The organism is Nocardia kruczakiae NBRC 101016, assembly GCF_001612965.1.
GTDB lineage: Bacteria > Actinomycetota > Actinomycetes > Mycobacteriales > Mycobacteriaceae > Nocardia > Nocardia kruczakiae.
Map to the genome: position 1 here is coordinate 1 of NZ_BDBL01000026.1, position 56,876 is coordinate 56,876.

The 56,876-nt window shown below is 67.9% G+C and carries 50 protein-coding genes, 2 tRNA genes and 5 pseudogenes (1 of these 57 running past the window's edge); 23 read left to right on the forward strand and 34 right to left on the reverse strand.

Annotation, left to right across the window (positions count from 1 at the left end; all coding sequences use genetic code 11):
* The 10 genes and pseudogenes from NK1_RS35405 to NK1_RS19040 form a co-directional block, all read right to left on the reverse strand.
* A pseudogene (locus NK1_RS35405) lies at window positions 1-262 on the reverse strand (hypothetical protein); the annotation flags it as partial.
* A gap of 2 nt (window positions 263-264) precedes the next feature.
* Window positions 265-1,095, reverse strand: coding sequence for an NlpC/P60 family protein (locus NK1_RS19000; RefSeq protein ID WP_157104345.1), 831 nt, complete (start codon window positions 1,093-1,095; stop codon window positions 265-267).
* A gap of 48 nt (window positions 1,096-1,143) precedes the next feature.
* Window positions 1,144-3,717 carry a hypothetical protein gene (locus NK1_RS19005; protein ID WP_063010412.1) on the reverse strand — a complete coding sequence of 858 codons (2,574 nt, stop codon included), beginning with the start codon at window positions 3,715-3,717 and terminating at the stop codon, window positions 1,144-1,146.
* A 12-nt stretch (window positions 3,718-3,729) separates the two neighbouring features.
* Window positions 3,730-6,255: an ATP-binding protein gene (locus NK1_RS19010; protein WP_063010414.1), complete on the reverse strand. Its 2,526-nt coding sequence runs from the start codon at window positions 6,253-6,255 to the stop codon at window positions 3,730-3,732.
* Window positions 6,255-6,779: a hypothetical protein gene (locus tag NK1_RS19015; protein WP_063010416.1), complete on the reverse strand. Its 525-nt coding sequence runs from the start codon at window positions 6,777-6,779 to the stop codon at window positions 6,255-6,257. The genes NK1_RS19010 and NK1_RS19015 overlap by 1 nt, the downstream gene beginning before the upstream one ends.
* Complete coding sequence (locus NK1_RS19020) at window positions 6,769-7,038, reverse strand: hypothetical protein (RefSeq protein WP_063010418.1); 270 nt, start codon at window positions 7,036-7,038, stop codon at window positions 6,769-6,771. Before NK1_RS19020 ends, NK1_RS19015 begins: the two co-directional genes overlap by 11 nt.
* A gap of 18 nt (window positions 7,039-7,056) precedes the next feature.
* On the reverse strand, window positions 7,057-8,067 hold the full coding sequence (locus NK1_RS19025) for a conjugal transfer protein (RefSeq protein ID WP_245660663.1): 1,011 nt from the start codon (window positions 8,065-8,067) through the stop codon (window positions 7,057-7,059).
* Window positions 8,068-8,153: 86 nt separating this feature from the next.
* Entirely contained in the window at window positions 8,154-9,305 is a 1,152-nt protein-coding gene (locus tag NK1_RS19030; RefSeq protein ID WP_210743544.1) for a GAF domain-containing protein, read from the reverse strand.
* Between the two features lie 225 nt (window positions 9,306-9,530).
* On the reverse strand, window positions 9,531-10,421 hold the full coding sequence (locus NK1_RS19035; protein WP_063010422.1) for an ROK family protein: 891 nt from the start codon (window positions 10,419-10,421) through the stop codon (window positions 9,531-9,533).
* Between the two features lie 45 nt (window positions 10,422-10,466).
* Complete coding sequence (locus NK1_RS19040) at window positions 10,467-10,889, reverse strand: hypothetical protein (RefSeq protein ID WP_157104346.1); 423 nt, start codon at window positions 10,887-10,889, stop codon at window positions 10,467-10,469.
* A gap of 323 nt (window positions 10,890-11,212) precedes the next feature.
* Between NK1_RS19040 and NK1_RS19045 the strand changes: the two genes are divergently transcribed.
* The 3 genes from NK1_RS19045 (at window position 11,213) to NK1_RS19055 (ending at window position 13,986) form a co-directional block, all read left to right on the forward strand.
* The gene (locus NK1_RS19045; RefSeq protein WP_063010424.1) at window positions 11,213-11,920 is read left to right on the forward strand and encodes a MerR family transcriptional regulator; all 708 of its coding nucleotides are present in this window, start codon (window positions 11,213-11,215) and stop codon (window positions 11,918-11,920) included.
* A gap of 48 nt (window positions 11,921-11,968) precedes the next feature.
* Complete coding sequence (locus NK1_RS19050; protein WP_063010426.1) at window positions 11,969-13,474, forward strand: bifunctional phosphatase PAP2/diacylglycerol kinase family protein; 1,506 nt, start codon at window positions 11,969-11,971, stop codon at window positions 13,472-13,474.
* 83 nt (window positions 13,475-13,557) lie between these two features.
* Complete coding sequence (locus NK1_RS19055) at window positions 13,558-13,986, forward strand: DUF6508 domain-containing protein (RefSeq protein WP_063010428.1); 429 nt, start codon at window positions 13,558-13,560, stop codon at window positions 13,984-13,986.
* Here NK1_RS19055 and NK1_RS19060 read toward each other — a convergent pair.
* Genes NK1_RS19060 through NK1_RS19070 form a run of 3 tightly spaced genes read right to left on the reverse strand, consistent with a single transcriptional unit; the run spans window position 13,983 to window position 17,097 of the window.
* The gene (locus NK1_RS19060) at window positions 13,983-14,726 is read right to left on the reverse strand and encodes an SDR family NAD(P)-dependent oxidoreductase (RefSeq protein WP_063010588.1); all 744 of its coding nucleotides are present in this window, start codon (window positions 14,724-14,726) and stop codon (window positions 13,983-13,985) included. The two genes, NK1_RS19055 and NK1_RS19060, sit on opposite strands and share 4 nt — an antisense overlap.
* A 56-nt stretch (window positions 14,727-14,782) precedes the next feature.
* Window positions 14,783-15,724 (reverse strand): alpha/beta hydrolase, encoded by a 942-nt coding sequence (locus NK1_RS19065; protein ID WP_063010430.1) that lies wholly within the window; start codon window positions 15,722-15,724, stop codon window positions 14,783-14,785.
* Entirely contained in the window at window positions 15,721-17,097 is a 1,377-nt protein-coding gene (locus tag NK1_RS19070) for a flavin-containing monooxygenase (protein ID WP_063010432.1), read from the reverse strand. The genes NK1_RS19065 and NK1_RS19070 overlap by 4 nt, the downstream gene beginning before the upstream one ends.
* 151 nt (window positions 17,098-17,248) lie before the next feature.
* On the opposite strand from NK1_RS19070, the gene NK1_RS19075 reads away from it, so the two are divergent.
* Together NK1_RS19075 and NK1_RS19080 are read left to right on the forward strand one after the other, a co-directional pair.
* Window positions 17,249-17,863: a TetR/AcrR family transcriptional regulator gene (locus NK1_RS19075; RefSeq protein WP_063010434.1), complete on the forward strand. Its 615-nt coding sequence runs from the start codon at window positions 17,249-17,251 to the stop codon at window positions 17,861-17,863.
* A 212-nt stretch (window positions 17,864-18,075) separates the two neighbouring features.
* Window positions 18,076-18,780 (forward strand): DUF8020 domain-containing protein, encoded by a 705-nt coding sequence (locus NK1_RS19080; protein WP_063010436.1) that lies wholly within the window; start codon window positions 18,076-18,078, stop codon window positions 18,778-18,780.
* A gap of 46 nt (window positions 18,781-18,826) precedes the next feature.
* Here NK1_RS19080 and NK1_RS19085 read toward each other — a convergent pair whose 3' ends face one another.
* Window positions 18,827-20,884: an ArnT family glycosyltransferase gene (locus NK1_RS19085; protein WP_063010438.1), complete on the reverse strand. Its 2,058-nt coding sequence runs from the start codon at window positions 20,882-20,884 to the stop codon at window positions 18,827-18,829.
* Between the two features lie 154 nt (window positions 20,885-21,038).
* Here NK1_RS19085 and NK1_RS19090 point away from each other — a divergent pair, with 154 nt between their 5' ends.
* Together NK1_RS19090 and NK1_RS19095 are read left to right on the forward strand one after the other, a co-directional pair.
* Window positions 21,039-21,998, forward strand: a complete 960-nt coding sequence (locus NK1_RS19090) for an erythromycin esterase family protein (protein WP_063010440.1) — start codon at window positions 21,039-21,041, stop codon at window positions 21,996-21,998.
* A gap of 129 nt (window positions 21,999-22,127) precedes the next feature.
* Window positions 22,128-22,850, forward strand: a complete 723-nt coding sequence (locus NK1_RS19095; protein WP_063010442.1) for an alpha/beta fold hydrolase — start codon at window positions 22,128-22,130, stop codon at window positions 22,848-22,850.
* Window positions 22,851-22,892: 42 nt separating this feature from the next.
* On the opposite strand, the gene NK1_RS19100 is transcribed toward NK1_RS19095, so the two are convergent.
* From NK1_RS19100 to NK1_RS19110, 3 genes are read right to left on the reverse strand one after another with little or no spacing between them, the layout of a single operon-like run.
* Window positions 22,893-24,806, reverse strand: a complete 1,914-nt coding sequence (locus NK1_RS19100; protein ID WP_063010444.1) for an ArnT family glycosyltransferase — start codon at window positions 24,804-24,806, stop codon at window positions 22,893-22,895.
* A 10-nt stretch (window positions 24,807-24,816) separates the two neighbouring features.
* Entirely contained in the window at window positions 24,817-26,400 is a 1,584-nt protein-coding gene (locus NK1_RS19105) for a sensor histidine kinase (protein WP_063010446.1), read from the reverse strand.
* On the reverse strand, window positions 26,378-27,082 hold the full coding sequence (locus NK1_RS19110) for a response regulator transcription factor (RefSeq protein WP_062963626.1): 705 nt from the start codon (window positions 27,080-27,082) through the stop codon (window positions 26,378-26,380). Before NK1_RS19110 ends, NK1_RS19105 begins: the two co-directional genes overlap by 23 nt.
* A 239-nt stretch (window positions 27,083-27,321) precedes the next feature.
* Here NK1_RS19110 and NK1_RS19115 point away from each other — a divergent pair, with 239 nt between their 5' ends.
* Both NK1_RS19115 and NK1_RS19120 read left to right on the forward strand, forming a co-directional pair.
* Window positions 27,322-28,038: a hypothetical protein gene (locus tag NK1_RS19115; RefSeq protein WP_063906049.1), complete on the forward strand. Its 717-nt coding sequence runs from the start codon at window positions 27,322-27,324 to the stop codon at window positions 28,036-28,038.
* A gap of 44 nt (window positions 28,039-28,082) precedes the next feature.
* Entirely contained in the window at window positions 28,083-28,637 is a 555-nt protein-coding gene (locus NK1_RS19120; protein WP_063010448.1) for a GNAT family N-acetyltransferase, read from the forward strand.
* Between the two features lie 26 nt (window positions 28,638-28,663).
* Here NK1_RS19120 and NK1_RS19125 read toward each other — a convergent pair whose 3' ends face one another.
* Entirely contained in the window at window positions 28,664-29,119 is a 456-nt protein-coding gene (locus NK1_RS19125) for a DUF4345 domain-containing protein (RefSeq protein WP_084461193.1), read from the reverse strand.
* Between the two features lie 88 nt (window positions 29,120-29,207).
* Between NK1_RS19125 and NK1_RS19130 the strand changes: the two genes are divergently transcribed.
* Window positions 29,208-29,810: a TetR/AcrR family transcriptional regulator gene (locus tag NK1_RS19130; protein ID WP_063906051.1), complete on the forward strand. Its 603-nt coding sequence runs from the start codon at window positions 29,208-29,210 to the stop codon at window positions 29,808-29,810.
* Window positions 29,811-29,846: 36 nt separating this feature from the next.
* Here the strand turns inward: NK1_RS19130 and NK1_RS19135 are convergent, their stop codons facing one another.
* Window positions 29,847-30,599 (reverse strand): ABC transporter permease, encoded by a 753-nt coding sequence (locus NK1_RS19135; protein ID WP_063010450.1) that lies wholly within the window; start codon window positions 30,597-30,599, stop codon window positions 29,847-29,849.
* Window positions 30,600-30,601: 2 nt separating this feature from the next.
* On the reverse strand, window positions 30,602-31,879 hold the full coding sequence (locus NK1_RS19140; protein ID WP_063010452.1) for a glycosyltransferase: 1,278 nt from the start codon (window positions 31,877-31,879) through the stop codon (window positions 30,602-30,604).
* Between the two features lie 89 nt (window positions 31,880-31,968).
* Between NK1_RS19140 and NK1_RS33300 the strand changes: the two genes are divergently transcribed.
* On the forward strand, window positions 31,969-34,563 hold the full coding sequence (locus tag NK1_RS33300; protein ID WP_245660665.1) for a cytochrome P450: 2,595 nt from the start codon (window positions 31,969-31,971) through the stop codon (window positions 34,561-34,563).
* Here the strand turns inward: NK1_RS33300 and NK1_RS19150 are convergent.
* Window positions 34,560-35,072: a mycothiol transferase gene (locus NK1_RS19150; protein ID WP_063010454.1), complete on the reverse strand. Its 513-nt coding sequence runs from the start codon at window positions 35,070-35,072 to the stop codon at window positions 34,560-34,562. The genes NK1_RS33300 and NK1_RS19150 overlap by 4 nt on opposite strands.
* Before the next feature lie 297 nt (window positions 35,073-35,369).
* On the opposite strand from NK1_RS19150, the gene NK1_RS19155 reads away from it, so the two are divergent.
* From NK1_RS19155 to NK1_RS19165, 3 genes are all read left to right on the forward strand, one after another.
* Window positions 35,370-36,650 (forward strand): cytochrome P450 family protein, encoded by a 1,281-nt coding sequence (locus NK1_RS19155; RefSeq protein WP_084461195.1) that lies wholly within the window; start codon window positions 35,370-35,372, stop codon window positions 36,648-36,650.
* 10 nt (window positions 36,651-36,660) lie between these two features.
* Complete coding sequence (locus NK1_RS19160; RefSeq protein ID WP_063010456.1) at window positions 36,661-37,878, forward strand: cytochrome P450 family protein; 1,218 nt, start codon at window positions 36,661-36,663, stop codon at window positions 37,876-37,878.
* A gap of 88 nt (window positions 37,879-37,966) precedes the next feature.
* Window positions 37,967-38,674 (forward strand): cyclase family protein, encoded by a 708-nt coding sequence (locus NK1_RS19165; RefSeq protein WP_063010458.1) that lies wholly within the window; start codon window positions 37,967-37,969, stop codon window positions 38,672-38,674.
* Window positions 38,675-38,722: 48 nt separating this feature from the next.
* Here NK1_RS19165 and NK1_RS19170 read toward each other — a convergent pair whose 3' ends face one another.
* The gene (locus tag NK1_RS19170) at window positions 38,723-39,124 is read right to left on the reverse strand and encodes a nuclear transport factor 2 family protein (protein ID WP_063010460.1); all 402 of its coding nucleotides are present in this window, start codon (window positions 39,122-39,124) and stop codon (window positions 38,723-38,725) included.
* A gap of 71 nt (window positions 39,125-39,195) precedes the next feature.
* On the opposite strand from NK1_RS19170, the gene NK1_RS19175 reads away from it, so the two are divergent.
* Window positions 39,196-40,161, forward strand: a complete 966-nt coding sequence (locus NK1_RS19175; RefSeq protein WP_063010462.1) for a LysR family transcriptional regulator — start codon at window positions 39,196-39,198, stop codon at window positions 40,159-40,161.
* Window positions 40,162-40,192: 31 nt separating this feature from the next.
* Here NK1_RS19175 and NK1_RS19180 read toward each other — a convergent pair whose 3' ends face one another.
* On the reverse strand, window positions 40,193-41,074 hold the full coding sequence (locus NK1_RS19180; RefSeq protein ID WP_369689823.1) for an SDR family oxidoreductase: 882 nt from the start codon (window positions 41,072-41,074) through the stop codon (window positions 40,193-40,195).
* Window positions 41,075-41,195: 121 nt separating this feature from the next.
* On the opposite strand from NK1_RS19180, the gene NK1_RS19185 reads away from it, so the two are divergent.
* Window positions 41,196-42,092 (forward strand): cation diffusion facilitator family transporter, encoded by an 897-nt coding sequence (locus NK1_RS19185; RefSeq protein WP_063010465.1) that lies wholly within the window; start codon window positions 41,196-41,198, stop codon window positions 42,090-42,092.
* 40 nt (window positions 42,093-42,132) lie between these two features.
* On the opposite strand, the gene NK1_RS34615 is transcribed toward NK1_RS19185, so the two are convergent.
* Window positions 42,133-42,294: a hypothetical protein gene (locus NK1_RS34615; protein WP_157104347.1), complete on the reverse strand. Its 162-nt coding sequence runs from the start codon at window positions 42,292-42,294 to the stop codon at window positions 42,133-42,135.
* Between the two features lie 109 nt (window positions 42,295-42,403).
* Here NK1_RS34615 and NK1_RS19195 point away from each other — a divergent pair.
* Window positions 42,404-42,915 (forward strand): annotated as a pseudogene (locus NK1_RS19195) (LysR substrate-binding domain-containing protein); the annotation flags it as partial.
* Window positions 42,916-43,023: 108 nt separating this feature from the next.
* A pseudogene (locus NK1_RS19200) lies at window positions 43,024-43,437 on the forward strand (nucleoside deaminase); the annotation flags it as partial.
* Window positions 43,438-43,449: 12 nt separating this feature from the next.
* Here the strand turns inward: NK1_RS19200 and NK1_RS19205 are convergent.
* Both NK1_RS19205 and NK1_RS19210 read right to left on the reverse strand, forming a co-directional pair.
* On the reverse strand, window positions 43,450-44,028 hold the full coding sequence (locus NK1_RS19205; RefSeq protein ID WP_063010594.1) for a TetR/AcrR family transcriptional regulator: 579 nt from the start codon (window positions 44,026-44,028) through the stop codon (window positions 43,450-43,452).
* Window positions 44,029-44,551: 523 nt separating this feature from the next.
* Entirely contained in the window at window positions 44,552-44,764 is a 213-nt protein-coding gene (locus NK1_RS19210; RefSeq protein WP_063010469.1) for a hypothetical protein, read from the reverse strand.
* A gap of 126 nt (window positions 44,765-44,890) precedes the next feature.
* Between NK1_RS19210 and NK1_RS19215 the strand changes: the two genes are divergently transcribed.
* The gene (locus NK1_RS19215; protein ID WP_063010472.1) at window positions 44,891-46,594 is read left to right on the forward strand and encodes an MFS transporter; all 1,704 of its coding nucleotides are present in this window, start codon (window positions 44,891-44,893) and stop codon (window positions 46,592-46,594) included.
* Between the two features lie 59 nt (window positions 46,595-46,653).
* Here NK1_RS19215 and NK1_RS19220 read toward each other — a convergent pair whose 3' ends face one another.
* Together NK1_RS19220 and NK1_RS19225 are read right to left on the reverse strand one after the other, a co-directional pair.
* Window positions 46,654-47,376: an FAD-dependent monooxygenase gene (locus NK1_RS19220; RefSeq protein WP_157104348.1), complete on the reverse strand. Its 723-nt coding sequence runs from the start codon at window positions 47,374-47,376 to the stop codon at window positions 46,654-46,656.
* Window positions 47,370-47,864, reverse strand: coding sequence for a MarR family winged helix-turn-helix transcriptional regulator (locus NK1_RS19225; RefSeq protein ID WP_245660667.1), 495 nt, complete (start codon window positions 47,862-47,864; stop codon window positions 47,370-47,372). Before NK1_RS19225 ends, NK1_RS19220 begins: the two co-directional genes overlap by 7 nt.
* Before the next feature lie 306 nt (window positions 47,865-48,170).
* Here NK1_RS19225 and NK1_RS35795 point away from each other — a divergent pair.
* Window positions 48,171-48,257, forward strand: a pseudogene (locus tag NK1_RS35795) (hypothetical protein); the annotation flags it as partial.
* An 87-nt stretch (window positions 48,258-48,344) separates the two neighbouring features.
* On the opposite strand, the pseudogene NK1_RS36060 reads toward NK1_RS35795, so the two are convergent.
* The 3 genes and pseudogenes from NK1_RS36060 to NK1_RS19240 all read right to left on the reverse strand — a co-directional run.
* Window positions 48,345-48,593 (reverse strand): annotated as a pseudogene (locus NK1_RS36060) (winged helix-turn-helix domain-containing protein); the annotation flags it as partial.
* 7 nt (window positions 48,594-48,600) lie between these two features.
* Window positions 48,601-48,674 (reverse strand) — tRNA-Met (locus tag NK1_RS19235).
* Between the two features lie 68 nt (window positions 48,675-48,742).
* Window positions 48,743-50,446 carry a hypothetical protein gene (locus NK1_RS19240; RefSeq protein WP_063010478.1) on the reverse strand — a complete coding sequence of 568 codons (1,704 nt, stop codon included), beginning with the start codon at window positions 50,444-50,446 and terminating at the stop codon, window positions 48,743-48,745.
* Between the two features lie 192 nt (window positions 50,447-50,638).
* On the opposite strand from NK1_RS19240, the gene NK1_RS19245 reads away from it, so the two are divergent.
* Window positions 50,639-51,454 carry an NADPH-dependent oxidoreductase gene (locus tag NK1_RS19245; protein WP_439955949.1) on the forward strand — a complete coding sequence of 272 codons (816 nt, stop codon included), beginning with the start codon at window positions 50,639-50,641 and terminating at the stop codon, window positions 51,452-51,454.
* A gap of 61 nt (window positions 51,455-51,515) precedes the next feature.
* On the opposite strand, the gene NK1_RS19250 is transcribed toward NK1_RS19245, so the two are convergent.
* Window positions 51,516-51,589: transfer RNA gene (locus tag NK1_RS19250), tRNA-Met, on the reverse strand.
* A 624-nt stretch (window positions 51,590-52,213) separates the two neighbouring features.
* Here NK1_RS19250 and NK1_RS19255 point away from each other — a divergent pair.
* Entirely contained in the window at window positions 52,214-52,747 is a 534-nt protein-coding gene (locus tag NK1_RS19255) for a transglycosylase family protein (RefSeq protein ID WP_063010481.1), read from the forward strand.
* A 96-nt stretch (window positions 52,748-52,843) separates the two neighbouring features.
* On the opposite strand, the gene NK1_RS19260 is transcribed toward NK1_RS19255, so the two are convergent.
* Window positions 52,844-55,858, reverse strand: a complete 3,015-nt coding sequence (locus NK1_RS19260; protein ID WP_084461230.1) for a UPF0182 family protein — start codon at window positions 55,856-55,858, stop codon at window positions 52,844-52,846.
* 134 nt (window positions 55,859-55,992) lie between these two features.
* Here NK1_RS19260 and NK1_RS19265 point away from each other — a divergent pair, with 134 nt between their 5' ends.
* Window positions 55,993-56,640: a PPA1309 family protein gene (locus NK1_RS19265; RefSeq protein WP_374726753.1), complete on the forward strand. Its 648-nt coding sequence runs from the start codon at window positions 55,993-55,995 to the stop codon at window positions 56,638-56,640.
* On the opposite strand, the gene NK1_RS19270 is transcribed toward NK1_RS19265, so the two are convergent.
* A protein-coding gene (locus tag NK1_RS19270; protein ID WP_218023142.1) for a YlbL family protein crosses the window boundary here: on the reverse strand, window positions 56,637-56,876 show its end. 786 nt of this gene lie beyond the right edge of the window; the window shows 240 of its 1,026 coding nt (coding positions 787-1,026); its start codon lies beyond the right edge, outside the window; its stop codon occupies window positions 56,637-56,639. The genes NK1_RS19265 and NK1_RS19270 overlap by 4 nt on opposite strands.

Below are 56,876 nucleotides of genomic sequence, written 5' to 3' on the forward strand. Positions count from 1 at the left end.
CGGCGGCCGGCGGGGCAGCGGCCGGCGGAGCAGCGGGCGTTCCCTCTCCCGGTGCAGCCTGCTTGCTCGGATCCGCTTGCGCGGCACCGGAACCGGGAGCCTGCGGTGCCGATGCACCCGATCCGCCCGGCTTCCGCTGCCCCGGCTTCGTCCACGGCGTGCCCGGACTCGGCGGATTCTCACCGTCGCGTTCGGGCTCGGCATTCGACTCCGGTTCCGGGACCGGGTCGAGGCCGGTATGCCACACTTCCGCACTGGTCATGATCAGCTCCCCAGGACCCGTTTCACTCGTACCCCGGCACCGCTGGGCATGCCGGTCTCCAGCACGCCGCCGGATATCGGGTCGGCGGTCACCACCGCGGACGGGCCGACCGCGATACCCACCCTGGTCGGCATATGCGACCGGTAGTCCCAGAACACCAGATCCCCGGCCGACACCCGGTCGGTTTCGACCCGCTGCCCGCACAGCCCCTGTGCGGCAACGGTATCCGGCAGAACGACGACCGAGGAGCCATCGGCTCCGGGGCTCTGCGCGGTCCGCCCGCAACCGCCGGCCGACGGCGCGGATTCCGCGCCCGCGCGCCCCGCGCTCGCGGCGGGATCACCGGGCGCCGCGCCCAGCAGCCCGCATCGGCCCGTGGTCCACACCGCCGACGCCTGGTAGATCACGTTCTTCGCCAGCACGGCCGCCGTCATCGACTGCCCCACCTGCGCCAGCGCGACCTGACGCGCGCAGTCGACCGCAGCACCGGCATTGGCCGTTCGCAGCGCCGGCAATTGGTACGGCGCGGACTGCATCGCCGTCAAGCAATCGCGCTCCCATCCCGACACCTCGGAATCATCGGGGGCGATGGTGAGTTCGGCGAAGGGATTGGTGGTCGGAATATCCGACGGCTGGATCGTCTCGGTGGTTCCGATGTCCGTGCCGGTGTCGGGAGTGCTCTCCTCGTCCGGTCCCAGCGCACTGTCGCACTGGTACCGGAAATCCGCCGAGGCCGCCGAGCCGGAACTGTCGGTGGCGACCACCAGGACCGTGGCCAAGCCGAACAGCGCCGCGACCGCGAGCAGCCCGATCCACACCCACGCCGGGATCAACGAAAGGAGTATGAACCGACCCAGCATTGCGTACCTTCCGACCTCGTCCTACGGCTGTAGATATCTCGCGACCTCGGCCATTCGGCTCTCCCAGTTGGGGTTGGCGTTGTTCTGGCCCCTCGGGGCCACCGAATTCCAAGGAGTTCCCTGAGCACCGCTGGCCCAGTGGTCGGTATTCACCGCGTCGAAGACCAGCGTCCTCAGGTCTCTGATCCGGTCGGCATCGGTCACATCCTTCATCAGATGTTCGGTCGCTTTCTGGATTTCCTTGGCGTGCTCGTTGCCGATCCACTGGCTCATTCGAGCCGCACGTTCGCGAGACAGCCTGCTGGTTCCGTTGATTCCCACGCTGCTCAGGTGCTGAGCAGCTCTGTTGCTGGAGAAAGCCGCCGAAGTGAGGTCGTCACCATCGATGACAGCCTGCAGTGCCACGATCTTTTCTTTCGTGGGGTTCAGCATGTAGTCCTTGACGAAGTCCCGCTCGACGCCTGATGCCGCCCCGCCGTCCAAGGTGACACCGCCACGCTTGATCCGCCGGAACGCACGCGATGCCTGTTCCAGATTCGCGAAATCGGCGGCGGTTTCCACCGCATCGCCCTTCCCGTTGACGAGCAGACGCGCCGAGTTCTGGGTCCGCCGCAGCGCGGCGACCAGCAGGCTGAGGTCCTTGTCCGCCACACTCTCACTGCTGGCGTTGTCGGCGATTATCTTCCGGGATCGCCCGACGATGTGGCCCAGTCTGTCGTTCTTCAGCCCCGCACCGAGCATCGCGCCGTGCGCGTCGGCGATACCGCCATCCGCATCCAGCACACCCTGTATGGCGCCGGCCATCCCGCGAATGGATTCGATCCCCCGGGAACCCCCGTATGCGCGTGCGCCTCTACGCGCCTCCTGGCTCAAGGCCTCCCACTTCGCCATCGACTGGACGTACCAGCCCCGCTTGCCGCCGAATCGCTTCTCGTCCACCCACGCGCCGGCCTGCGCTTCGGCCATCAACTTCTTCATCCTCGACTGCGGGTGAAAGCCGCCCGGAAGGGCGCCGAGCAACCATTCGGTCAGAGGCGAATTCGAGATGGTGCTCGCGCCGGCCATGACGGCCATCATCGTTCCGCTGCCCAACTTGTGGTGCGCTCCCATCTCGCCCATCCCCAGCGCATGGCCCCCGCCACCACCGCCGCCACCGCCGCCTCGGCCCGGGTTCTGGATGGCCAGCGCGAATCTGTTGGCCACCCATTCGTTTCCGCTGTCCAGGCTGGCGGTCAGCCGCTTGAACTGGAGGAGACCCACGATCATGACGACGGCGCCGATGACGAACACCGACATCTCCTGGCCCTTGGCCTGCCGGAACAGATCTCCGAAGAACAGGAGATAGACCCCGAGCGCGATGATCTGGACGCACATGCGCACCGCGGACATCATGCCGTGCACGACCGCGCGCACGGTGAACGTCTGGGTCGGACCGTAAACCAGTCCGCCACCGGCGAATCCGAAGATCGTCATGATTCCCCAGTACACCGAGTCCAGGGCCGACCAGATGATCTTGAGCGACAGATAGGCGGCGAAGATGAGCAGAATCGTCGCGGTGATCAGCAGCAGCAGACCGGCGCCGATCTGCCCGAAGCTCGGGTTGTCGGCGGCGCGAGCGGCCGCCTGGTCCCCGCACGACTTCATCCCGTCCTTGATCTTGCCTTCACTGCCCGACCGCACACCGGCCGACCAGGCGGCCGCGCATCCGGGGCGATCGTCCACGACGTGGCCGAAATTCCACACCTGCAACGGGCGGCGCGCGAAATTGTCGGCCATATCCTCCTGCAGGGTCGGCACCATGGCGGACGGATCCGGATTGCTGTTGCCGTTCAATCCCGCCGACACCGACAGTCCGACATTGCGTCCCTCGGCCAGCAGCCCGTGTGAGGACAGCACCTCACCGAGCGGATCGGACAGATAGACCGGTCCGATCACCGCGACCACGAGCATCGTGAGCACTTGGACCACGGCCTTGGCGTGAAAACCGCGCTGGAAGAAGTAGGCGGCGAAGAAGGCACCGAAGGACGCGAAGGTCGCCAACATGATCGGCGTCGCCAGCTGCCCCGACAGGGCGTGCGCCACTCCGTTCAACGGTGCGCTGAAGACATTCATCCAGCCGAAGTCGAGCACCCAGCCGACCATCCAGGTCGGCAGCGTCACCAGCACCATGAAGAAGGCGAAAAGCAGGCCGAGCACGATCGCCAGCCCGGTGTTGCCGGGATGCAGGATGCCGCCGTGGTTGGTCGCGTAGACGTAATCGGCGAGCGAAACACCGTAGGAGTCACGAACTTTCGTCCAGCCCAGCGCGCTGTTGCCGCCCGGTCCCTCGGTCTCGGTCTCGACGGCCGCGGTGGCGACCGCGCCGACCACCATCGGGACGACCAGGAAGACCACCGCGACGATCGCCGACCAGGTGATCCACCGGCGCCGCCGGGTCGAGGTCAGCCGGCGCCAGCAGCGGCGGGCGACCACGCGCGGTTGCCATTGCTCGGCGTCCCAGAACTCGAGCTGCCGCGAGGCGTCGAACAGGCGGGGACCGTTCTCGAATAGTCGCGGACCGCGACGGCGGTCGAAGACGGTGCTAGAGCTACTCATCCGGACTTCCGCTCACACCGAAACCTGCCGGGCCACCGCCGGCCGGCGCGCACCTGCTCCCGCGGTCTGCGGCGTACTGCCGATCGCCTCCGCGCGATCGGGCCGGGCCGGGCCGAAGACCTTTCCGCGGCCGATGCGGTTGAGCGCATCGCGCATGAACATCTCGCCGCGGCGTTCCTCCGGCACGGTGCGTCCCGGCCCGCTGGGCGGTGACGTCTCCTCCCGCAGCACCTGCAGCAGGAACGGAGTCTCGTCCAGGTCGACGCCCAACCACTGCAAACTGTTGCGCGCCAGCGTTTCGTCGCGCTGCCGGAAGACGAAACGGTTCGGGATCAGGTTGTGTGCCGCGCCCTGGAAGTCGGTGGCCGGGTCGTGGGACGCCAAACCGATGGCGGCCAGGTGCTTTCGGCCGTCGCGGCTGAAATCGGATGTCACGGCCGATCCGACATGGGTCTGGGTGAAGTGGTGGGCCTCGTCCCCGACCAGGAGACCGAACCGGCCGTTGTCGGACAGAAACGCTTCGCGCGCGGCGACTCCCACGAGTTCGTAGAGTGCGGTGCCGAGCCGCTTGGTCAGCGGCAGCCGGTTGTAGAGGTGCGGGGTGGTCAATTCCTCGGCGGTGGGCAGCGCCAGATTGTGGCTGCGCACAACGGTGGCGGCGGCATCGAGCCGCAGTACCGGCAGCGTCGGGTCGAACAGCACCGGAACCCGATCGAGAATGGTGCCCAGGCGCGCGGCCAGATCCGCGAATTCGTCACCGGCGCCGCCGTCGCGCAACCGGCAGACCACATCGTGCAGGTCCAGCATGCTGCGAATGCCGTGTTCGGCGATGCCGCGAGGTGTGAGCAGACTGCTCATCGCCGCACCGGCTCCACTGGTCGGCGACAGATCCAGCAGCGGCAGAATGGAATCCAGTGTCCGCTCGCCCGCGACCCGGGGCGCGAACAATCGCAACGGGTCGAGCGAGACGGTCGGATTACTCAGATCGATGACGACGGCATTGTCGATGGAGGAGGCGAAGTATTCCCACTCCCCCACCTGACTGCGGTCGATGGCCAGGAACTGCCCGCCCATATCGTGGACGAGCACGGCCATCAGTTTCAGGAAATACGACTTGCCCGAACCCAATTCGCCGGTGACGGCGAACGAGGCGGACAGATCGTGCAGCGCCGCCTCCATGATCCCGAAATGGATGGGCTCGTAATTGCCCGAGAGCAGATTCACCCCGATGACGGGCCCGCTGTCGTCACCGATCTGACTGGTGGTGAACGGTACGAACCCCGCCCACATATCCGAGGGCAGGATGTGCGCGAAGTCGTCGTAGGCCCGGCGGTGCGGGCTGCCGGGAATCATCATCGACCACAGGTCGACCTGCGCTCCCAGCGGTGCGGTCATCTCGACCTGGAAACGCTTGTAGCGGCGCTTGAGCGTGTTCACCGCGTCCATCGTGGTCTCGTGTGAGGGACTGCCGACCGCGATCACCGTCGTGAACGACACCTCCGATTCGCCGCTGTTGACCTCGAAGTGATGGTTGTACTCGGTGAGCATCGCCGCCTTGGACATCAGAGTGTTCTGTGCGAACGAGATCTCCTGGTCGCGCTGATCCATCTGTTCACCGAGGCGGCGCAGATTCAGTTCATTACTCTTCAGCACGGATTCGGCCGGCTTGGTCGATACTCGCATCGCCCAATCGACGGTGACGTCGTCCAATCCTTCGAGCACACCGAGGAATTCGCTGCCACCGGGGAAAGGCATGCCGCCGTAGGGAAATGCGTGCGGGGTGAGCATCGCCTGATACGACGGACGGAATTCGTAGTCCGGCTGGACCACCTTGATCACCGGCACGAACGAGGGGCGCAGGCGGCGGCTGTCGGCCTGGGCACCCTCGTCGAGGGCGGCGGAGCGGAACACCGCTGCGGTGGCGTCGTCGATCACTCCCGCCCGCGTGGGCGCGACCGGATCCCCCGCGGCGCCCCGGGAGAGATAGTGCTCCCACAGCCACTGGAATATCGCGGCCGGCACCGGAACCGGATCGAAGTCACCACCGATGCGGGACAGGATCTCGTTGGCCTTCTCGTCGTATTGATCGAGCGACTCTCGCGAGATCGACGAGACGTCGGCCGCGGTGGAACCACTGCGCCACATCCGCGACAGCCCGGAGATCCCGGCGGCGGCATTGCCCACCGGGATGCTCAGCAGGAATATCCGCGTCTGCGGCAGGATCGCCTGCACCCGCTCGTAGGAGGCGACCACCTCGAGGGCGTAGTCCTCGCATTCGTCGAGGTCCACGCCCTCGACCATTTTGCTCAGGACGTCGAGCGTATTGAGCCGGGCCTGAATGCCCAGCAGCAGCGAGCCGGCGGGCAGGCTGTTCACCAGCGCGTGGTGTGCCGATTTCACGTTGTACTTGTCGCCCGACCGGCGCAGTCCGTAGCCGAGGGGGTTGATGAAATAGGTGGCGGTCACCAGTCCGGCGTGCGTGAACTGGAGATTCCCGCGCACGGCAGCGGTCGGTTGTAGATCGCGAACGAATGCCATCAGCCACGCTCCCCGGCGGGCACACTGTCGTCGCTCATCTTCGCCAACGTCCTACTCCATCTGTCGAGCACATTCCCGGGCAGCACACGGGTCCGCGGTGGTTGCGGCTCCACGGGGTCGGCCCGTCGATCGGGCAGGATCACCACGATGCTCTCCTCGACGTACATCGTGTGCCGCGCGGAGTCGGGGGTCACCGGAATTCCGGAGGCGGACACCGGCTTTCGAAACAGGATCAACCGTCCCACCCACATCACGCGGGACGTCAGCCGGACACCGGTGTACGGAATCAGGCCGATGCCGAACACCACGGCGACGGTCAGGGCCACCCCGATCAGGAAGGTCACCGCCGGATTGATCGGCAACGCCATCGCCAGGACCGAGGCGATCAGGATCACCACCACGCCGGAGATGATCTGCGGCAGGGTATACGGCCCGAACGGAAGTTTCTGCCCGTTCTGGGCCTTGCCGATCATGATCGGGACACGTTTGATCGGCGTGTAGACCTTGATCAGCTCAGTGGCCATACACTCCGCCGACGGGCTGGTCCGGCACGATGCGGTTGGAGTCCACCCGGGCGTAGTTCACCACGGTCGGCAGGATCCAGAACAGGATCGCCGCCACGATGGCCGACGCCGCGACGCCGAGCACCTTTCCGGGGGACAGTTTCGATTTCACCCCCTCGGAGATGAGCAGCGCCATTCCCGCGATCGCGATGATGATGATGCCTGCCCAGCGCACGAATTGCAGGATGTTGAAGAGGATGTAGCCGAGTTGACTTCCCATGACGCCGTCCTTTCCGGATCAGTTCTGTGTCGCCGGTGGGACCGAGACCGCGGTCGACGGTGCGGTGGTCGGAGTGCCGGAAGCGGACGCCTTGGCGGAGTCCTGCGTCTGTGCGCCGGAGACGACCGCCATCGGGTTGCGCAGGGCCGGAAGGGCATCCATGGATTGCACCTGCCACTGTCCCGAGTTGCGGATCATCGTGAGCGGATAGGCCAGAGTCGGGGCGGCGCCGGCGCCGGCCTTCGGATTGATCGTGGCGAGCACTTTCGCCGAGCCCGCGCTCGCACCACAGCTCGCGTCCTCCGACGACACCGTGGTCGTCTCGACGGCCGTGTACGGGGCCGGTTGCAGGGCCGCGATCCCGGAGTTCGGCGTGACGTAGCGGGCCACGTCGCCGGAGCCGGTGAGGTAGGCGGCCAGGAATCCGGATGCCACCTGCGCCAGCGGAGTGTCGGTGCCGCAGGAGATCTCGTAGTTCAGCACCAGGTCGTTGCCGCGGCCGGGCGCGCCGACCGCCGACGGGAGTGCCAGCGCGCGGCGGCGACCGTCGGCGGCGACCGAGACCGGCACGCGGTAGTACTCGCGAAGTCCGCCCGCCGCACCGGTTTTCGCGACCCGGACCGAAACCGTCACCGCCCAGACGTCCATACTGCTGTTGCCGATGCTGCGCGAGGCGAAGACGACGATCGGATCGGAGACCTGCCGCGGTGTGGACGGGAGCGTCATCTGCTGAGCGTCGACGAATTCGGCGAGCTTCTCCTGCTGCCCGTTCGTCGCCGACAGATAGGTCACCACGAATTCCTGCGCGAACGATTCCGCCAATTGCGCATTTCCGATGATCGTGGTGGTCGTGGCGTCGGAAGGCCCCGGCGGCGGTGTGGCGAACCAGCTCAGTACCGCGTGCCCGCCACCGAGGACGGCCAGCACGGCGAGGACGGCGAATACGGCGTTGTCGCGGCGGCGGCGAGCGGCCATCCGGCGAAGTAACTCCTCGCCCGAATCCGCCCGTCTGCCAGCCGATGTCCGCACTCTCGAAATGGTAGAGAGCTGCACCACGTTACCCGTTTCAAGTATTCCCCGGGATGGGAACTCCGCCGGCGATACCGGCGTGGGCGTCAATACACCGGGCTGCGATTCATGCGAAAGGCGAGCCGGTGCTGAAGTTGATCGTCGTAACCGATCGGCACCCGATGGTGCCGCGCCGCGAACGCCTCGCGATGCGGTTCCATCATGGGGACGTCGTCGGCGACCCGAACCAATTGCGCGATGGCCAGCTGCCGCGTCGAATATCCCGGATACGGATACAGCAGCATCGAGGTCGGTGTGTAGCCGCCGCCGTAATTGAGCGCTCGCACGGTCACTCCGGCCGTGTCCCCGGCCGCCAGCCGTCCGCTGAGTTCGATCAGCCGGCCACGGTCGTCGGGATGGAAGACATCCACCGGACGGAACAGGTAATCCCAGCGCATCCATGGCGCCGGATCGGTGAGCCAGTGCGAAATGCTGGTGTGCTCGAGTTCGATGACCGCCAAATGGGTTCCGGCTCGTCGATGCGCCTCGCGCAGTCCGACGCGTTCGAGCGTCGACCACGTCGCGGGCTGATCGTCGGATGACACATCCTCGATCAGCCACCACGCGCCACGGGTGCGGTCGTCGTCGCGCGCGCGGATGGTCACCCGCCAGCGACCGGGCCTGCCGGAATTGTGCGGGACCGCGACGTCGAATTGCATCTTGGCGCCGGCCTTGGGCTCGTAGAGCAGATCGAGCACTTCGGAGTGGCGATCGAAGGCGGTCATCCGGTGGAACACCTCGGCGATCGACATCCGGGGCACATATTCCTGCACGTCCACGCCGGGTAATCGGGTGATCCCGCTGGGCTGCTGCACGGTCTGGGAGTCCAGATCCCAGATCGCGCCGACCGCGGGACGCGGCTCGGCGACCGTGGCCGCGGCCGGTCCGATCCACAGCCGCAGGCCGTGCACGTCGCCGGCCGGCCCGAAGACCGGCCGCAGCTTCAGTTCGTGGTGCCCGGCCCGGGTCGGGATCCGCAGATCCACCTCCTCGGCCCGGTCCCGCGCCGAATACAGGGCATCGGCCAGCCGCGCGGTGGTGAGGCTGTCGTATACCGCCGGCATCTTCGTCAGCACCCGCTGCACGACTCGCTGCCAGCTCGCGAACTCACGCGGCGTCTCCCCCACCGATGCCACCGTCATCACGTCCGGCATCAACGTCTCAATGGTTATCCATGGGATTACTGCGTCGCTTCGCATCGCGCTCGCCCGTACCAGCCGTTCCTCCGGGGGATCTGACTCCGACGAGTCAGCTCGTTACCTGTTTAATGTACCGTTAGATAGCGGTTCAATCAACAGGATTCGGCATTTCCGCAGGTAGCAGGTGAGCCGACGGAGGGCACAACAAACCGACCGGAGCACTTCATCCCACCATAGGGTGAAACACGCTCCGGTATCGGCTCTTCGGTACGAGTACGGTTCGGTTCAGCCGCCGGCCATGATGCCGAGCACTCCGGCGCCGGCCAGCACGCCGATGTCGTCGATCTCCGACGGGATCACCCGCAGCCCGGTGAGAAAGCCGATACGGGCGTGCGTCGCCACCGCCGCGTTCAGCGGTTTCCACAGCGCCGGACCGGCTTTGGACACCGTGCCGCCCAGCACCACCAGGTCGAAGTCGAGCAGGGGCGCCACCGAGGCGATGGCCCGGCCCAGCGCCGTGCCCGCCCGCTGCAGGCCCTCGGCCGCCACGGAATCCCCGTCCGCCGCCGCGGCGTTCAGTTCGGCCACGGTCGTGCCGCCGAAGCCCTGGGCCCGCGCCCAGCGAAGCAACGACCGCCCGCCGGCCACGGCCTCGACACAGCCACGACCACCGCATTCACAGGGATCGTCGAAGCCCGGAACGAGCACGTGGCCGAAATGTCCCGCGTTGCCGGTGCGACCGACGACGGAGAACCCGCCCACCGATACGCCCGCGGTGATCCGGTCGGAGACCAGCACCGACAGCGCGTCCATGACGTCACTGGTGGCCCCGAAGTTGCGCTCGGCCAGCGACATACAGACTCCGTCGAGACCGATCTGCACATTCGCCGCCGGGAACAGTTTGCCCACCGCTTGCGTCAGCGCGAAACCGGTTCGCCACTCGGGTATCTCGACGGGCGCGACCACACCGGCGGACATGTCGATCGGGCCCGGCGAGGCGATTCCGACGGCGGTGACGTCCTGGCCCTCGGCCGCCTCGACGAGCAGGTCGCGGCACACTTCCCAGGTGCCGGCGGCCGGTATCGGAACGCGACGGACGTCGTCTTCCTCGACATCGTCGGCCACCCGGCACGCCGCGAAGCCGTCCGCACCGATCTGCAGAGCCAGAACCGTCATTCAGTCACCCACCGCCACAATCGTTTCCATCCATCGGCGCGTTCGTCACGCGCCGATCCCGGTCGGCCGCAGCCGATGCCCGAGCACGATACGCCGCCGTGGTGTGGGCGGCGCGGGTTCGGCACAGACCGGCCGCGCGCCGGTGCGGATGATGCGCAGCGGGCGTTTGTGGTCGATCGGCGCGGTGCGGTGGCGGTCCAGGTTCTCCACGATCTTGCCCGCGCTGTCGTAGGCGACTCCGGCCCAGATCATCGCGCGGGGGCCGTCACCGCGCGTGATGAGAGTCTGTGCGAGCTGCGAACATTCGGTCAGCAGCGGGCAGCCGGAACAGATCCGCACCGCGGCGCGCCAGGATTCGGGGTTGCCCACGTCGAGATCCCAGTCGTCGGGGCCGTCCGCGCAGGGGGGCCGGTGCGCGGAGCGCACCGTCGCCGGCGGCGCGGGTAGAGGTGAAAGTGCAGTCGGCACAGGGGATCCGAGGGGAAGCCGACGCGAGTGGATTGTGCTCATTTCCGTCTCCGGGGATGCCGAGGACACACGTGTGCAATCACCGTGTGGTTCGCAGACGTGGCCCATGGTCGGGCGGGCATCGGGGCTGCTCAACAGTCCCCGGCAACCAGCAGCGAACTGCTGTACTCGGCACGTTAACCCACGATTCGGCTGTCAGCAACCACTTCCGCCGCTATTTAACGGCACATTGACCAAGTCGTTGCACGGATGTATCGTCACTTAACGGGACGTTTTTGTACGGTCCGTTTTTCTACGGGGTAAGTTGTGATTTCCTAAGAGGTATGGCTGTGCACTCGGAGTACACGATCGACGAGCTGGCGCGGGCAGCAGACACCACCGTGCGCAGTGTCCGCGTGTACCACGAACGGGGGTTGTTGCCGTCACCGGAAGTCCGGGGCCGCATCGGCTACTACGGATCCGATCACCTGGAGCGGCTGCACACGATCAGCCGGCTGCTCAGCCGGGGTATGAAACTCAACGGAATCCGGGAACTGCTCGAGGCATGGGATCGTGGCGACGGGCTCGCCGACGTCCTCGGGGTCAGCGACGGTCCGGGTGAGCGCGAACCTGTTGCCGCACAGGAGAAGCCGAACAACGACGATCCGCTCGCGGATCTGCCCGACTACGTCAAACAGGCGCTGGCCGGCAGTTCCGACCCCCTGGAGGCCTACCGGGTCGCCAATCCGCGCTGCGGCGACCTCGCCGCGCGCCTCATCGACAGCGGGGTGCCCGACACCACCGCCTTCCAGCTCGTCGAGCGGCTGCGCGCGGACTGCAACCAGATCGCCGACCGCTACGCCACCGAATTGTTCTACTGCCTGGCCGGGCAGGCCTACGAGCGCTCGCGGCGCGACAGCAAGGACCGCGCGCGGCTGGAAACCGAGGTGGCCATCGCCCGCCTGATCGTCACCCGCGCCGCCTCCGAACTCATCGACCAAGCCTTCGCCCGGCACGCGGAACTGCCCGCACCCAACGAAGCTGCCCGATAAGTCCGGTTGTTCGCCGTGCCTGTCGCACCGGGCCGGTAGGCTCTGGGAATGCGCAGGCCTCTCGTCCCGCGGCGGGTTCGCGGAATCAATACGCTGGATCGGCGACTGGTCGACCGGAGCGCGCGGTTGCGGCCGAGTGCCGCCGATACCGTTCTGCGCTCGCTGAGCCACGCCGCCAATGCCAATCGGCTGTGGATCGCGGCGGGTGTGGGTGCCATCGCCTTCGGGACCACGCCTGCCCGCCGTGCCGGGGCACGCGGACTCGTCGCCGTCGGCATCGCGAGTGGGCTGGCCAACGGCGTCGGCAAACCACTGTTCCCGCGGCGCCGGCCCCCTGCCGAGGCGGTGCCGCAGATGCGGCGCCTGATCTCGCCGCCGATCTCCTCGTCGTTCCCCTCCGGCCACGCCGCCTCGGCCGCGGCCTTCGTCACCGGAGTGGCGCTGGAATCGCCGGCGCTGGCGGTCGCGGTGGCGCCGGTGGCGGCGGCGGTCGCGTATTCGCGGGTGCACGTGGGCGTGCACTGGCCCACCGATGTGCTCGCCGGCGCGGCGCTCGGCGCCGCCGTCGCGGTCGGCACCAGGCGATGGTGGGCGGTGCGTCGCGACGAACCCGCGACGGTCGGCCCGGCACAGCGGATCGAACCGTTGATCGGCGGCGAAGGCCTGCTGTTGGTCGCGAATCCGAATGCCGGTAGCGGTAACGGCGGCGGACTGCTGGCCGACCTGATCCGGAAGCTGCCGGAGGCGGTCCTGCTCGAACTCGGCGACGACATCGACTTGGACGCCGAGATCGACACCCAAGTGCGATCCGGTTCGATTCGCGCCCTCGGCGTTCTGGGCGGCGACGGCACGGTCTCGGCGGTCGCGGAAGCGGCTGTGCGACACGGGCTCCCGCTGGCCGTCTTCCCGGGCGGCACCCTGAATCACTTCGCCCGCGACGTCGGTGTCGAGGATATCGCCGCCACCGTCATCGCGCTCTCCTCCGGCCAACTGGCGCTGGCCGACACCGCGCGGGTGCGCCTGGACGACGGCAGCGAACGCACGCTGGTGAACACCGCGAGCCTGGGCGGTTATCCGGATTTCGTCCGGCTGCGCGAACGCTGGGAACATCGCATCGGCAAATGGCCGGCCGCCGCGGTGGCGATGGTCTGCGTACTCGTGCGCGCCCAGCCGCTGCGCGCCACCATCGACGGCGAGCCGGCCTCGGTGTGGATGTTGTTCGTGGGCAACGGAACCTACCGCCCCGGCGACCAAGTGCCCACGGCCCGAACCGATCTGCACGGCGCGGGACTCGATATCCGGTATCTGCGGGCGGATCGGCGGCTCTCGCGAACGCGACTGATCTGGGCCTCGCTCACCGGCACTCTCGGTGATTCGCCCACCTACGTCCATCGGCGTGCGGACAAGTTGCGGGTCCGCGTGGACGGACCGCCGATTTCGCTGGCCACCGACGGCGAAGTCGACACGCGCGGTGCGTCTTTCGAGTTCATCGGCGATCCGGCGACACTGCCGGTATTCCGGGTTGCCGACCGCGATTCGGGACACCGCCGCTAGCCGGCCCGGGAGACTACGCCGAGAAGAAGTACACACCTCATGGTATGAAATCCCTAGTTTTCACATGATGGAGGTGTCGGATCGTGACGCAGGCCAATCCCACGACGGTCGAATCCGCCGAGGCCGCTCTGGCGCGGCTGACCGCACACGACCGCGGCGTGCTCACCGATCTGGTGTGCCGGGTCGACAAAGCCGCCTCCGGCACCGCCGCCGCGGCCCGGTCACCGAAGGTGCCGGTCCTGGACGAGGTGGTGCGCTTCCTGGTCGATCGGCATCTGCTGCTGACCCACTTCAATTGGGGCGCTTGGGACGAAGGGCAGCAGGTGATCCAGCGCCGCGACCGCGCGGTGCTGGCGACCTGCACGGCCCAGCAGTGCCTGCAATACCTCACCCTGCTGGTCCGCGCGGACCGTTTCACCGAGGGCACGCTGGCGTCGGCCTTCGAGTCGGGGCTGATGCAGGCGCTGCTGCACCGCCTGCATCAGCACACCTACCCGCACGCGGCACGTTAATCCTCGGCCAGCGCGCGCACCCGGGCGAGGACGTCGGGATAGCGCTTCAGATGCGCGCCGCCGTTGAGATCGACGGCCGCACCCGTCATCCAGCTCGCCCGGTCGGAGGCCAGGAAGGCCGCCATCTCGGCGATCTCCTCGGGTCGACCGCTGCGCCCGAGCGGGGTGTTCTCGAGGTATTCCTCGGTCAACCCCGGCACATACGCGATTCCGGCGACCAGCGGCGTGTCGACCAGGCCCGGACTGATCGCGTTCACCCGGATGCCGCGCTCGGCCAACTCCAGCGCCGCGACCTCCACCAGCATCAGCACACCCGCCTTGGCCGAACAATAACCGGCCATTCCGGTGCCGGGCTGGCGGCCGTTGAGGGAGGCGATGCAGGTGATGGATCCGCCGTCGGCGAGATGGCGGCCCGCGTATTTGATCGCCAGGAAAGATCCGGTGAGGCAGACGTCGACGGTCGTCTTCCAGTGTGCCAGTTCGAGTTCGGTGATCGGGCCGGGCAGCGACAGCCCCGCGCAGTTCACCACCGCGTGGAGGTCGCCGCTCGCGTCGAAGCCGGCGGCCACCGAGGCCTCGTCGGTGACGTCGAGCGCCACTGCGCTCGCCGCACCGCCGATCTCCGCCGCCACCGTCCGTGCCGCCTCGAGATTCACATCGGCGACCACGACACGAAAACCGTCGCGCGCCAACGCATGTCCGGTGGCGCGGCCGATACCCGAACCACCGCCGATCACCATCGTACCCCGGGTGCCCGCGGGGGTTTCGGACACGTTCGCCGCGTCGCCGGGCGTGCTCATCGCCGCGCCTCCTGAGTGCTCGCGCGCTGCGCGGCGAGATGGCGGGTCAGGAAGTGCACCTGATGGTCGACGGCGGGTTCGAACCAGTCGTTGCCGGCGAAGATGTCGAAGTGGTCGCACGGATAGTGGCGCACCTCGGCACGTGCGGCGAAGGCGGCCTTGGCCGCCGCATGGGCCGGCGCGGCGCGGTCGAAGTCGGCGATCTGCATCAGTACCGGCGCGGTGATGCGCGCGGCCCGCCGATCGGCGCGGTAGTTGCCCAGTTCCAGCCCGATCGCCGCGTCGACCTCGTTGCGCCAGGTCGGACCGGCCAGTGCGGTATAGCTCTCGTAATAGCCGTCGGCGGTCAGGGCGGCATGCTCGCCGGGCCTGCCGACCAGCGGCATCATCACCCGATTGCCGCCGAAGCGTCCGGCCAGGGCGCTGCGCACACTCGACACCGTGGATTTCGCGATCGCCGCCGCGCCGACCTGCGCGAAAGCGACTCGGCCCGCGGCCAATCCGTTCACCAGCGGCACCAGAGCCACCACCGCGCAGATATCGGAGCGATCCGCGGAGACGGTGAGGGCATGGCCACCGGACAGTGAGATGCCCCATGCCACCAGACGATTCGGATCCACACCGGGCTGCCGTGCGGCCGCCGACAGTGCGGCGCGGTAGTCCTCGGCCTGCGCGGCCATCGAGACCCGCTGCCGGGGCGCACCGGCGGAGGCGCCGAAACCCCGGTAGTCGAAGGCGAAGACGGCGAGTCCGGCCGCGGCGAGGCGCTGCGCGAACGGTTCCAGTCCGGAATCCTTCGTCCCACCGAATCCGTGTGCCATCACCACGACCGGGCGGCCCTCGGGTCCGTCGAACGGGCCGTCCGCCGCGCCCTCGAAAAACCATGCGTCACACGTGGTTCCGCCGGAGGTGAAATCGACCTGCCGATACGTGGTCACTGCGCCACTCCCACCGGTCGATCCGCCTGCGCCACTCGCGCCCACGGCGGTGGCCCCGCCAGCCGCGCCCGTTCGGCGCCGGCCGGAATCTCGCGCGCCCGCATATCGTGTTCGTAGAGGAAGTAGTCCACCTGCTGGGTGTGGCGGGCACTGGGCACCATATGGCCGGTGTAGTGCTGTTGTTCGGCGACGATCACCCGCCGCATCTCCTCCGCGGACGGCAACCGGTAGCGACCCACCGCATACGCTCCGATCAACCGCGCCTGACATTCGACGAACGGGAACAGGGTCGGGGTGGACTGAGCGAATCCGGCGAAGGCCAGATCCTCGATTCCGGGCAGGAACATCCGCTTGTACAGGTCGATCTTGTTGTCCGGAGCGCTGATGAACTCCGGGTCGAAGAACGGGAAGGTGATGTTGTAGCCGGTGGCATAGATGATGATGTCGAAATCGTCGGCGGTGCCATCCGCGAAATGCACGGTGGCGCCGTCGAATCGGTCGATATTCGGTTTCGGGATCACATCGCCCGAACCCAGCCTCAGCGGCAGTTCCACCGACTGGGTCGGATGCGCCTCGAAGAATTTGTGATTCGGCTTGGGCAGGCCGTAGTTCTCCGGCCGCCCCGCCGTCAGCGGCTGACCCCACTGCGCGACCTTGCGCTGCCAGGAGAACGGAATGTACGGGCTGGTGCGGTAATACTTGTCGGCCGGCTTACCGGCGATATATTTCGGCACGATCCAGGCGCCGGAGCGGGTGGACAGCGTCAGCTTGTTGCCCAGCGCCTTCGACGACAGCTCCACCGCGATATCGGCGGCACTGTTACCCAGTCCGACCACCAGGATGCGCTGATCGGAGAAGTCCATCGGGGTGCGTGGGTCGATGTAGTGGTGAGCGTGCATGGCGCGACCGGTGAATTCGCCCGGGAATTCCGGATAGCGCGGATCCCAGTGATGGCCGTTGGCAACGACCAGGAAATCGAAGTGGCGCACCTCGTTTCGCTGGGTGCGCAACTCCCAGCCGCCACCCGGCAGGCGCCGTGCGTGTTCCACACCGTTGCCGAATTCGATGGAACGGTAGAGATCGAACGCGGCGCAGTAATCGTCGAGATACTGCTTGATCTGGGTGTGGTGCGGGAAGTCCGGGAATTCCTCGGGCATCGGGAAGTCGCGGAACGACAGCTGATGTTTGGAGGTGTCGATGTGCAGGGAGCGATATGCGCTGCTGTGCCCGTTCGGATTGCCGAAGGCCCAGTTACCGCCGACTCGATCCGAGGATTCGAAGCACACATAGGGCACCCCGTAGTCGCCGAGCATCTTGCCGGCGGTCAGACCGCTGATTCCGGCGCCGATGACCGCGGTACGCGGTTGATACATCACCACTCCTTTCACGCCGTGGGGCGTGTAGACAGATTCTTGATAGTGTCTACTAGTAGACACATTCTCAGATCTGTCCACACATTGCTAGGGTTTTCCCGAAACCGGTCGACAGCGCACCGGTGCGGGTGTGCGGCGAAAGGGGCGGCGGATGAGCGAGACGGCAACCACGACGGTGGTCGACCGGCTTTTGGAAGCGACACAGAAGCTACTGGCCGCCAAGGGAATTCGAGCCACCACGATGATGGAGGTGGCCGAGGAGGCGGGCGTCTCGCGCGCCTGGCTGTACCGGCACTTCCCGGACAAACCCGCGCTGATCGGCGCCGCGATCGTGCGGCTCACCGACACCTGGTGGAACGACGCGCGCGCCGAACTCGACCGCATCGACACCTTCGCCGAACAACTCACCATCGGCGTGCGCATCGGCCGCGGCGCCTACGACGATCCGGGCGCGCTGCTCATGCGGCTGCGCTCCTCCGAACCCGAGGAGTTCGCGGCGTGCGCCGGCGCCGGCGTCACCGCCCTCGTCCCCGCCCTGGCCGCGTTCTGGCGCCCCTACATCGACCGCGCCGCCGAGCGCGGCGAAGTACACCCCGGCCACGACCTGGCCGAAGTCGCGGAGTGGGTGGCCCGGATCCTGATCAGCCTGGGCACGGTTCCCGGCGACACCATCGACCCGGACGATCCGGTCGCGGTCGGCCACCATCTGCGGACCTATCTCCTGCCCGCCCTGCGCGCGGCCCCCGAGCGCGGCACTTCCGCCTGACGAGCGGCACGAGCCCGTCGCCACTGCCGCACCATCACTCGATACGCTCCGCCACCCGCTCACCCCCAGCCGCAGCGCCGCTGGGGGTTCGAGCGTTGTCCACGGCGGGCCGCGCACGTGAGCCCCGAATGGAAAATGGAAATCGTTTCCGTTAGTGTCTGATCTCGCTCCCATCCGGGGCGGCGCAGAACACAGAACGGAACACGGATCACATGAACAAGATCACCCGCATGACCGTCACGGCGATGACGGTGGTGGGCGCATTGGGCGCCGGTTCGGCTATCGCATCGGCCGCGCCCACGGCGGCCGATCACGTCCTGAGCACCGAGATCATGCCGGGCGTGCAGTACACCAGCTCCACCGCGGATCAGTCCGTGGTCATCGAGACCGGCACGGCCACACTCGTCGCGGCGGGCGGGCAATTCCAGGTGCGCGACGCATCCGGCGCCACCGTCGCCGGAGTCCCGGCCTTCGCGACCGAGCCGAAGGCCCTGGCCGCCGTCCACGCCGCGCCCGAGGTGCGCGCGGCGGCACGCGCGGCGACACCGGAACTACACCTCGAGAACATCGACGGCGATCCGCAAACCGAACGGTTCGACGCGGCGATTCAGGCCGCCATCAACGAATTCGGCCTCGCGACCAGCGTCGGCACCATGACCGGCGGCCTCATCGGCCTGGCGGTCGGCTGCGGAGTCGGAGCAATAGCGGGCGCGGTGTTCGGCGCGCCCGTCCTCGACGCCGCCGGACTCACCCTCATCGCCGGCTGCCTGGCCGGGGCGGGCGTCCTGGGCGGTATGGGCGCCATCCTCGGCGCCGCACTCCTCGGCATCCCCGTCGGCATCGCCTCCGCAATCAAGTTCCAGCACACCATGAACCAGCCCTACGAACAGCACACCCACGACAGCGAGAGCAACTGAACACGAATCGGGCCCCGCGAGCGATCGCGGGGCCCGATTTTCGTCGTCAGCTGGTGGGCTGAGTCAGGTCGTAGACCGTCGTGCCGCCCACCGTTATCGCGGTGTAGTGCGATTCGACCCACGTGGTGATCTCGCTCGCGCTGCCGGAGCCGCCGCCCGGCCCACCACGGCCGCCAGGGCCGCCGCCCGCGAAGAAGTAGTGGATATCGCCGTTCTTCACATAGTCCTGGAATTGGGCCAGGGTGGGCGAGTTGTCGCTGCCGGTGAAGCCGCCGATCGCCATGATCGATGTGCCGGTGGACAATTCGAGGCTGCCCGCGGATTGGGAGCCGACCGTGGCGGCCGCCCAGCGGTTGGTCGCACTCTTCAGCAGTTCCTGCAGGGCGGTGTTGTCGGAGTTGCCTCCGCCGGGGCCGCCGTTGCGCGCACCGGTCGAGTCGGTACTGCCGGGCGGTTGCGCGTTCGTGGATCCGCCGGAGGCCGAATCCGTAGTCCCCGAACCAGTTCCATCGGGCGCTGTACCGCCGGTCGCCGATCCCGGGGCATTCCCGGGAGTCATACCTCCGGGCGCGCCGCCACCGAACCCGCCCATGCCGTGGCCGCTGCTGGGCCCGGAGGTCGGGATCGAGCCGCTGTGCGGGGTCGCCGCGGTCTCCAGGGCGTAGGCGGTGGTGCCGGCGAAACCGAACAGCAGTCCGGCCGCGGCGACCGCCACGGTCATCTTGCCGAGGGCGTGCGCGCCGGCGATGAGGATCGCCGCGACCACGATCGAGCCGGCCAGCACGATCCAGCGCAGCGCCGGATACCAGTCGGGGGTGCGATCCAGCAGGACGAAGTTCCACACGCCGGTCGCCGCCAGCATCAGACCCAATGCCGCACGCGCCGAACGGAATTCACGTCCACGCCACAGCTCCACCACCGCTGTGCCGACCAGCGCGGCGATCGCCGGCGCCAGGGCCACGGTGTAGTAGGGGTGGATGGTGCCCTGCATGAAGCTGAAGACCACGCCGGTGACCAGCAGCCAGCCGCCCCAGAGGAGCAGGCTCGCGCGGATGCGTCCGGTGCGGGGTGTGCGCCGGGTGAACCACAGCCCGGCCACCAGCCCGATCAGTGCCGCCGGGAGCAGCCACGAGATCTCGGTGCCCATAGAGTCGCCGAACAGGCGGGTGATGCCGGTGCTGCCACCGAATCCGGTATTGCCGCCCCCACCGCCGCCACCGCCGTTGCCTTCGCCGCCCATCACCCGGCCGAGGCCGTTGTAGCCCAGGGCGAGTTCGAGCAGGCTGTTGTCGGTGGAGCCGCCGATGTAGGGGCGCGAATCGGCCGGCCACAAGCTCACCAGCGCGACGAACCAGCCACCCGAAATCACCAGCGCGACAACGGCTCCCAGAAGTTTGAGAATCCGGGCGCGCAGCGCGATCGGCGCGGCGACGAGGAACACCAGGCCCAGCGCGGGCAGCACCAGGAAGGCCTGCATCATCTTGGTGAGGAAGCCGAAACCGACCGCCACCCCGGCCGCCCCGAGCCAGCGGCCACTGCCCTTCTCGGTGGCGCGGACGGTGCAATAGGCCGCCGCGACCAGCAGCAGCACCAGCAGGGCGTCCGGGTTGTCGAAGCGGAACATCAGCGCAGCGACGGGAGTCAGCGCCAGCGCCGCACCCGCGATCAGACCGGCCGCCGGACCGCTCCAGCGCCGCACCGCCCCGTACACCAGCCCGACCGACGCCACACCCATCAGCGCCTGCGGCAGCAGCAGCGAGAACGAACCGAATCCGAGCAGCCGACCGGACAAGCCCATCACCCACAGCGCGGCGGGCGGTTTGTCGACGGTGATGGCGTTACCGGAGTCGAGCGATCCGAACAGCAGCGCCTTCCAGCTCTGCGTGCCCGCCTGCACGGCGGCGGCATAGAAGTCGTTGGCCCATCCGGACGCACTCAGACCCCACAGGTACAGGAACGCGGTCGCGACGAGCAGCACCAGCAATCCGGGCCGAGCCCATCGCGGCTGGTCGGATGGGCCCGACAGGAGGGCTCCCCACCGCGCGGGTTGCGGCGGCGACCCGGTCGGCTCGGCCTGCCGACGCGGCGCCTCTGTGATCGTCATACGGTTCTCCTCCGCCTCGCTCGCCGGGCTGTCTGCCGCGGCCGTTGCATCGAGGATCGCGCCCGGAGGTGGGCCGGCTCTTTGCCGAACCTATGCGCCGACTGTGAGAAGACGTCCTTGACCTCAACCATGGTTGGGATACGAGAGTTGTCGCATGACCACTTCGATCGACACGGTGACGCGATGGGTCGAGCAGCACGCTCGTCCGCTCTCCGCATCGGACCCCGAGCAGCCGCTCGCCGATCCGGCAACACTGCGTCAGCTGATCGGCGCCGCACGCATCGTCGCCCTGGGGGCCGCGACCCGCGACACCCACGAGCTGTCCGTGACCTCCCACCGGCTCCTGCGCTTGCTCGTGGAACGCGCGGGATTTCGCAGTCTCGTCCTGGAAGGCGACGATGCGACCAGCGCCGCGCTCGACGAGTACGTGCGTACCGAAACCGGCGACCCGCGCGCTCTGCTGACCGAGGCACGATCGTTCTGGCGGACCGAGGAGATTTTCAAGGTCGTCGCCTGGATACGCCGATACAACCGGCAGCACCCGGACGATCCGGTTCGTATCGCCCATCCGGAACCCGAGGGCCGGGTCACAGCGGAATCCGGCGACCTCGGTGATATCGAAAAGATGCTGGCGGACAATGTGATTCGCTGGCACGAGGACACCGGGCACAAGATCGTGTACTGGGGCGGAACGACGCATACGGTCGCCTCGGCGGCACGACATGTGCTCCTCGGCGAGCGGCGGGTCACCCATCGCAGCGCGGGCGGCCATCTCCGCCGGCGTTTCGGCTCCGGCTATCTGTCCGTCGGCCTGACCTTCGACCACGGCTCGACCGCACACACCTTCCCCTCCCCTCCGGCCGACTTCGCCGAAGCCGTACTCGGCCGCGTCGATCTGGATGCCTATCTGGTGGACCTACGCACCCCGGGCCCGGAATCGGTGCGAACCTGGCTCACCGAGCCCGCGAAGACCCGCTTGATCGGGCCCGTGTACGACCCGGACAACGATGATGCGTACCACCTCTCGGGCGGCTCCCTCGGCGAATGGTTCGACCTCGTCGTCCACCACCGGACGGTGACGCCCGTTCGGCCGCTCGGGACACATCGTGGATGAGACGGTCGCGGCGGTGTCCTGATCCGAGGGATTCGCGACCCGCACCGAGGGGCGCACGGCGTTCGATCGGCCGAGACTCGACATGCCACGCCGGCTCCGGTGTGACGAGTTTCCGACGAAAGGAACCCCATGTCCGTCTCCGGCACACCGACCGTCATCCTGGTCCACGGCGCGTTCGCCGACGCCGCCAGTTGGGCGCCGGTCACCGAACGGCTACTCGCACAGGGCATTCCGGTGCTCGTGCCGCCGGTGTACAACCGCAGCCTGGCCGCCGACGCGGCATCCGTCCGCGCGGTGGCCGAGAGTGTCGACGGTCCGGTGCTGCTGGCCGGTCACTCCTACGGCGGCGCGGTCATCACCGTCGCCGGTGCGGCCGAGAACGTCGTCGGGCTGGTCTATGTCGCCGGTTACGCCCTCGACGAAGGGGAAAGTCTCGGCCAACTGCAAGGCGGCTTCCCGGATTCCGATTTGGCCGCGCATCTGGTCTACTCCCCGTTCCCCGTCGAGGGCGCCGAGCCGGGCACGGACGTGTCGGTCGAGATCGACGCCTTCCCGGCGATTTTCGCAGCCGGAGTCGATCCGGTCCGGGCACAGGTGTTCGCCGTCTCGCAGCGACCGCTGGCGGCATCCGCGTTCGCCGAGCCCGCGTCGGTCGCGGCATGGAAGACCACACCGGGCTGGGGCATCGTCTCCACCGCCGACCACACCATCAATCCCGACGTCGAACGCTTCGGCTACCAGCGGGCCGGCCTGCGCAAGGTCGTCGAACTCGACGCTCCCCACCTGGTCATGCACACCCACCCCGACGAGGTCGCCGCCGTCATCTCCGCCGCCCTCGCCGAACTGTCCTGACCCCGGAATGGTTTTCGCCACACCCGTCCATCCATGCGGGAATCAGGTGGTCAGGTCGTAGACCGTCACTCCGTCGATGGTCTGGGCGGGGAAGTTCGCGGCCACCCACTGGGCGATGTCGGAGGCCTCATGGCTGCCGCCGCTGTCGGCGCCGCGCATTCCCGCCATGCCGGCGCCGCCCACGAAGTAGTGGATCTTGTGCTGGGCCACGTACCGCTGGAACTGCGCCAGGGTCGGGGACGGGTCGGTGCCGTTGAAACCGCCGACGGCCATGACCGGGTCGCCGGTCGCCAGTTGGTAGGCGGCGGCGCTGTTGGAGCCGACCGCGGCCGCTACCCAGGTGTAGGCGCCGGCGTTGTCGCTCAGTGCCGCAGACAGATTCGAGCCGACGGTGATACCGCCGAGGAGCCCGCCCATCGGTCCGCCGGCATGCGCGGTCGCACCGCTCGTCGGGGATTGCCCACCGGGCGCACCACCCGGCGGCATCCCACCGAAGCGTCCGCTGGACGGACCGGCGGACGGAATCGCCCCGGTGTGCGGAGTCGATGCGGTCGCCACCGCGTAGGCGGTCGGTCCGGCCAGTCCGGCGGCCAGCGCGAGGGCCACCACCGCCGCACCGAGTGCCCGCGGCAACCGGGAGACGACCAGCAGCAGCGCCGCCGCGCCCACACCGGCCACCGCGATGACGGGACGCAGCCACGGATTCCACTCACTCGTGCGCGCCAGCAGGATGCAGGCCAGGACGGTCGTCACCACCAGCGTGCCCGACAGTACGGCGGTCGCGCGAAGGTCGTTGCGCCGCAACCACAGTTGCCAGGCGCCGATCGCCACACTGCCGGCGACGGCCGGCGCCAGCGCCACCGTGTAGTAGGGGTGCAGGATGCCGCCGGCGAAGCTGAAGATCCCGCCGGTGAGCACCAGCCAGCCCAGCCACAGCAGCAGCGCCGCGCGAGTCGGGTCGGTGCGGGGTGCGCGGCGGGTGAGCCACAGACCGGCCGCACCGAGGATCAATGCCGCGGGGATCAGCCAGGAGATCTGGCCGCCCATTTCGGAGCCGAACAGCCGCGCCCAGCCGACGTCGTGGTTCATATTGCCCAGACCACCGACCTCGTCGCCGGTGAGCCGGCCGAAACCGTTGTAGCCCAACGCCAATTCGAGCACACTGTTGCGCTGGGAACCACCGATGAAGGGCCGCGAGGAGGCCGGCCAGAGCGCGACGACGGCCAGATACCAGCCCGCGGACACCACCAACGCGAGCACGGCCGACAGGGAGCGGACCACCCTCGTTTTCCGAGGAACCTGCGCCGCAAGCAGATACACCACCGCGAACACCGGCAGCACGATGAACGCCTGCATCATCTTCGCCAGGAATCCGAATCCGAGGGCCACCCCGGCCAACGGCAACCACCATGCGGCACTGCCCTTTTCGATGGATCGCAGCACGCAATAGGCGGCGGCGGTCAGCAACAGCACGAGCAGGGCATCCGGATTGTCGAAGCGGAACATCAGCGCCGCGGCCGGCGTGAGCGCCAGCACCGCGCCGGCCAGGATGCCGGGCCAGTGACCGGCGACCCGCCGCACCCCCGCGTACAGCACGGCGACGGCGGCCACGCCCTCCAGCGCCTGCGGCACCAGCAGACTCCACGAGTTGACGCCGAAGAGGCGCGCGGAGATGTCCATGACCCACAGCGCGCCGGGCGTCTTGTCCACGGTGATCGCGTTGGCCGCATCGCTGGATCCGAACAGCATCGCCTTCCAGCTCTGCGATCCGGCCTGTACGGCCGCGGCATAGAATTCGTTGGCCCAGCCGCTCGCGCCGAGATTCCACAGGTACAGCAACGCGGTGGCCGCCAGCAGCGCCACCAGCGACAGCCGCCGCCACCGCGGGCTCGCGGTCCGCGTCGGTGACGGTTCGGTCACCGCGACCGGGGGCGTATCCAGCACAGTCGTCGTCATAGGTCGATCCTCACCGACCGAGGTGGTGGTCGCCTGGGGCTTCGCTGTGTGCCCGCTGTGAGGTCCGATCCGGCAGCCGGACGGTGAAGACGGTACGGCCCGGGGCGCTGTCGAGGCTGATCGTGCCGCCGTGCGATTTCACCACCGCCGCGACGATAGCCAAACCTAGACCGCTGCTTCCGGCCCGCCGCGAGCGCGAGGAATCGCCGCGCGCGAACCGCTCGAACACCTCCGGTTGCAGAGCCGCGGGAATGCCGGGACCGTTGTCGGCGACCCGCCAGACCGCGCTGTCGGCCTCGCGCTCCAGCGAGACCGTGACCGTGGTGCCGGGTCCGGTGTGCACCCGCGCGTTGGCGAGCAGGTTGGTCAGCACCTGGTGCAGGCGCGCCGCATCACCGGTGACGACGACCGGTTCGTCCGGCAGATCCAGATCCCATCGGTGGTCCGGGCCCGCGATATGGGCGTCGCTCACCGCGTCGACGGTCAGCCGCGTCACATCCACCGGCTCGTGTTCGAGACCGCGACCGGAATCCAGCCGGGCCAGCAGCAGCATGTCCTCGACCAGGGCCGTCATCCGCCGCGATTCCGAATCCACCCGGCTCATCGCGTTGGCGACGTCGCCGGGCACCTCCGCCCGTTTGCGTTGTGCCAGTTCGGCATAGCCGCGGATCGCGGCCAGCGGGGTGCGCAGTTCGTGACTGGCGTCGGCGAGGAACTGCCGCACCCGCGTCTCACTGGCGTGGCGGGCCGACAGCGCGCTGTCGATGTGATCGAGCATGCGGTTGACCGCGGAGCCGAGCTGTCCGACCTCGGTGCGCGGATCGGCGTCGTCGGCGGGAACCCGCACCGGCAATTCCACCTCGCCCCGATCGAGCTGCAGATCGGCCACCCGGGAGGCGGTGGCGGCCACCCGGTCCAGCGGCGCGAGCGCGCGGCGGATCACCCAGATACCCACGGTGATCGCGATGACGAACACCACCGCGGTGACCACCACCAGGATCAGCAGGACCCGCATCAACGTGGCGTGGACCGCGGTCAACGGCATACCGGTCACCACCGTGGCCCCCGACCAGGTCGAATTCGCGACCACGCGATACGAACCCTGCCCGTCGAGGTCGACGGTAACGGGAGTGCCGTCCGACGACACCTCGGCCAGCTGCCGCTGGGCGGTCGCCGACAGGCGCGTCTGGGTTCCGTCGGCATCGATTTTGGCGGCGGTGATCTCGGTGCCGTCGATACTGGCGCCGACGGTATCGGCCTGGATGCCGCGACGGTCCAAAAAATCCGGTCCCGGACCGCCGTGGTTCGGCGGCGGCGGCCGGTTGTCGTGGTCCTGAGCGCCTGGCGGCGGGCCCAGACTCGGACCACCACCGGCCTCGCCGAGGGAACGCTTCTGCACATCGACCAATTCGGTGTCGAGCTGATGCACGAGAAATTGCTGCAGCGCGAATTCGGTTGCGGCGCCGATACCTACGACCACGACCACCAGCAACAGCAATTGCCCGACGAGCAGTCGCGCGCGCAGCGACCAGCCGCGGGCCGACCACCACCGGCGGGTCCGCGGCACGGCCTCAGCCGGCGGGTTTGAGGACATATCCGGCGCCGCGCAGCGTGTGGATCATCGGTTCGCGCCCGCTGTCGATCTTCTTGCGCAGATAGGAGACATAGAGCTCGACGATATTGGAGCGTCCGCCGAAGTCGTAGCTCCAGACCCGGTCCAGGATCTGTGCCTTGCTCAGCACGCGGCGGGGGTTGCGCATGAAATAGCGCAGCAGTTCGAATTCCGTGGACGTCAGGGTGATCGGTTCGCCCGCGCGCGTCACCTCGTGACTGTCCTCGTCGAGCATCAGATCACCCACCACGATCTGAGCGTCGTTGTCGACGGTGGTGATGCCGGTGCGGCGCAGCAGCGCGCGCAGGCGCAGGACGACCTCTTCGATGCTGAACGGTTTGGTGACGTAGTCGTCGCCGCCGGCGGTGAGCCCGGCGATGCGGTCCTCGACCGAATCCTTCGCGGTCAGCAGCAGCACCGGCAGATACGGCAGATCGCGGCGCAGCTTCGCGAGCACCTCGAGTCCCGTCATATCGGGCAGCATCACGTCGAGAACCACCACGTCGGGCCGGTTCTCGCGGGCGGCGGTGACCGCGGTGCGCCCGTCGGCGGCGGTGACGACCTGCCACCCTTCGTAGCGCAGCGCCATCGACACCATTTCCGCGAGCACCGGTTCGTCGTCGACGACGAGGACGGTCACCGGGCTGCCGTCCGCGCGGCGCATCACGACGCGCTCGGCCGGGGTGTTCGTGGTGGTCATGACCCCAGTCTGGGGACGGCCGCTATGCGTCCGCTGTGCCGTATCTGGGGGTCGCCTGTGAGTGTGGCGGTCGCGGCCCGCGCACCACAGCGAGTACCGAACGAGTCCACAGCGCAGACCCAGCTTCGCACCGCAGGGTTGACCGAGCAACGCGATCGCGGCATCGACGGCCCGCGATCGTCTTCGACGACAAGGAGTACGCGATGACGGAGTCCACCTCACAGCCGCCGGCCGGGCCCACCCCACCGCCTCCGGCCGAGCCGGAACACACCTGGGGCGCACCGCAGACCCAGCCGGCCACCACCTGGTCGACGAAGAAGTCGCTGGCCGCGGTCGGCATCGCCGCGGTGATCGCGGCGGCCGGGGGCGGCGTCGTCTACGCGGCCACACATTCCGGCGGCAGTGAGCACGGCGGGCCGGCCGGGCCGGGCGGCCCCGGGACCAGCTGGGGTGGTGGGCGCAATGCCTCGGGTCCCGGCGGTATGGGCATGACCGGCGCGAGCCTGCACGGCCAGTTCGTGATCTCCGACGGCAACGGCGGCTACACCACCGAGATCACCCAGACGGGGACGGTGACCGCGGTCTCGGACACCTCGATCACCGCCAAGAGCGCCGACAACTTCACCCAGACCTACACGATTTCCGGCAGCACCCAGCATTCGGACGTGAAAGTCGGTGACACCGTGCGCATTCAGGGCACGGAGGCGAACGGGACCGCGACCGCGACGGCGATCACGAGCGGCACCGAATCCGGTCAGACGGGTGGCCGCACGGGACGGTCGAGCCGCTTCGGCGGGATGGCGCAGGGCGGCGATCCGGGGCAGAACGGTCCGGGCCCGGGTGGTGCGGCGCCCGGACAGGGCGGCGGCCCCGGTATGGCCCCGCCGATGGACGGCGCTCCGAATCAGCCCAACGGCTGATTGCACACTCCGGTCACCTGGCACACCTCTGGCAAACTGGGCGAATGGACAGCGATGCGGTGATCGTGCCCATGGGTCTGGGGCATTTGCGGCAGGTATTGGATCTGGGGCACGAGGTGTTCGACACCGACGTCAAGCCCTACACGTCGTGGTCCTTGACGTCGGTGGCCGAGCACCTCGATTCGGCGGACAACGCCTGCTGGGTGGCCTTGGATTCGGATCGGGTGGTGGGATTCGTCCTCGGATCCATGGAATTCGAACTCCGGGACGACTGGGGATACCTCGAATGGGTGGCGGTGGCGCCGGATATGCAGGGGCGCGGACTGGCCCGGCGACTGGTGGATATCTGTTCGGAGGCGTTGTTCGCGCGGGGAGCCCGGCGCATCGTGACCGACGTGGAGCAGAGCAACACCGCCTCGGCCACCTTGATGGCCCGCAGCGGATTCAGTCCGGCCGCCTCGGTCACCTTGTTCGTCCGGCCCAATCCAGCTGAGCCGGAACCGGATTCGGAGGCGCCGTTGCCACCGATCGCACCGGGCGCCAAACGAGCCTTGATCCGGCGCGGCCGCCTCGCGGGCGACAACCGCGGCCCACACTGAGCCACGCGAACCCACGGGGCCCGGCGTTATCCAGTCCGGCCCTGCCGCATCGCCGGCGCCATGCCGATAGCCCCGGTGCCGGATGCACGGCCGTCGTCCGGCACGCGGCCGACGCACACCGCCCGCACCAGGAAGTAGTTCAGGACCGGAATCAGCAGTTCCACCGGCGTCATGAGCACATAGAACCAATTGAGTTCCCCGCTCACCGCCCAGGCCAGGATCCGGGCGAGTCCGCCGGCGAAGAAGACGGCGCCGAGCGCGTTGATCGCCGTCCCTCGGCGCTCCACATCGCGCGCACACCACGCCACGGCCAGGCCGTAGGCGCCGAACACGACCGCGTAGAAGCGCATATCGGAATCGACGGTGGCGTTCACCGGTCCGCCGCCGATGATGCTGGCGGTACCGAATATCAAGTGCGCCAGTGCGATCCCCGCACACACGAGTCCGAACACCAGTAGCCAGATCTGCAGCATTCGTCGCATGCCGACCCCTATTAGACGGTTGTTGAATAAGCTCCACGGTAGGCCGCTGCCCGGGTTCGCGTCAACACCGCACGCCTACGATGAGCAGATGCCGAACCGTCGCCGCCTCACCCCCGAGCAGCGCCGCGACGAATTGATGGACGTGGGCGCGCGATTGTTCGGCGAACGCTCCTACGACGAGGTCGCGATGGAGGACATCGCCACCCACGCCGGCGCCTCGCGCGCCCTGATGTATCACTACTTCCCCACCAAGGGGGAGTTCTTCGCGGCCATCTGGAAACGAGCGCACGATCGACTGCTCGCCGAACTGCGCATCGATCCCGAGGAGCCGGTTCGCACCGCCGTCTACCGGAGCCTGGTGGCGCATCTGGATTTCTACCGCGCCCACGTTCCACTGGTTCTCATCGCCAACCGCACCGCCTTGGCGGCCGATCCGGCGGTACGCGGACCGGTGGTCGAGGATCTGAACGCCCTGTGCGAGCGCGTCCTCGACGCATGTGGCGCCACGGGGCACACGCGCGAGGTGGCCGCCGCGGCGCTGACCGGATGGATCGCCTTCATTCGCGAGGTGGCCGTCGAATGGCTTGCCCATCAGCGCATTTCGCGCGACGAAGTGCTGCGGATGTGTATGGCGACCTTGGACGCCACCGCGGGTGCCCAGCTCGATCTGACCGCACCGCCGCGGCGCTGAGGCACCGGGCACCGGCGCCGCCCGAACCGTGGTCGCCTACCGCTGGGAGAGCCGATCGAATATCGCACTGGCCGCGCCGAATCCGAGTACCGCCAAGCCCGCGCACCAGACGAGGGCCAAGGCGGCGCTTCCGCTGGTCCCGCTCGAATTCAGCAGGCCGCGCACGGTGTCGACCACGGGTGTGGCGGGTTGATAGTCGGCGAAGCCGCGCAGCCAGCCGGGCATCGTGGAGGTCTGCACGAACGCGCTGCTGATGTAGGGGATGAACATGATCGCGTAGGTCATCCCGCCGGCCGCTTCGGGATTCTTCGCCACCAGCCCCAGCGCGACCGCGATCCAGCAGATCGCCACCACGAACAGCACGATCATGGCCAGCGCCCCCAGCCAGCCCAGCGCGTCCGCGTGCGGGCGATAGCCGAGCAGTACCGCCACGGCCACCGCGATCGCGATGGCGGCGAGATTGCGCGCCACCCCCTCGCCGACATGCCCGGCGAGGATCGCCTGCCGGAACATCGGCAGCGTCCGGAACCGGTCGATACTGCCTCTGGTCATATCCGCCGAGACCGCGGTCGCGGTGATGGACGCGCCGAATCCGGTGCACAACAGCATGATTCCGGGTACCACGTAGTCGAGGTAGGAACCGCCGACGTCGATCGCGCCGCCGAAGACATAGGTGAACAGCAGCATCACCAGGATCGGCATGAGCAGCGAGATGATCAGCGTGTCCGGACTGCGCAGGGTGTGCCGGGCGCAGCGGCGGAACATCACCGCCGAATCCGCGGCGATCATCCTCACCGGGCTGCCGCCTCGACGATATCGGCGGCATGCGCGGCGGCGCCCTCGGTGCGCAAGGTGCCCGCGAACTGCTGTGCGCGAGTGTGGCGTTCGGGTTCCAGCAGCGTGGTCACGCCGCGAACGAGTCGTTCGGTGGTGAGATCGGTGAAACGCAGATGGGCGCCGAGCCCGAGCCGGTCCACCTGCCCGCCCCACATCGGCTGCTCGAACGACACCGAACACACCAGCGTCGGCAGACCGGCGCGCAGACTCTCGAACAACGTGCCGATCCCACCGTGATGCACCGCGGCCGCACAGTACGGGAACACCAGGTCGTAGGCGAACGGTCCGACCACCTTCACCATCGAATCACCCTGTGTACGAGCGATTTCCATACCGCTCCAGCCCGCACTCACCAATGCCCGCACGCCGAGCCGCCGCGACACCTCGCGCACCATGGCCAGCACGGCGGCGGGATCGCTGATCGGCATACTGCCGAATCCGAAGAACACCGGCGCCTGCCCCGCATGCACCCAGGACAGAATGTCGGTGTGGTCGTCGCCGAGTTCGCCGACCGCATGCCGGGTCTGCTGATCCAGCGTCAGGAAACCGGTGAACGGACGCCGGTCGTCCCACTGCGCCGGCAGCCCGGGCACCAGCGCCGGATCGTAGATCTGCACTTCCGGGACCCGCCGCCGCGCCAGCACCGCCGCGATACTCGCCCGCGATTTCGGCAGTCCGAGCATGCCGCGCAGATCGTTGAGATAGCGCATGAACACGATGCGCCGCAGATTCTCCGCCACCGCCCACGTCGCGCGATTCACCGGCGCGGGCGGCGCCCAGCTCGCCGGCAACGCACCCGGGAAGGGATAGGCCCCGTTCGCCCGCGCCGGGTAGTAGTGCAGGCTCACCAGCGGCACATCCATCGCCTCGGCGACCGAGCAGGCCCGGTCCTCGGTGACGGTGCTCGCCACGATCAGGTCGGCGCCCGCGCACACCTCGACCACCTCGCGGTTCATCCGGCCGGCATAGTCGGCCATCTGCCGGGCGACCAGCTGCATCAGCCGCAGCGTATTACCCGCGGCGAGGGCCCGCTGCCCCTCCTCGGAGCTGTAGAGCTGCTGCACATCGGGTCCGCAGGCACGCGCGGCGAGCCCCGCCGAGGCGGCGAAATCGACCAGATTCGGCGGCGCGCCCAGCACCACGTCGTGGCCGCGGCGCCGCAATTCCAGCCCCAGGGCCAGCACCGGTTGCACGTCGCCACGGGTGCCGGTCAGCGGAATGGCGATTCTCATGTCGAGTTATCTCCCCTTTTTCCGAGAGCGCAACACTTTCGGCCGAGAAACCCGATGGGGACACTATGGGATATCGAACAACCGGGCCCGTGGGTAACGTGCCGGGCGTGCACATCGCCATGTTCATGGACTATCACCCGGCGACGCTGGGCGGGGTGCAGACCGCGGTGGCGGCATTGCGCCACGGCCTCGAACGCGCCGGCCATCGGGTGACGCTGTTCGTGGCGCCACTGTCGGGCGCGGTGATGCCGCCGGACGCGGCATCCGACGACGGGGTGGTCGAACTGGCTCCCCTGGCCGGCGCGGTGGTGAACGGCTTTCCGATGGTGCTGCCGACCGCGCGCAACGGCGCGCTGATCGATGCCGCCTTCGCCGCCCGCGGCCCCGTCGATCTCGTCCACACCCACACCACCTACGGTGTGGCCATCGCGGGGATGAAAGCCGCACGACGGCATCGCCTTCCGCTGGTACATACCGCGCAGAGCCGCGACGACGCCTTCATCGAGCACACCGCACCGGCGCCCTACCTCGCGGCGCTCGCACTGCGAATCCTGCACGGCCGCTTCGTCACCCATCCCACGCGGATGCCGCGGGGCACGCAGAGCCGGGCGGCCCGGCACGCGTGGCACACCATCGTGGGCCAGGGGCAGGCCGCCGACCGGGTCATCGCACCGACCCGCCATTTCGCGGATCTGCTGCTCGACCACGGCCTCACCCGGCCGATCCGGGTGGTCTCCAACGGCGTCGACGACGCGCTGTTCGACGACCAGCGACCGCCTGCCGCACGCGATACCGAGGGTCCGCTGCGGTTGATCTGGTGCGGGCGGCTCTCCGCGGAGAAGCGACTGCTCGAATCGATCGAGGCGGTGCGGCGCGTCCCGGACTGCACCCTCGATGTGTACGGCGAGGGCGACCTGTCCGAACGCGCCGCCGCGGTGGTCGCCGAACACGGGCTCTCGGAGCGAATCACGCTGCACGGCAGGGTTTCTCAGCAGCAGTGCCTCGACGCGATGGCCGCCGCGGATGCCCTGCTGTTTCCGTCGTGGGGTTTCGACACCCAGGGCATGGCGCTGCTCGAAGCGATCGCCACCGGCCTGCCCGTGCTGTACTGCGATCCGGACCTGGCCGAATCCGTTCCGGCGGGCGGCGGTCTGCGCGCCGGCGACGCCTCCCCCGCGGCCCTGGCGGAGGCGATCGGCCTGCTGGTGAACGACCGTGGCAGGCTGCTCACGATGCGTGCCGAGATGACCCGGCATCGCGATTCGGTGCGACAGTCCGGCCGCATCGACGCGATCGTCGAGGTCTACCGGCAGGCCCGGGCCGACATCGAACCCGCCGCCCAGCGTCCGGTGCCGCAACGGCTGTCCGACGTGCCCACCGCGCCCGGCGCCCTGCCGCTGATCGGTCACAGTCTGCGCGCCCTGCGCGACGCACCGGGTTTCGTGACCTCGCTCGCGGAGCTCGGCCCGATCGTGCGCATCCGATTCGGCCGCAAGACCGGCTATGTGCTGACCACGCCGGAGCTGGTGCGCGAGGTCGGCCTCGGCGACGCGGAATTGAATCGCGACGATCTGCGGGAAGCGATCGCCGATGTGGCCGGGGGTTCGGTGAACGTGCTGCGCGGCGCCGAACACAAACTGCGCCGGCGCATGATCGCGCCCGCACTGCGGCAGAGCCGGCTCGCCGAATACACCGTCACCGCGGCCGAATTGGCCGACACCTGGTCGGCCGCACTGCCCGCCGGCGGCCGGGTCGACCTGATGGACGAGGCGCACGGCCTGATCCTCGACACCGTGTCCTCGACCCTGTTCACCGCCGAATTCAGCGAGGCGGTCCGGCACCGGATTCGCGACAACGTGCCGTGGCTGCTGAGCCAGGTCATCCTGCGCACCGCCCTGCCGCCGCAGATCCGCCGTCTGCGGGTGATCGCGAATCGGCGCTGGGAGCGTAAGGCGCGCCACCTGCGGGCCGCGATCGGCGCCGCGATCACCGAGTACCGCCGCCGCGACGAGGATTTCAACGATGTGGTGTCGGCGTTGATCCGCCATACCGATCCCGAGACCGGCGCGCGACTGTCGGACGACCACATCATCGACGAGGCCATTCTGATGCTGGCCGGTGGAGTGGGATCGATGGCCTCGCTCACCGGCTGGCTGTGGCACGAGGTGATGCGGCGTCCCGAGATCGCCGAACGGGTGCGAGCCGAACTCGACGATGTGGTCGGCGCCGGACCGGTCTGTGCGGAACACATCGGCAAGCTCATCTACCTGAAACAGGTTGTCTCGGAAACTCTTCGGTTCTGGGGACCGTGGATCAGCGCCGGGAACGCGTCCGGGCCGGTGACCGTCGGCGGACTCACCATTCCCGACGGCACGGCCATCATGTTCAGCCCCTACCTGGTCCAGCACGATCCGCGCCACTTCCCGAATCCCGAGGCCTTCGATCCCGATCGCTGGTCGCCCGCCCGCACCGGTGAGATCGACAAGCAGGCGAACCTGTCCTTCGGTGTCGGTCGCCGGCGCTGCCTGGGCGATCACTTCGCGCTGCTGGAGATCACGCTCGCCTCGGCGGCGCTGCTGGCCCGGTGGCGGCCCGAGCCGGATCCTGCGTACGTCGTGCGGGCCTCGAACCGGGACTTCGTCCTCTCGCCGTCGGCGATTCCGGTGACCCTGTACCGGCGCTAGCGGCGGCGCAGCAGCACCCCGCGGATGAATGCCGCCTGCCCGGAATGCTGGATATCGTCGTCGACCACGCTGATCAGCCGCACGCCGAGGGTCACCGGGGGATCCCACCGGGTGTCCACGATCCGGGGCAGGTCGGCGTCGGCGAGGGTGCGCACGTAGTCGACGGTGCGGTCGTGCACGGCGTCGTGATAGCCCAGCAGCAAGTCGGCCGAAACACCGCCGAGGGCCGCCACCTCGTCCGGATCGTCGCCGTACCCGGTGGCCGATTCGTCGAAGGGCAGATCGAAGCGGCGCGACCAGCCGGCCGTCGTCCACACCTGTTCGGTGCCGGCCACATCGGCGATGTGGTCGTCCTGCACGCGCGTCAGATGCCAGATCAGCCAGGCGATGGAATTGGCCCCCGGGTCCAGCCGCGCGGCCAGTTCCTCCTGGGTGAGCCCGGCGACCGCGCCGTGCACGTTCTCCTTGATCCGCCCGAAGGCGTCTGCCAGCAGATCGGTGCTCGTCATGGTGGTATGCAAACACACCGCACCGACAGTTCGGCGGAACCGGCGTGATTATGCCCGCTCACAAGGTGTTTCACAGCGGTTCACCGGCACGTCCCGCACCGGCGTGCCGAGAGTGGAAGACCGACAGAGAGTTCGGTACGTTCCTGCTACCCTGGTCGACAGTCCGGTTACGGATGTCCGGCCGGGCGGCTTTCCAAGCCTCTTGTCCTACAACAGATGTGGGGTGACGCTGTAGGACCATACCGACAGCGGAATTCTTCGTCGCGCTCGACAGTTCATTCTCTGGAGTCACATCTTTTGACCACACCACGTTCTGCACTGTCCGCACTACCCGGCGCGGGCGGTCCCGCCACCTGCCCGGTCCAGCACCTGGGCTCCCCGGTCGACACCGACGGCCCCCGGATCCTGCTGGACACACCGGAATTCGCCGCCGACCCGCACGGCACGTATCGGGAGATGCGCCGTCGCTACGGTTCACTGGTCCCGATCGAGCTGTCCCCCGGCGTCCCGGCCACGCTGGTGATCGGCTACCACACCGCGTTGCGAATCCTCAACGATCCCGAGCACTTCCCGGCCGACCCCCGGGCGTGGCAGGACACGATTCCCGAGGACTGCCCGGTGCGGCCGATGATGCAGTGGTATCCCAACGCGCTGCGCAATGCCGGCAATGTCCACCTGCGCTACCGGCAGGCGTATACGGCGGCCGTCGACGGCATCGATCTGCACGCGCTGCACAGCACGGTGGAGAAGATCGCGATCCCGCTGATCAACAGCTTCTGTGAGGCCGGATCGGCGGATCTGGTGTCGCAGTACGCCTTCCCCCTGGTCTTCGAATCGCTGAACCGCATGGTCGGCTGTTCGGCCGAGCTGGGTCAGCGAGTGGCCACCGGTATGGCGGCGCTGTTCGACACCGTGAACGCGGCCTGGGGTATGGAACATCTGAGCCAGGCGCTGATGGAGCTGATCCACCTGCGCCGCGCCGAGCCCGGCGACGACGTCACCTCGCGGCTGGCCCACCACCCGGCCAATCTCAGCGACGAGGAGATGCTCTACAACCTGATCAGCTTCTACGGTGCGGGTATCGAGCCCCAGCAGAACCTGATCGCCAACACCCTGCTGCTGATGATCACCGACGACCGGTTCGGCGGCGGCATGCTCGGCGGCAGCCTCTCCACCCGCGACGCGCTGGACGAGGTGCTGTTCAAGGATCCGCCGATGGCGAACTTCTCGATCAGCTATCCGCGCCAGCCCATTCTGATCGACAACGCCTGGCTGCCCGCGCACCAGCCGGTCGTCATCAGCCTGTCCGCGTGCAACAACGATCCGGTCATCGCCGGTGGCGACCGCACCGGCAACCGCTCGCATCTGGCCTGGAGCGCCGGACCGCACGCCTGCCCGGCCCGTTCGGTGGCCTACCTGGTGGTGCAGGACGCGATCGACCAGCTGCTCGACGCACTGCCCGAGATGCGCCTGGCCATCGAGCCGAGCGAAATCACCTGGCGTCCCGGCCCGTTCCACCGTGCGATGGCAGCGCTGCCGGTCACCTTCCCCGCATCTCCTCCGTTGAATCTGGTGTAAGGAGCTTCCGATGAAGCAGGAACCACTGGTACTCGATCTGACCGGCGCCGATATCCAGGCCGAGAACGAGCGCATCCGGGAACGTGGTCCCGTGGCGCTGGTGGAGTTGCCGGGCGGGGTGCCGGCCTGGTCGGTGACCGATGCGGTCGTGCTGAAGAATCTGCTGTCGGATCCGCGAGTGTCGAAGGATCCGCGCCAGCACTGGTCGGCCTATATCAACGGTGACATCAACGAGTCGTGGCCGCTGCAGCCGTGGGTGGCGGCGCAGAACATGTTCACCGCCTACGGCACCGAGCACCGGCGGCTGCGCAAACTGGTCGCCCCGGCGTTCACGCATCGCCGCACCACCGCGATGCGTCCGCGGATCGAGGCGATCGTGGCGGATCTGCTCGAACGGCTGAGCGCGACCGCGCCGGGCGAGATCGTGGACCTGCGCCCGAATTACGCCTATCCGGTGCCGATCCGGGTGATCAGCGAACTGCTGGGCGTGCCCGACCATCTGGACTCGGCCATCCACGCCTGCGTCGACGGCTTCTTCGACACCTCCTTCACACCGGAGCAGGCGCAGGCGAACTTCATCGAAATGGGCCGCCTGATCGGCGAATTGGTGTCGTTCCGGCGGGAGAATCCGGGCGACGACATCACCAGCGTGCTGATCGCGACGCGCAACGAGGACGGCGCCCAGCTCTCGGAGACCGAACTCGTCGACACCCTGATGCTGGTGATCAACGCCGGCCACGAGACCACGCTCAACCTGATCGACCAGGCCATCGTGGCACTGCTCAGCCATCCGGCGCAGCGCGCCGACGTGGTCGAGGGCCGGGTGCCGTGGGCGGAACTGGTCGAGGAGACGCTGCGCTATCAGGCGCCGGTCGCGCATCTGCCACTGCGATACGCCGTCGAGGACATCGAGGTCGGCGAGATCCGGATTCCGAAGGGTGAGGCGATTCTCGCTTCCTACGGTGCGGCCTGCCGCGATCCGAAGCTGCATGGCGATACCGCCGCCGAGTTCGACGTACATCGGGCGAACAAGGAACATCTCGCCTTCGGCCACGGCGCGCACCACTGCCTGGGCGCTCCGCTGGCGCGGATGGAGGCCTCGATCGCGCTGCCGGCGCTGTTCGAACGCTTCCCGGATCTGCGGCTGGCGGTCGACCCTTCCGAGCTGAAGCCGCTGGGCAGTTTCATCTCCAACGGGCACGTCTCGGTTCCGGTGTACCTGCGATAGTGTCGGCGGGTTGCGCGCCGGCACATCGGTGCCGGCACGCAACCGCGCGAGATCTCGTCCGGGTGGTGCCCACACGGGAGGTGAACCGATGGCGTATTCGGCCGTGCGAAATCTGTCGCATCCGCTGTCCGCCGAGGTCGTCTCGGTGTATCCCGGTGATCCCGCGCCGCGAATCGACACGATCGCCACACTCGACGAACACGGCTTCCATCTGCAGGCCGTCACCGTCGGCGAACACACCGGAACCCATTGGGGCGCACCGGCCCACTTCACCGCCGGTGCGGCGACGGCCGATCGGCTCGCCCCCGAGGATTTCGTCCTGCCCGGCGTCCGCATCGATATCAGCGCGCGGGCGGAACACGATCGCGATTACGCGGTCACGGTCGACGATCTGCTCGAATGGCAGGACCGGCACGGCCCCTTCCCTTCCGAGGCCGCCGTCCTTCTACGCACCGGCTGGGAAAGATATTGGGGCACCGATGCTTTCGCCTCGGTCGACGACCAGGGCCGCCTTCGGCACCCCGGTTTCTCGGTGGCGGCGGTGCACTGGCTGCTCGACCACGGCGTACTCGGCCGGCGCGGCGCCCTCGGCACCGACGCCTTCAGTCCCGATATCGGCATCGACGACAGCTATCAGGTATCGAAACTGTTGTACCGCGAACACCGCCTCAGCCTCGAGATACTCGCCCACCTGGAGGAGCTGCCGGATCGGGACTTCACGGTCGTCGTGGGCGGATTCGTCACCGTGGGCGGCTCGGGGTCACCGGCATCGATCTATGCGTTGATCGGATCCTGAAGAGCCGGTGGCGGTATCACGGGCCCCGAGTCGCCCGGATGGACCCACTCATCGCAGCGGTTCGAGAACTCGCTCCACCAATGCGGTGTCACAGTATTCGGTCACCTCGAGCAGCCGCCCGGCCTCGACCCGGAAGACGAAGCAGTAGTACTGATCGTACGGCTCGCCGCGGACCGTCGTGGCGGCGCTGCGGGCCTGCACGATCACCCGGTCACCGTCGGCGTGCACGGCGTCCGCGCTGATCCGATACTCGGTGAACTGTGCCATCAGCGGGCGTAGAAGGCCCTGCACGGCAGCCGTTTTCGGTTCCCAGGTGCCCGTCCACGACCAGTTTCCGGGGAAGGTCCAGCGAAATTCCGGAGCCATCGCATCGCTCAGCGCCCGGGTCTCGCCGGCGGCCATCCGGTCGAAGATGTCGCGCAGCAGCGCTCTGTTCTCGTTCACACTCATACCGCCGACGCTAAACACGGACGACCTATGCGACAAGCGATGATCTCGCATCTCTGATATCAGTATTCCGCATGGGTGAGTTCACGATCCTCGGTTTGCGTGTGGTGCGCGAGGCCGCCCGCTGCGGCTCTTTCTCGGCCGCCGCGGACCGGCTGGGCTATACCCAATCCGCGGTGTCGCGGCAGATTTCGCTGATGGAACAGGCGGCGGGGCATCCGCTGTTCGACCGGCTGGCGCGCGGCGTCACGCCGACAGCGGCCGGGCAGATCGTGGTCCGGCACGCCGAAGCGGTGCTGACCGAACTCGACAGCACCCGCGATCAACTGGATCGCCTGACCGCGGGACCACCCGCGACCGTGCGTGTCGGCGCGTTCTCAACCGCGATGGCCGCACTGGTGCCGCGAGCGGTGGCAGCCACATCGGCGCGGGTGCCGTTGCGCGAGGGCACCACTGCCCGCCTGCTCACCGCGGTGGCGCGCGGCCGGCTGGACCTGGCCGTCGTCACCGAGACCGGCACGCTCGCCGCCGATATGGAGGTGGAAGTGCTGCTCGACGATCCGCTGCTGGTCGCGGTGCCGTCGAACCACCGGCTGGCCGGGCGGATCAGTGCGGCTCCGGCGGAATTTCGTGACGAACGCTGGATCGCGGGCAGTACCGAGCACGGCAGCACCCTGCTGGGCGCGTGGCGCGATTCCCGGCAGGAACCCGATATCGCCTTCGTCGCGCGGGATTGGATCGCGAAACTGGGCCTGGTGGCGGCGGGTTCGGGCATCACCGTCGTGCCCGGTATCGCGGCGCCGGCGGTACCCGCGAATATCGCGCTGGTCAGGATCGATCACCCGGCGGCGGTGCGTCCCACCCGGGTGGTGCGGATGGCACCCAGCGCAGCGACTCGAGCAGGACAGACCACCGCACCCTCGGTGGCGACCGATGCGTTCATCGAGGCGTTGCGCGATAGCGCGGCAGCCCTCACCAGCGAGATGCGGGGGCGGCTGCGCCCGAACGCCGCGGGTTCGCGAGCGAACCCGCAGCCGTAGCGCGAGCTCGCCGCTCCGAAACCGTTGTCCGTCAACGGAATCGGTCGCGGTTGCGGTCGCACCAGTCGGCGAAGGTTCGCGGTGCGCGGCCGAGCAACCGCCGCACCGTATCGGTCCGCAGGCCGACGGTGTCGGCGCGCATCAGTGTGAATCCCTCCAGGATCGCTGCCGCCAGGGCCGGTGGCGCCCCTTGGGGATAGCGGGAGCGGACTGCCTCCTCGGCGGTGGTGGCGGTTTCGACCGTGATCGTCCGGCCGAGCGCGCCGGCCAGCACCGCGACCTGCTCTCCGATGGTGAAGGTCTGCTCGCCGGTGAGGCAGTAGGTGGTGTCGTGTCCCGGTTCGGTGAGCGCGATCGCCGCCACCGCCGCGATATCGGCGGGGTCGATCGGCGCGTAGCGGCCGGGACCGGTCGGATCGAATACCGGCCGGCCCGCGCGGATATCGGGCGCCCACTCCAGGGCATTGGTCATGAATCCGCCGGGGCGCAGGATCGTCGCGGACATGCCCGAGCTGCCGACGATGTCCTCCCGTTCGTGGTGCCAGCGCCCCATGGCCGGCATCGGATCGCCCAGCACGTTGTACGACGACACCAGCACCAAATGCCGGATCCCGGCGTGCCGCGCCGCCATCACCGCATACCGGGCGGGCTCCACCGCGAGTCCCGGAACGAGCAGGAACAGCGAGTCGATCCCCTCGCAGGCGTCCCGCAACGCTGCCGGGTCCGTCAGGTCGCCGACCACGCGTTCGGCGGACGACGGAAGATCGGCGGCGCGCGCCGGGTCGCGGACGAAAAAACGCATCGGCACACCCGCTCTGTCGAGTTCGGCCACGAGCTCCCGGCCGATATGTCCGGTAGCGCCGGTTATCAGTATCATTTCGCTCCCAATCGTTAGCCGCCTATCGACAAACATTAGGCGGCTAATGAAACCTCGTCAATCGACGATCTCCGAAGAACGAACGCGGGCCCCGACACCCACCCCGTTCCCGGGGCGAATCGGTCCGCCGGTGACAGCGGGGTCGTAGCGTGAGCGCATGCGCGCGCTCGTGTTCTCGATGTGGGCCTCGGTGGTGTTCGTGGTGGTCTCGCTGGCGTGGGGGCTGGCCGCGGGATCGCAGATGATCGTGTTCGACGGGTTGTATTCCCTTGTGGGCATTGCGCTTTCGGCCGTGTCGGTGGCGGCGCAGCGGACCGTCGCGAAGGGGGCCGACACGGCGTATCCGTGGGGGCGCGAGACCTGGGAGCCGGTGGCCATCGTGGTGCGCTCGACCGCCCTGGGCGGACTGTGCGTCTACGGATCGGTGAACGCCGTGCGGGAGATCCTGCACGGCGGCCGGGCCGTCTCGGCCGTCTCCGCGCTGGCGTACGCGATCACCGCGTCACTGCTCAGTGTGCTGGTGGCGCTGGTGTTGTGGCGGGCCGGACGCTCCGGCTCGGGGCTGGTCCGGGCGGAGGCCGCCGAATGGGGCGGCGACGCCGCCTTCAGTCTGATCACCCTGGCCGGATTCGGCGCGGCGGTGGCGTTGGAGGCCGCCGGCCGCGACGACATCGCGCGCTACGTCGACCCCGCGCTGGTGATCATCGTGTCCCTGGCCTATCTCTGGATCCCGATCCGGCTGTTCCGCTCCGCCTTTCGCGAAATTCTCACCATGGCCGCCCCGCACTCGGTGGTCACCGACGTCGAGGAGCTGTGCGACCGGGTCCGCGCCGACCACGGCTTCGCCGCATCCTTCGTGCGCGCCTCCACCGTGGGCAGCCGCCTCGATCTGGAACTCGCCTTCGTCCTCGATCCCCGGACCCCCGAACGCACCGTCGAATCCTTCGACGCCATCCGCGCCGGTATCGACGCCCAGCTGAATGCTCGTAATTACCACCACTCGACGTCGGTGGTGTTCACCGCGGATCGCCGGTGGGTGGAGTGGGCGCGCTGAGTGGCTCGCATCCGGCGCAACCGCTCCGGTGCAGCGCCGATCATGCTGTCTCCCCGAAGGTTTCGACGTAGCGACGGAACGGGACGAGCGCCTCGTCGCCCAGATGCGGTCCCGAGACGGCGATCTCGGCATCACTGGCGGCGACGACCTCCGCGCAGCCGAGGGCGATCGCCCGGCGCAGGTTCACGCTGTCGTGGTTCATCGCTGTCCTCGCTTCGATCGGCGGCGTGGCTGCTATCGCCAGCATGCCGAACAGGAGCGATAGCGTCCAAGACACTGTCTCCATCATGACCATTGGCGCGATCTATAGTCGGCCGATGGAGTTGCGCCCGATCGAGGCGGATCTGCTCGCCGACCGGCTCGATCTCGGGATCGCCTTCGCCGGCGCGCACGCCGCGGGGGTCGACCACACCGCACTGTTCACCGAGAAACTCGGCCTGGTCGTCGGCTCAGACCATCCGGTCGCCACTGCCGCGCAACCACTGTCGGCCGCGGCCCTCGCCGGCGTCCCGCTGGGGCTGCTGAGTGCGGACTTCGCCACGCGCCTGCACATCGACCGATACTTCGACGAATGCGGCGTCGCTCCGGATATCGCGGTCGAGGCGAATTCGATCAGCGCGCTGCTGGAATTCGTCCGGCGCGGATCGCTCGCCACGGTACTGCCCGATGCGATCACGCGGGCACATGCCGATCTGCTCCCGATCCCCCTGGGTCCTCCCTGCCCATCCGCACGGTGGAGTTACTGCGCCGCCACACCGCCTACCATTCGGCCGCCGCCCGCGCGTTCACCAGCGAGATCCACGCGACCGCACGCGACTATTGATTCGATCTATAGCGAATCTGACCACCCATCCGGCAGTGGCGCGGGCGTTGTCGACCGGCGCCGTCACCGTCGAAGGCTGGGTCTTCGACATCGGTACCGGCACCCTCTGGGAAAGTTCTCGCCGAGAGCCCCAACCTGGTCGCGCAGACCGCCGACCCGACCGCACACGCGGAGATCCTCGCGATCCGCCGGGCCTGCACCACCCTCGGCACCGAACATCTGACCGGAACGACGATCTACATCCTCGCCCTGCCCTGCCCGATGTGCCTGGGCGCGCTGTACTACTGCTCCCCCGACAAGGTCGTCTTCCTCACCACCCGCGAGGCCTACGCTCCGCACTACGTCGACGACCGGAAGTACTTCGAGCTGAACACCTTCTACGACGAATTCACACAACCGTGGGATCAGCGCCGCCTGCCGATGCGCCACGAATCCCGCACCGATGCGGTCGACGTCTACCGCCGCTGGCAGGAACGCAACAACGGCGAGCGCCGGGTGGCGGGAGCACCGACGGCCGAGTGAGGCAAACGCCGATCACCCCGCGACGGGAATGGCACGCTCCACGATCGTGTGCACCAGTTCCGCGGCCCGCCGCTCGTCGAAAATGCCGGGGAGCGTGAGCCGTTCGAGGATGAGCCAGTTCAAGGCGAGGTACAGCAGCACCACGGCGTCCTCGTCGCCGGGCAGCTGCGACTCCCGAAAGTTGGCGATGTTGAAGTCCAGGTCCGCGCGGACTCGCTCGGTCAGCAGCGCCTGCAGTTCGGGACGCCGGGTGGCCTCCAGCCGCAGTTCGAGAATCGCGAGATAGCCGGTGCGGAAATGGAAGACGCGCTCGACCACCTCGGTCATGAGTTCGGTCATGCTCTCGCGGGTCTGCGGTCCACGCGATTTCGCCATCGCCTCCTCGCTCGGGATCAGCCGCTCGTAATAGCGGTTGCCGACCTGAACGAGCAGCGCATCCCGGTTGGGGAAGTAGTTGGATGCCGTTCCCGCCGGGACTCCCGCCTCCTGATCCACCGCCCGGAAGGTCAGCCCGCGAGCCCCCTCCCGGGCCAGGACCTCGATCGACGCATCCAGCAGAGCCTGCCGGCGTTCCGGATTCGTACGCACCACTTGACACCACTCCATCTGTAGTACTACGGTTCAAAACACTTCGATCAGAGTACTACACCTGAGGCGGTTCAAATATGCGAAAGCAGCACAAAACCTTCCCGGCCCAGGCCGACCAGCGGCGCTTCGTTACTCGCCCCGTTCCTCCGCCCACGGTCACCAACCCCAAGGGCGGGTGGCCCCGGCACGGCAGGCACGGGGCGCGGTAGCACACGACGGTGCGGGGTATTGCCGGATCGACCGTGCAACCGCCCGGACCTAGCCGTGACTCGAATCGTCGGTCAGTAGACGGTAGACGACGTATCCGAGGAACCATAGCGACAGCGCGATGGCAAGGTAGAAGATGATCTCGATCGCGAGCACCATCGAGGGCTCCTTTCCGCAGGTGTGGATGAAGAAATCAGTGGCACAACAGCCGGTTTCGACGTGTGCTCGGAGTCGATCGCATCGTTGAGTTCCGCCAACCTTCCCGGCAGCGCGAGCGCCGCCACCACGGCCCGCCCGCTGATGCCGGCGCCGCCGCCTACTACGCGGGATCCGGAATTTCCGCCGTCACCAGTCCCGTCCGGTTCAGTTGCTGCCGGAGTCTGCGACGACCGCGGCTGATGTCGTACTTCTGCTCGGCCCAGGCGTGGAGCCGGTCGCTGTAGGTTCGCGCCGAATCCGGGCTGTCGAGGGCGAACTCCGCCGCCGCGTGACCCGCCGGCGAGACGAAGTGACCGCCGACGAACCATCCCATCCGGACGGCTGGCCCGTGAGCCGGCCAACTACGCCCTCTCGGTGATTGCATGGTTGTCTGATAAGCACATTAAGTGCATAGTTTGAGGGTCTGTTCCGCTCACCGTTCGAAAACGACGAGGTTACGATGCCCCTCCCTCTCTCGACGGCGGACTCCTCCCCGCCCGACTCACGCCGCTGGATCGCCTTCGCGGTGGTGCTCGCCGCCGGATTCATGGATCTGCTGGACGTCACGATCGTCAACGTGGCGCTGCCGAGTCTGCAGACCGATCTGCAAGCCCAGTATTCGCAGCTCGCGTGGGTCGTAGCGGCGTACGTGGTTTCTTTCGCGGCCGTACTGATCACGGGTGGCCGCTTGGGCGACATCTACGGCCGCAAGCGCATTTTCCTGATCGGCATGGCCGGATTCACGCTGGCGTCGCTCGCCTGCGGTGTCAGCACCAGTCCCTCGATGCTCATCGGATCGCGGTTCGTCCAAGGCGTGTTCGCCGCACTGATGGTGCCTCAGATTTTGGCCACCATTCGGGTGACGTTCCCGAAAGAGGAACGCGGAAAGGCGATCGCGCTGTACGGCGGTGTCTCGGGGTCGGCGTCCGCGGTCGGCCTGTCACTGGGCGGCCTGTTGGTCCAGGCCGATCTGCTCGGCCTGAGCTGGCGTCCGATCTTCCTCGTCAACGTGCCGGTCGGCATCATCGCGCTGGTCGTGGCGGCCGCGGTGATGCGGGATTCGCGTTCGGCGGCCGCGCCGCGACTGGACGTCCCCGGCATGGTGCTCGCGATCACGGCCGTGCTGCTGCTCGTCTATCCGCTCACCGAGGGTCGCCGATTGCACTGGCCTGCTTGGACATTCCTCATGATGGCCGCGGCGGCAGTGGTGTTCGGCGTGTTCATCGCCTATGAGCGGTGGCGAACGCGCAAGTCCGGTTCACCACTGATCGAACTCGCGCTGTTCCGTTCGCGTCCCTTCGCCGTCGGGCTCGTCGCCTGGATGCTGTTCTGGATCGGATTCGGCGGCTTCTTCCTCGTGTGGACACTGTTCATGCAGGAGGGTCTGGGCTGGACGCCCATGCGGGCAGGGCTGACCGCGGTGTTCTTCGCCGTCGGCGCCGGTATGGGAGCGGGCCTTTCGGCGAATACGCTGGCACCGAAATTCGGACGCCGAGTGCTCGTCGGGGGCGGCCTGGTCACCATTGCCGGGCTGTCGCTCTACAGTGTGATGACGGCGCACTACGAAGGCGCGTTCGCGTCGTGGCAGATGATTTTCCCGCTGATCGTCACCGGTCTCGGATTCGGCGCGGTGCTGGCGCCGACCATCGACCTGCTCCTCGGTCAGGTACCCGCCGACGAGGCCGGCAGTGCGTCCGGAGTGCTCAGCGCGGCACAGCAATTGGGCTTGGCACTCGGGGTCGCGCTGGTCGGCGTCGTATTCTTCACCCAGTTGGACCACGATTCGGCGCGCGGCACCGACGCGGTGACACCGCAGGCCCGCGCCGAGCTGACCGCGCAGGGTCTTCCCGAGTCCGCGCAGGACGCCGTACTGGCGAATTTCCGGGCGTGCGTCGGAGACCGCTCGGCGCAGATGGATCCGACCGTGGTGCCGGACAGCTGCCGCGTGGACCCGGCGAAGGCCTCACCCGCACTGGCACAGACGCTGTCGGACGCGGGAAAGCAAGCAAATACGGTCAACTTCGCGCATACCTTCGCCTACACGCTGTGGTTCGGCGTGGCACTGATGGTGCTGGTGTGCCTGGGCTTCCTGGCGCTGCCCAAGGATGCCCGCGTGGAACACCACGAACTCGACGAGCCGGACGACGAACTGGTTCGAGTGTGATCACATCGGTTCCCGCCGGGAATGCTCGCTCGACGCGGCCGGTGCCGCGTCTGAGCGGGCTACCCGATCTCCTCGTCCTGCTCCGCCGGGACGGACGGCGCCGAAGCGCGGGCGGAACCGGATTCGCCGCTCGGGCGATCGCGTCCCGCATCACATTTCACGAGCACCCCGCTGATCATGCTCGCCAGCCGGGAGTGCACCGCCGGGATACGCATCAACTCGGTCATCAACTCCCGGACCGGTTCCACCTCGGGGCCGCCCAGGAGGAGCGCCGTCTGCGCGCGAATATTGGCCAAGGTGCGGGCACCGGCCGGATGACGCTCGTGGTGATAGCCGTCGAGGAGTTCGTCGTCACCCACAGCGCGCACCCGTCCGGCCAATCGTCCGCCGAGTTCTGCGGCGTCGTGCAGTCCGAGGTTCAGCGCCTGCCCGCCCACCGGCATCTGCCGGTGCGCGGCATCGCCGGCCAGCAGGATCCTCCCCCTGCGGTACTGCGTCACCTGTCTGCTCGTATTGTCGAAAGCATTGCACCACAGGGGTTTCCCGTGACCGATCGACTCACCGGTGACCAGCGACCAGGCCGACGCGATCTCGTCGAAGTCCGGGTCGGCGGTAACCGCGCCGAATGTCGGCCCCGGTAGGCGTTGCTGCGGGTGGCGTAGCCCGCGATCTCGGCATAGATGTGGGCGCCACGTCGCCGGGCCGCCTCCAACTCCTCCAACTCCTCCAGCACGACCATCCGCCGGCCGGGCGACGGCACCGGTAAGGACGCGAATCAGCAGGTCGGACCCATACCGCGGCTGAGGCCGGGATGCACACCGGGCGCGAGGCCCGCGCCCGCAACGACCTTGTCCAACAGCTCGCGCAGGACGGCTTGCTCACCGGGCTCCAGCGGCTCTTGAATACTGTCGTCCAGTTCGCGCACGATCGGTTCGACCTGCAACAACATCTCCTGCCCGGCGGGCAGCAGATGCACCGCGTGCGCGCGCCGGTCGGCAGGGTGTCGGCGTCGCTCCACGAACCCGCGTTTCTCCAGGTCGTCGACGAGTCCGACCATGACATTGCGGTGAATCCGCAGCGTGTCGCACAGTTGTTGTTGCGATTGGCCGTCGTGGGCCTGCAACAGCTTCAACGTACTGAAGTGGCGTGGCCCGATGCCCAGCGGCGCGAGCGCGTCGCCGAACCGAAACGCGATGTGATAGCCCAGCTGCCCGATCAGGAAGGACGTCCGCTCGGACAGCGGAGGAAACGACATATCACCCTCGGCCACCCCGTCAGCATACCTCCGACTGAGACCCTTCGGTGATTGCCCGGTTGCCTGATAAGCACTTTAGGTGCATAGTTTGGGGGTCGCCGTATCACTGACCGCGCATCCGGCACCACGCGTACCCATGTACCCGGGTGCGGCGACCGATGCAAGCGGGGCAGGGCTGGTCGAGCCATGACCCGGCGCTACCGAACGAACCGGTGCGCGAACATATTTGCCCCCACCGACCTGCGAAGGAGCGATGAAGTGACGGCGGTTGTGAGCCAGGGCGAACTGTACGCGGAGGTGCAGCAGTTCTACGCCGACCAGATGCAGCGCCTGGACGAACGCGACTTCACGGCGTTCGCGCAGACCTTCGTCGAGGACGGCGAACTCGCCCACGCCGGCCCGCAGCCGCCCGCGCGCACCCGAGCGGGCATAGTCGCGGTCCTCACCGCGGACGCCGGCGGTTTTCATCGCCCCGTCGCCGACGAACCGGAAGCCGATGCCCCGCACCGTCGCGATCCACTCACCGCCGCCCAATTTCCGGCGCAAGGTATTGACGTGGGTGTCGAGGGTGCGACTGGGCCACGAACCGTCCCAGATCTGCTCCATGATGGCGCTGCGGGTAACCACCTCGCGCGGCCTGGACGCGAGCATCAGGAGCAGATCGAACTCCCTTCTGGTCGCCGGGCTCACGCAGGCACCGGACCAACGAAAACGGTCCCGGAACCTGTGGTTCCGGGACCGCACTCCCTAGTAGCGGGGACAGGATTTGAACCTGCGACCTCTGGGTTATGAGCCCAGCGAGCTACCGAGCTGCTCCACCCCGCGTCGGTATGTCCAACCCTACGCAACCGGCCGGAGAAAACCAAAACGCCTGGTGGCGGCGCATGGATCGCTCATTCCGCGGCGAATTCGGCGAGTCCCGCCGACACCGCTTCCGGGTGACCGCCGTTCTGCGTCGCGGCGGCGGTGAGGACGTCGAGGTGGTTGTAGCCGGGTAGTTCGGTGACCCGGTCGCGCGGGTTGCCGGAATCTGCGACCGGGATGCCGCCGCTACCACGGAAGGTGCGGATCGGGTTGCGGTTCACCCCGTCGAGATGAATGTGGTTGTGCGCGAACGACGGTGCCGAGGTCTGTTGCAGGTCGACCGCGAGCCGGCTCGGGAAATACCACTCGGTGAAGTCGAGGGGCGGCTCGCAGAGGCTGCGGGCCAGTTCGTGGATGGAGCTCACCTCGTTGTCCGGACCGGTGTAGGGCGCGGCTTCGAGGGACGTCAGCGCCGCGACGTCGTCGTAGTCCGCCCAGCGATAGACCGTATTCGGGTCGTAGACCGTGGGAGACACCTTCGGGGCGTCGCCGAACATCCGCAGCGCCAGGGGGCTGCGTGCCACCGCGTCCGGAACCGGAAAGGTCTTGGGCCCCACGGGTCCGCCGGTGACGAATCCGAGGCTGGCCTGCAGGAAACCCAGCGGCTGCGAATTGTCGTCGAGGATGGCGCCGAGGACCGCGGCGTTGGTCGCGGTCAGCGTGCGCACCTCCGGATTGCCGGTGGCGAACATCGCCGCGTTCTGCGACAGCAGGGTCCGCAACGTCCACGTGATGTTCGGATTGTCGGGTAGCCGATTCACCAGATCGTTCACGCCGTCGGGGCGCAGCCGCGCCGCGAGTCCGGCCAGCGCGAGAAGGTTGGTGGTTTCCGGGTTGATCACCGCGGGCAGTCGCAGGACCGGAAGCGCCGTATCCAGTTGCCACGAAACGGTTTCCACCGGTGCGGCCACCGCGGACGGCAGTTCGGGCAGCTCGACACCGCGCATGCTCAGGCCCGCGGCGATGGTGGTGTCGAGCGCGAAATAGCCGGAGCACTGGTTGTATCCGGCGTCGTCGGTGGTGGCGGGGTCGCCGTCGAAATCCCATTCCGCGAAATATCCGGTGATGAACCCGCCCAGCGAATGTCCGCCGCACAGCACCTTCTGCTTGCGGACACGCTGATCCGGGAATTCGGCGCGCAGTACGTCGTATTCGTCGCGCAACGTCTGCGCGAGTCCCTGGTCGCGCAACCACTCCGTCGCCGCGCCGTCGGCGAATCCGGCGAATCGACGACCGTCCACCTCGGCGTCGTGGAAGTAGTAGTTCGTCGCGGTGTCGAAGGAACCGGTCCGCAGCGCGGCCTGGACGCCGGTGTGGTCCTCGAGGCAGTTCGAGCGCCGGTCCAGAGCCCAGAACTCGACGTGCCGCCCCCTGGCGGCAGCCTGCGCAACGGTATTGCGCGCCACGCTGTCGAAGGCGCCGGATCCCTCGAAAATGCCGGGTTGCGCCACCAGCACGCGGTCGGCATCGGCGGCGTCCGGCGGCCCGTCCGCCGAGCGCCACCGCAGATAGGACAGGGTGTCGCAGGCCGCGGGATGCGGCGGGCTGCCCGGTGGCAGCGGCGCGGCGAGGGTGACCACCGACGAGACGACGGAACTCACCGGCGACGAGGTCGAATAGACCGATTCCCAGCGCCCCGGCGGCTCGGCGCGGGCGGCCGTCACCGTGGACATACTCGCGACGGCCGCCAGCGCAACCGTCAACGCGGACAAGCCGTTTCGCCGAAACCGCATCCGCCCATCCTTCCGCCGATCGCGGTCATCGAACCGCAGCGCACGAACGACGCTCCCGCTTCGGGCCGATATCCGGAACATGTCACAACAGCGGCGAGGCGGCCTCGGTATCCGTCACAACCGTGGCGGTCCATCGGCGCACGGTGATCGCAACGATGGAGCTCGCCCGCCGCGGGACGCCACACTGTCCGGGTGACGACGACGAACCTGCATCCCGTGCGCGGCCGCTACCGCGATCCGGAGCTGACCTCGCTGGCGCGGACCAACTCGGTGATCGAGTTGCAGCTCGCCCACCGGTCGGTGCGCGCCTTCCTCGACGAGCCCGTGGGCGAGGAGGAGCTGACCGCGATCGTCGCGGCGGCGCAGTCGGCCTCGACCTCGTCGAATCTGCAGGCGTGGAGCGTCGTCGCGGTGCGGGATCCGGCGCGCCGCGATCGACTGGCGACGCTGGCGGGCGATCAGGATTTCATCCGTCGCGCACCGCTGTTCCTGGTGTGGCTGGCCGACCTGGGCCGGATCGCCCGGCTCGCGGCGGCCCGCCAGGCGACGGCCGGGGCGACCGAATACCTCGAGTCGACGATCCTCGGTTTCGTCGATACGTCCCTCGCGGCGCAGAACGCGGTGATCGCGGCCGAATCACTGGGTCTGGGCACGGTTTTCGTGGGCGGTATCCGCAACAACCCCGACGGCGTCGCCGCCGAGCTGAATCTGCCGGACCGGGTGTTCGCCGCCTTCGGGCTCGCGGTGGGTGTGCCCGACCCGGCCGAATCCGCCGGTGTGAAACCGCGGTTGCCGCAACGCGCGGTCCTGCACCATGAGGTCTACGACGCCACCGGGGATGCCGTGATCGACGATTACGACGCGCGGCTGTCCGAATACAACGCCGAACACGGTCGCTCGATCGGCTGGATCGCCACCGTTCTCCAGCGCCTCGCCGACCGCGACAGTCTCAAAGGCAGGCACCGCCTGCGAGAACATCTTCGGCGTCAGGGTTTTCCGTCGGTGTAACGCACTGCTGGAGAAACGAAAAAGGTCCCGGAACCTTCTGGTTCCGGGACCTCTTCGCTAGTAGCGGGGACAGGATTTGAACCTGCGACCTCTGGGTTATGAGCCCAGCGAGCTACCGAGCTGCTCCACCCCGCGTCGGTGAACACAACATTACACACGAGTCGACAGACGTAGCAAATCCGGTGGTCAGAACCGGTTTCGACGAGCATCGACGCGATCTCGACCTCGGCCGCCACAGCTTCCCGCCCGCGAAATACCGGCCGGCCACACTTGCCGATCGCATCGACATCGTCCACCGGCCGCCGAAATCACACCCACGAGGCCCGAATCGGACGAACCGGCGACTCGATACGGAAGGCTCGCCAAAACCTCGGATGAGCAGAACTCACGTGGGAAACGCGCGCGTTTCCAAAAAGCAGGCCCGAAAAACGTGACCCGGGACACTATTTTCACGTGATTCACCGCACATAACGACCACATAACGAACGACCGCAATACCCGAACACTGCATAGCCAACCTGCATCAACGCTCGAATCCGGTTATTCGCTTCATGCAATTGTCTCTGTTATCAAGACGTGATCTGCCGAGATCTGTTCGTTATGGTCGAGTGCGGCCCGGAGCGAACCCGTGATGGGCATCCAGACCCGAACCGCTGCACACCGGCAACCCTGCCCCGCGGTTCGGGGATCCCCGACCTCCTGGGGGCAGGGACGCGGCGGAACTTCGCCGGGCCGGCGGGCGCAGGGAGGGACACCACCATGAACAAGAACCGGAAGATCAGCAGTCGCGCCCTCGGCTTCGCCGCCGTCGCCGGCGCCCTTGTTGCCGTCCCGTTCGCAGCTTCCACCACTGCTTCGGCTGCGCCCGCCCACGACTGGGACGGTGTCGCGCAGTGCGAGAGCGGCGGCAACTGGAATATCAACACCGGCAACGGCTACTACGGCGGTCTGCAGTTCACGCAGTCCACCTGGAGCGCCAACGGTGGCAGCGGCTCGCCGCAGAACGCGAGCAAGGACGAGCAGATCCGCGTCGCGGAGAACGTGCTGCAGACCCAGGGCCCCGGCGCCTGGCCGGTGTGCGGTCAGTACCTGCGCTACGCGCCCGCCGAGGAGACCCAGCCGGCCCCGCAGCCCGAGCCGACCGCTCCGGTGCAGCTGCCGAACGATCGCCAGGACCTCGTCGACAAGGCCACCGACGCCGGCAAGCAGGCCGCGCAGCAGTTCGGTGTGGGCGAGCAGTTCCAGCAGATCCTCGACCAGAACAGCGGTCTGATCGACTCCCTCGGTCGCTGAGCCGCGGCGCGGTAGTTCCGCGCCTGCCGCGACCCGAACACATTCGGCGCTGCCATCCTCGTGATGGCAGCGCCGAATGTCGTTGTGGAGCCGGGTCTATCCGCCGGCCTTGTTGTAGGCGTCGATGGCCTTCTGCAGGCCTTCCAGCGCCTTGCCCAACTGCCCGAGGTCACCGGACTTCTGCGCGTCCTCGACGCCCTTCAGGGCATCGTTGAGCTCCTTGACCGCGGCATCCTTACCCGCCGACCCGGTCGTGGGCGGCGGCGCCGTCGAGGAGGGCGGCGGAGTGTTCTGGTTCGACGGCGGTGGTGAGGTACTGCCCTGCTGGCCGGGCGGGTTGATCGCCGCCTGCCCGGGCTGCTGCGTCGTGGCGGCGCCCAATCCGTCCTGGACGTCGTTGAGCGCGTCACCCAGCGTGGACTGATAGCCCACCTTGTCGCCGTAGGAGGCCAGGACCTTCACCAGCTGCGGGAACGACGCCGTGGTCGGTCCGCTGTTGCGCTCCAGATACCAGGGTTCGACGTAGAGGATGCCGCCCTCGCCGATGGGCAGGGTGAGCAGATTCCCGTATTTGATCTTGTTGGTGTTACCACCGGTCAGCAATGTCCGGTCGTTCGAGACCCGGGCATCGGTGGTCATCGACGTCTGGACCTGTTGCGGGCCCGGTGTCTGCGAATCCGTCGGCAGCTTGAGCACCGTGAACTTGCCGTAGTTCTCCGGATCCGACGCGACCTGGATATAGGCCGCGAGGAACTGGCGTTTGAAGCCGACCATCGCACTGGTCAGATTGAACTGCGGCCGACCGGTTTTCGGATCGCCGATGAGCACGTAGTACGGCGGCTGATGCGCGTTGGTCGGGGTGTCGGAGGTCGGATCGTTGGGGACCGACCAGAACGCGTTGTTGGTGAAGAACTCGCGCGGATCGTTCACGTGGTAGCGCGCCAGCATCTCGCGCTGCACCTTGAACAGATCCTCCGGATACCGGAAATGCGCAGCCAGCTCCGGCGAGATCTCGCTCTGCGGCTTCACCGAGTTCGGGAACACCCCACGCCAGGCGTTGAGCACCGGATCGGTGGGATCCACGTCGTACAGGTTGACCGTGCCGTCGTAGGCGTCGACCGTGGCCTTGACGGAGTTGCGGATATAGCTGACTTCCTTGCGCGGCAACGTGCGACCGGTGTTCTGGTCGATGCTGTCCTCGACCACGCCTTCCAGCGAGGTGCGTTGCGCGTAGGGGAAGTTGTCCAGCGTGGTGTAGGCGTCGACGATCCAGAGGATGCGCCCGTTCACCACCGCCGGATACATGTCGCCGTCGGTGGTCAGCCACGGTGCCACCTGCTGCACGCGGCTGCGCGGATCGCGGTTGTAGATGATCTTCGAATCCGAGCCGATGGCGCCGGAGAACAGGATGTTGCGTTCGGCGTACTTGGCGGCGAAGGCGAGCCGGTTGAACCAGTTGCCGATCGGCACACCGCCCTTACCGGTGTAGGTGTACTGGTCGGTGCCGGTGTCGTATTCGCGCGGCGGCTGGTTGTTGCCGCCCACGATGGCGTAGTCGGCATCGGATTTGGAGATCATCTCGCCGTAGTAGATGCGCGGCTGATCGACCGGGATGGCCTGCTTGTCCTTGGGCGTGAACAGATCGCTCACCGTCGACTTGTCGCCGACGTTGAAGACCGGATATCCGTACCCGCCGCTGGAGCTGCTGGTGCCGGCGCCGGTGGCGGCCTGCTGAGTTTCCTTGGGCGGGGCCACGTTCACCCGGTTGGCCGGGGACGCGACGAAGCCGTCGCCGTGGGTGTAGACGGTGTGCTTGTTGATCCAGTCGGTCTGGTTACCGGACAGGTTCTGCGGCACCAGTTCGCGGGCGGCGACGATGTAGTCCTGTTTCTCGCCGTTGATGGTGTAGCGGTCGATGTCCAGCGGGTCCGGGAAGCCGTAGAAGTTCTGCAGCTGCTGGCGCTGGATGAAGGTCTGGGTCAGCAGATTCGGATCCAGCAGCCGGATATTGCCGATGGTCTGCTGATCGGCCGGAATGGATCCCGGATCCTTGGTCTGCGAACCCTTGTAGTCGACGTAGGAGACCTTGTCGTCGGTGAGCCCGTAGGCCTGCCGGGTCGCCGTGATGTTGCGTTCGATATAGGTCGCTTCCTTGGTGGCGGCGTTCGGGCGCACCTCGAACTGCTCGACCACCAGCGGCCACACCGCACCGACCAGGATCGACGACAGCAACAGCAGGGCGGCCGCCATCGCGGGCACGCGCAGATCGCGCAGCACCACCCCGGCGAAGAACGCGACGGCGCAGATGATCGCGATCGACATCAGGATCAGCTTGGCCGGCAGCACCGCGTTGATATCGGTGTAGGAACCACCGGTGAAGGTGGGCTCCTTGCGGGTGCTCGACAGCAGCGAGTACCGGTCGAACCAGTAGGCGACCGCCTTCAGCACCACGAACGTGCCCGCGATCAGCGCGAGCTGGATGCGGGCCGGGCGGGTCAGCGTGCCCTCCCGTCCGGCCAGCCGCAGCCCGCCGAAGATGTAGTGCGTGACCAGATTCGCGAAGAACGCGATCACCACGGCCACGAACAGCCAATTCAGCAGCAGCTTGTAGAAGGGCAGATCGAAGGCGTAGAAACCGACGTCGATGTGGAACTGCGGATCCTTGATCCCGAACGAGCCGCCGTGCAGGAACAGCTGCACCGTGACCCAGCTCGACTGCGCGACCAGACCCGACAGCAGGCCGACCAGTACCGGGATGCCGATGCCGAACAGTCGCAACCGGCCCATCACGGTGGTGCGGTAGCGCGCGATCGGGTCGCTGGGACCGGACACCGGGACGAAGACCGGGCGGGTGCGGTAGGCGGCCAGCAGCGCCAGCCAGACCAGTGCCCCGACCGCGACCGCGACGATGAGGAACAACAGGAGCCGGGTGACGAGCACCGTGGTGAACACCTGGCGGAAGCCGACCTCGCCGAACCACAGCCAGTTGGTGTACGCGTCGGTCAACCGCGGGCCGACCAGCAGCAACGCCGCAATCACGAGCGCGGTGATCAGCAATATCCGGCTGCGTCGAGACAGCGAAGGTAAGCCTGTCGGGGGGCGCATGCCCACGATGCCACTCTCCCAGGTCCGGCGGCGTACCGAGGCGAATGTCGGCCGATACACCGCAGTCCGATGATGCGTCCGGTCCCTGCGGACCGTCTCTCGCGCCCCACTCTACGTAAAACGGGACGGCTTGGATCGCGATGGCTCCGGTATGCCGTGGCGGGGACGCGGGCGCTCGTGGTGGACGTACAGTGTCGGCCGTGACTGTGGACAATCCCTCCTCCGCCCTGTACCACTGCATCCGGGACGTGGCCGAGTTCGCCGACACCGAGGGCTGGGATCAGCCGCCGCAGTTGTTCGCGCTGGTACCGACCGCCGACCTGGTGGCCGCCGAGCCGACGCTCGAGGATCAGCTCGACGACGGGGCCGCCTTGACTCCCATTGCCCAGGAACCGCTTCCCGACGATCTGAGCGGCGATTCGATGGCCCTCGACGAATTCCTCGCCACCACAAGCTGGCCGCCCGCCGTCGAGGGGGTGGTGCTGGTGCAGCAGATCGTGGTGCTGCCGCCGAACGCCGAACACACGCTCGACGAGGCCATCGCACCGCTGCTGGCCGACCGCGACGCCGCCGACCGCGCCGGTCGCGACGCCGCGCAGACTCATCCCGAGCGCCGCGACGCCCGGCTCTACGCCGGCGTGCTGCGCGACGGAGTCTCGTTGTGCCTGTTGCAGTTACGCCCCGAAGAGGACGAGGCGTTCCCCGACCTGGATCTGCGCACCGCGCCGAATCTGGCCCCCAACCTGATCGACGCGCTGCGCCACACGCTCGAGAACGAGCCGGACTAACCGCAACTGGGGGCGGGGCGTCCGGCGTTGATGTCGTCGAGCGACTGCACCGCGCTGGACAACGTGTCGACCTTCACCAGTTTCAGGCCGTCCGGGGTGCGCTGGCGAGCCTCGTTGCAGTTGTCGGCGGGGACCAGGAAGGTCTCCGCACCGGCGTCGCGGGCCGCGATCATCTTGTACTGGATACCGCCGATCGGGCCGACCTTGCCCTGCGGATCGATGGTTCCGGTCCCGGC

Coding starts and splice junctions, on each gene's coding strand:
- NK1_RS19005 (WP_063010412.1), bottom strand. CDS start 3,717: ATGAGTAGCTCTAGCACCGTCTTCGACCGCCGTCGCGGTCCGCGACTA.
- NK1_RS19010 (WP_063010414.1), bottom strand. CDS start 6,255: ATGGCATTCGTTCGCGATCTACAACCGACCGCTGCCGTGCGCGGGAAT.
- NK1_RS19015 (WP_063010416.1), bottom strand. CDS start 6,779: ATGGCCACTGAGCTGATCAAGGTCTACACGCCGATCAAACGTGTCCCG.
- NK1_RS19020 (WP_063010418.1), bottom strand. CDS start 7,038: ATGGGAAGTCAACTCGGCTACATCCTCTTCAACATCCTGCAATTCGTG.
- NK1_RS19030 (WP_210743544.1), bottom strand. CDS start 9,305: ATGCGAAGCGACGCAGTAATCCCATGGATAACCATTGAGACGTTGATG.
- NK1_RS19035 (WP_063010422.1), bottom strand. CDS start 10,421: ATGACGGTTCTGGCTCTGCAGATCGGTGCGGACGGCTTCGCGGCGTGC.
- NK1_RS19045 (WP_063010424.1), top strand. CDS start 11,213: ATGGCTGTGCACTCGGAGTACACGATCGACGAGCTGGCGCGGGCAGCA.
- NK1_RS19050 (WP_063010426.1), top strand. CDS start 11,969: ATGCGCAGGCCTCTCGTCCCGCGGCGGGTTCGCGGAATCAATACGCTG.
- NK1_RS19060 (WP_063010588.1), bottom strand. CDS start 14,726: ATGGTGATCGGCGGTGGTTCGGGTATCGGCCGCGCCACCGGACATGCG.
- NK1_RS19070 (WP_063010432.1), bottom strand. CDS start 17,097: ATGTATCAACCGCGTACCGCGGTCATCGGCGCCGGAATCAGCGGTCTG.
- NK1_RS19075 (WP_063010434.1), top strand. CDS start 17,249: ATGAGCGAGACGGCAACCACGACGGTGGTCGACCGGCTTTTGGAAGCG.
- NK1_RS19080 (WP_063010436.1), top strand. CDS start 18,076: ATGAACAAGATCACCCGCATGACCGTCACGGCGATGACGGTGGTGGGC.
- NK1_RS19085 (WP_063010438.1), bottom strand. CDS start 20,884: ATGACGATCACAGAGGCGCCGCGTCGGCAGGCCGAGCCGACCGGGTCG.
- NK1_RS19090 (WP_063010440.1), top strand. CDS start 21,039: ATGACCACTTCGATCGACACGGTGACGCGATGGGTCGAGCAGCACGCT.
- NK1_RS19095 (WP_063010442.1), top strand. CDS start 22,128: ATGTCCGTCTCCGGCACACCGACCGTCATCCTGGTCCACGGCGCGTTC.
- NK1_RS19100 (WP_063010444.1), bottom strand. CDS start 24,806: ATGACGACGACTGTGCTGGATACGCCCCCGGTCGCGGTGACCGAACCG.
- NK1_RS19105 (WP_063010446.1), bottom strand. CDS start 26,400: ATGTCCTCAAACCCGCCGGCTGAGGCCGTGCCGCGGACCCGCCGGTGG.
- NK1_RS19110 (WP_062963626.1), bottom strand. CDS start 27,082: ATGCGCCGCGCGGACGGCAGCCCGGTGACCGTCCTCGTCGTCGACGAC.
- NK1_RS19115 (WP_063906049.1), top strand. CDS start 27,322: ATGACGGAGTCCACCTCACAGCCGCCGGCCGGGCCCACCCCACCGCCT.
- NK1_RS19120 (WP_063010448.1), top strand. CDS start 28,083: ATGGACAGCGATGCGGTGATCGTGCCCATGGGTCTGGGGCATTTGCGG.
- NK1_RS19125 (WP_084461193.1), bottom strand. CDS start 29,119: ATGCGACGAATGCTGCAGATCTGGCTACTGGTGTTCGGACTCGTGTGT.
- NK1_RS19130 (WP_063906051.1), top strand. CDS start 29,208: ATGCCGAACCGTCGCCGCCTCACCCCCGAGCAGCGCCGCGACGAATTG.
- NK1_RS19135 (WP_063010450.1), bottom strand. CDS start 30,599: ATGATCGCCGCGGATTCGGCGGTGATGTTCCGCCGCTGCGCCCGGCAC.
- NK1_RS19140 (WP_063010452.1), bottom strand. CDS start 31,879: ATGAGAATCGCCATTCCGCTGACCGGCACCCGTGGCGACGTGCAACCG.
- NK1_RS19150 (WP_063010454.1), bottom strand. CDS start 35,072: ATGACGAGCACCGATCTGCTGGCAGACGCCTTCGGGCGGATCAAGGAG.
- NK1_RS19160 (WP_063010456.1), top strand. CDS start 36,661: ATGAAGCAGGAACCACTGGTACTCGATCTGACCGGCGCCGATATCCAG.
- NK1_RS19165 (WP_063010458.1), top strand. CDS start 37,967: ATGGCGTATTCGGCCGTGCGAAATCTGTCGCATCCGCTGTCCGCCGAG.
- NK1_RS19170 (WP_063010460.1), bottom strand. CDS start 39,124: ATGAGTGTGAACGAGAACAGAGCGCTGCTGCGCGACATCTTCGACCGG.
- NK1_RS19175 (WP_063010462.1), top strand. CDS start 39,196: ATGGGTGAGTTCACGATCCTCGGTTTGCGTGTGGTGCGCGAGGCCGCC.
- NK1_RS19180 (WP_369689823.1), bottom strand. CDS start 41,074: ATGTTTGTCGATAGGCGGCTAACGATTGGGAGCGAAATGATACTGATA.
- NK1_RS19185 (WP_063010465.1), top strand. CDS start 41,196: ATGCGCGCGCTCGTGTTCTCGATGTGGGCCTCGGTGGTGTTCGTGGTG.
- NK1_RS34615 (WP_157104347.1), bottom strand. CDS start 42,294: ATGAACCACGACAGCGTGAACCTGCGCCGGGCGATCGCCCTCGGCTGC.
- NK1_RS19210 (WP_063010469.1), bottom strand. CDS start 44,764: ATGGGATGGTTCGTCGGCGGTCACTTCGTCTCGCCGGCGGGTCACGCG.
- NK1_RS19215 (WP_063010472.1), top strand. CDS start 44,891: ATGCCCCTCCCTCTCTCGACGGCGGACTCCTCCCCGCCCGACTCACGC.
- NK1_RS19240 (WP_063010478.1), bottom strand. CDS start 50,446: ATGCGGTTTCGGCGAAACGGCTTGTCCGCGTTGACGGTTGCGCTGGCG.
- NK1_RS19255 (WP_063010481.1), top strand. CDS start 52,214: ATGAACAAGAACCGGAAGATCAGCAGTCGCGCCCTCGGCTTCGCCGCC.
- NK1_RS19265 (WP_374726753.1), top strand. CDS start 55,993: ATGGCTCCGGTATGCCGTGGCGGGGACGCGGGCGCTCGTGGTGGACGT.